We start from the raw sequence: 56,335 nt of genomic DNA, 5'->3' as shown, positions 1-56,335 counted from the left end.
CGGCAAACGCCGGAGCTTGCGGCGCGGCCTTCATCAACCGGACATGGCTGACCAAAAACAGTGCAGCCTGGGTCACCCCCCAAATGCCCAGCGCGGCAGCCAGCCCCAGGGTCGAATGGATGCTCGGCACCAGCGCGACCATGCCGCCGATCATGAACAGGCAGAACACCATCGACGCGATCAACGGGTGCCGGTCCACCGCTCGACCGCCCAGGGAATTGCCCAGCAAGCCCACGGCGCCGAAGCCCATCAGGCACCAGCCTACAAGCGTGCCGTCGAAACCGGCCAGGCGCTCAAGGATATCGGCGAGGTAGGTGTAGGCGGTGAACATGCCGCTGAACACCAGGATCGACAACAGCACATGCCCTTGCATCAATGGGCTATGCAATATCTTGAATTGCGAGCGCAAGCTCACCTGGTGCTGGTGCAGGTCTGTCTTCGGCAGGTAGATAAACAACAGCAGTGCCTTGGCGAATGCGATGACCGCCAGGATTGCAAAAGCGCTTCGCCAGCCGAATGCATCGCTGATCAGCGTACCCACCGGAATACCGAACACAGTGGCGCAGACGATGCCGAAGCCGATCCGGGCGATCGCTCGCCCGGCGAATTGCGGCCCGACGATGTCCACCGCTGTTTCACTGGCCAACGCCCAGAACACCGGCAGGCCCAGTGCGGGAATCAGCCGGGCGACGGCCATGACCCAGATGTTGGGCGCCAATGCTGCCAGGGTGTTGGCCAGGCCGAACATTACCAGCACGCTGATAAACAATTTGCGACGTTCAACCCGGGCGAACCAGGCCGTCAGGAACGGCCCGAACGCAGCGACGGTAAACGCGAACAACGTCACCAGCAGCCCCGCCTGGGGGATGGTGACGTGCAGGTCGCGGGCGATGGAAGGCAGCAGGCCAACGATGATGAATTCCGTGGTCAACACCGTGAAACCAGCGGCGGACAACAGGAAAATGGGCAACAGCATGGGAGACTCCGAGAAAACGACGACACCAGCGATAGCCAAAGGCCCGCTGGAGAGTATGAAAAAGTGAATAGGACAAAGCCTACCAGAATGCCCCCGTCAGCAAAACGTGTTCAAACATGCAGGTGACGGATCGTCACAGGTCCGTCAGATTTTTCGTCGGGCTGTGATAAAGTCCGCGGCCTGCAAACGCTCTACCTTCTTTCGGTCCCGTCCAAGTGGCCTGCCGGCTCGTTGCCCCGTTCGGCTGACCGTTACACATAAAAAATCAGAGATACCGTTATGACAGCTGTCTCCCCTTCTCTATTGCACCGCCTCAAAAGCACTGGCTTGGTCACGCAGATCATTATTGGCCTGATCGCCGGTATCGTCCTGGCATTGCTGGCGCCGGACCTGGCGAAATCCACTGAGTTCATCGGCAAGGTTTTCGTATCCGCGCTGAAGGCGGTGGCACCAATCCTGGTGTTCGTGCTGGTCATGGCCTCGATCGCCAACCATAAGCACGGCCAGGAAACCCACATCCGGCCGATCCTGTTCCTTTACCTGCTGGGCACCTTCGCGGCCGCCGTGGTTGCGGTCATTGCCAGCACGTTGTTCCCCTCCAGCCTGGTGCTGAGCACTCAGGACGTCGCGGTCACCGCGCCAGGTGGCATCAGCGAAGTGCTGCAAAGCCTGGCACTGAGCGTCGTCGACAACCCCGTCCGTGCATTGATGAACGGTAACTTCATCGGCATCCTGGCCTGGGCCATCGGCATGGGCATCGCTATTCGCCACGCCGGCCAAACCACGCGCACCGTCCTTGAGGACTTGTCCAATGGCGTGACCGTGATCGTGCGCCTGGTGATCCGCTTCGCCCCGCTGGGGATTTTCGGGCTGGTGGCTTCGACTCTCGCCACTTCCGGCTTCAGCGCCCTGCTCGGCTATCTGCACCTGCTGATCGTATTGATCGGCTGCATGTTGTTCGTGGCACTGGTGATCAACCCGCTCATCGTGTTCTGGAAGCTGCGTCGCAACCCGTACCCGCTGGTGTTTACCTGCCTGCGCGAGAGCGGGATTACCGCGTTCTTCACCCGCAGCTCCGCGGCGAACATCCCGGTAAACCTGGAATTGAGCAAGCGCCTCGGCCTGCATGAGGATACTTACTCGGTTTCGATCCCGCTGGGCGCGACCATCAACATGGCCGGCGCGGCTATCACCATCACGGTCCTGACGCTGGCCGCCGTGCACACCCTGGGCATCGTGGTGGACGTTCCCACGGCCGTGCTGCTGAGTGTCGTTGCCGCCGTCTGCGCCTGCGGTGCTTCCGGGGTGGCGGGCGGGTCGCTGTTGCTGATTCCGCTGGCGTGCAGCCTGTTTGGCATTCCTAGCGAAATCGCCATGCAAGTGGTCGCGGTGGGCTTCATCATCGGGGTGCTGCAGGATTCGGCTGAAACCGCGTTGAATTCGTCTACCGATGTCTTGTTCACGGCAGCGGCTTGCCTGGGCGAAGAAGAGCGGGCGCGTCGCACAGCCTAAGCAATGCGCTGGCTGCGGACAGCCACAAAAAAGCCCGGGACGGCTCACACCGTTCCGGGCTTTTTCATGCCCGCGGGATTAGAACGCGCCCATGTAATCGCGCTTGCCCACTTCCACACCGTTGTGACGCAGCAAGGCGTACGCAGTGGTCACGTGGAAGAAAAACTGCGGCAAGCCGTACGTCAGCAGGTAATTCTGGCCCGTGAAGCGTTTTTCCTTCGGTGTGCCCGGACGGGTCACGATCTCGATGCCTTCCTTGCCATCGATCTGCTCGGCACTGATACCGTCAATGAAAGCCAGCACCTTGGCGATCAGGGCTTGCAGCTCAGCGAAGGTGGTCTCGTTGTCGTCGTACTTCGGCACTTCAATCTCGGCCAGGCGCGCGGACACGCCCTTGGCGAAGTCCACGGCGATCTGCACCTGGCGTACCAACGGGAACATGTCCGGGAACAGGCGCGCTTGCAGGAGCGCATTCGGATCGATGTTTTTCGAGGTGGCGTGGGCTTCGGCCTTGTTCAAGACATCGCTCAGGGCGTTGAGCATCTGCTTGAAAACCGGGACGGAGGCGGCGTACAGGGAAATAGTCATGGCGATCTCATGGAATGGTAGAAGAAGATGAATCAAACGTGGGCGATTATAGCCACGGCTTGTTGCGCACCTTGTCTTTTATTGCGCAAGGATTACGCTAGGCGCCTTCCACAGCATAGGGAACGCGCGATGAGCATCGAAGAACAAGGCCCGGCCGAAGAACCGCGGCTCAACAGCACGGAAATCCGCATTCTCGGCGCCCTGGTCGAAAAGCAGGCCACCAATCCCGAGTCCTACCCTCTCACCCTGAATGCACTGGTGCTGGCCTGCAACCAGAAAACCAGTCGCGAACCTGTGATGAACCTCAATCCGGGACAAGTCGGCCAAAGCCTGCGGGCCTTGGAGGGCCGGGGTTTTACCCGATTGGTGATGGGCAGCCGCGCCGACCGCTGGGAGCACCGGGTCGACAAGGCGCTGGAATTGGTGCCAGCCCAAGTGATCCTGATGGGGTTGCTGTTCTTGCGCGGGCCGCAAACCGTCAACGAACTGCTGACCCGCAGCGGTCGCATGCATGATTTCGAGGACACCGAACAGGTGGTGCACCAGCTGGAGCGCCTGATCGCTCGTGGCTTGGCGCTGTTGGTGCCACGCCAGGCCGGCCAACGCGAAGATCGTTATGTGCATGCCATGGGCGACCCGGCGGACATCGAGGCGATCCTCGCCGCGCGTCAACAGCCGGCCGAACGCAGCACCGCGGGCGGCGTATCGCTGGAACGTATCGAAGAACTCGAAGCGCGAATCGCGGCGCTGGAAGAACGGCTGGCACGGCTGGAATAACGGCGCTTACCCGGCCCGGGCAAATGCCACGGCTTTGTCGAACTGGTCGTGGTTGGGCCGGACCCCGGTGTACAGGACGAACTGCTCCAGGGCTTGGATCGCGATGACCTCCAGCCCTGTGATCACGCGCTTGCCTTGCGCCTGGGCGCGCACGATCAATGGTGTTTCCGAAGGAATCGCCACGACATCGAACACGGTCTCGGCCGCAGCGATGGCGGCGGGCTCGAATGCCAGTTGGTCTGCTTCCGCACCGCCGGTCATGCCGATCGGTGTGACGTTGATCAGCATCTGTGGGCGCCGATCACCCAGTTCGGCTTGCCATTCGTAACCCAAGGAATCGGCGAGGGCCCGGCCAGTGGTTTCGTTGCGAGCCACGATCAAGCCATTTTTGTAGCCACCGTCGCGCAAGGCGCTGGCAACTGCCTTGGCCATGCCACCGCTGCCACGCAGGGCAAACGTGGATTCCTTGGGCACGGCATGGTGCTGCAACAGTTGCGCGATGGCGATGTAGTCCGTGTTGTACGCCTTCAGATGACCGTTGGTATTGACGATGGTGTTGATCGACTGGATGGCCGCGGCGGAAGGGTCCAGCTCATCGACCAAGGCAATGCAGGCCTCCTTGAATGGCATCGACACACCGCAACCGCGGATGCCCAGGGCGCGGATACCGCCCACGGCCCCGGGCAGATCCTGGCTGGTGAATGCCTTGTAATAGAAATTCAGACCCAACTGCTCATACAGGTGATTGTGAAAACGCAGGCCGAAATTGCCCGGGCGTCCCGATAGCGACATGCATAGCTGGGTGTCTTTGTTGGGGGTCATCTGCATGTTCGTCTCCTTCAAACCAATTTCGGATGGGCGGGCGCGCTGTCCCGACCGGTTCATTCGATGATCTGACACCGGGTGCAGCGAGCCGACTCGGCGTCCGGTAAAAAAAACCGCCACAGACCTTACACAATATTTACCCAACGGCGTCGAAAATCCTGGGAAAATCGCTGTCAGAGCAAGTATCCCCGCGCCCCTACTCGGGTCTGCTACAGGCCACAGGCGCCGGGGCCGGAACGAGGAAACGCCATGAAACGCAAACTCCCCATCATCGCCCTGCTCGTGGGGGCACTCGCGGTCACCGGCCAGGCATCCGCCCATGGCCGCGGTGGTTGGGAGGGGCCCGCAGTGTTCGGTGCCATCGTCGGCTCTGCCATTGTCGGCTCCGCGCTCATCAACCGTGACCGGCCGGTGTACGTCCAGCAACCGGTCTACGTGCAGCCACAGCCGGTCTATGTGCAGCAGCCTCCACCGGTCTACTACCAACCGCAGCCGGTGTATATCGAGCAACCGATCTACTATCGCCCGGCCCCGGTGTATTACGGCCCTCCGAGGGGCTATTACTACGGTCCGCCACGTGGGCACTACGGCCGATGGTAAACAGTGCCCCTTGAGCTGAACAAAAAAGCAGCCTGTGATCGATGATCACAGGCTGCTTTTTATTGGGTCAAAATGCCCGTTGCAGGGTCTAGACGTGCTCGCTGCTTTTCAATCGCACCGGGCCATGTTCTGCGGTCGGATGGTCAGGCGCGGCGACCACGGGAATCTCATTGCCGTCGCAGTCGTGCAATTTGCCGTCGCTGAAATAATCCCCCTCGCGCAGCGCCGCCAGATCCTGATAACGCAGCACCCGTTCGGTGCCGGCGGCGAATACCGATTGCTGATCGGAGTTGCCGGCGGTGAAGTGGTTGAAGGCCAGGTTCAGCACGATGGCCATGATGGCCGACGAACTGATGCCGGAATGGAAGATCGTCGCGAACCAGCTCGGGAAATGGTCGTAGAAGTTCGGCGCGGCGATCGGGATCATGCCGAAGCCGATGGAGGTAGCGACGATGATCAGGTTGACGTTGTTGCGATAATCGACCTTCGACAGCGTGCGGATACCGCTGGCGGCGACGGTACCGAACAGCACGATACCGGCGCCGCCGAGCACTGAAGTCGGCACGGCGGCGATCACCCGCCCCATGAACGGCAACAGCCCGAGCACCACCAGGAACACGCCGCCCGTTGCCACCACGAAACGACTCTTGATCCCGGTCACGGCCACCAGTCCAACGTTCTGGGCAAAGGCGCTCTGGGTGAACGACCCGAAAATCGGCGCGATCATGCTCGACAGCATGTCGGCCCGCAAGCCGTTGCCCAGGCGCCGGGAGTCGACCTTGGTGTCGATGATCTCCCCCACCGCGAGGATGTCGGCCGAAGTTTCCACCAGCGTCACCATGATCACGATGCACATCGACAGGATTGCGGCGATATGAAAGGTCGGCATGCCAAAGTGAAACGGTGTCGGGAAGCCGAACATCGGGCCCTCACCCACCGATGAAAAATCCGCCATGCCAAGAAACACCGCGATGACCGTACCGATGACCATCGCCAACAGGATCGATAGCCGGGAAATCGTCGCGCTGCCCATCTTGCTCAGCACCAGCACCAGTACCAGGGTCACGGCGGCCAAGCCAATGTTGGCCATGCTGCCGAAATCCGGTGCATGGCTGTTCCCGCCCATTGCCCAGCGTGCCGCCACGGGCATCAATGTCAGGCCGATGGTGGTGATCACGATGCCGGTAACCAAGGGTGGGAAAAAACGCGTGATGCGGGAAAACACCGGGGTAATCAGCAGGCCGATCAAGGAAGCGGCGATTACCGCGCCGAGGATGGCCTGGAAACCCCCTTCTCCACCGGTGCCGACAATCGCAACCATGGTCGCGACACCAGAAAACGAAACGCCCTGGACCAGTGGCAGTTGGCAACCAAAAAATGGCAGGCCGAGGGTTTGCAACAACGTCGCCAGCCCTCCTGCGAACAGCGAAGCAGCGATCAGCAGACCGATGTCGGCAGCGGACAACCCGGCCGCCTGGCCGATGATCAAGGGCACCGCGACGATGCCACCGTACATGGTCAACACATGTTGCAGGCCGTAAGCCATATTCGCGCCGACGCCGAGGTTTTCGTCCTCGGGCCGTGGGAGTGAAACATGGGGCGTTTTCATGGTTCGGGGATTCCCTGTTTTTTGTTATGCGCACACTGTATTCAAAACTCAGGACAAATGTCCATAGAGTTGTATACAACTTGTTGCGCAAGCGTGACGAACAGGGATTGCAATTCCTAAACCAAAACGGTCAGAACATCATGCCAAAAGTTCTTTAATCGCGGGCCGCAGTAATTCCCGGGGCGGTACGGTGAGGCCGAACTCCGTTTCCAGCAGCGCGATCAGCTCATCGGCGTCGCTGATGGTGCGTCGTTCGCTTTCGTGTCCAATCCGGTGCACGGCATAGCTGTTGCCATTGAGCGTCTTGCGAATTCCCTCACCTGTGCGGGCGACCATCAGCCTGCCCATGAATGGCGATTCAGGGTGGGAGCAGACATACCAATTGCCAACGATGTAGTCGATTTCCTCCTGGCGTTGCAGGTCGAAGAGGTACATCGGGCGCCATTCATCGCCGACCTCGGCGCGCAACATGTAGCCGTCCTGGCTGATGTCGATGCGATACGGTTCGTGAGGCGTGGGCTGGACATCGCGGTTGTCCAGCAAGAGCGGCGCGGTGGGCACCATGCCGCCAAAGCCGACGTCGGTGACATAGCGCACCCCATCCAGCGTCACCACGCTCAAGCGATGGGTACGCGCGGGCCAGGCGCCCTCCGGTGCGTTCATCACGACGCGTCCGGTGATGCCTCGGGCATCGAAGCCCAGCGCCTGCAACAATGCCAGGAACAACTGATTGAGTTCATAGCAATAACCGCCACGACCTTGTTCAAAGACCTTTCGCTCGACCGTCTCCAGATCGATGGGCACAGGCTGGCGCAGCAGCGTCGAGAGGGTCTCGAAGGGAAACTCGGCGGTATGGCGCCATTGAAGCTGGCGCAGCGTATCCAGCGTGGGAGGCGGCGCCGTGTCGAAACCCAGGCGTCGCAGGTAGCGACCGGTATCGCTCAGTCGAGATTGGCTCATGGGGGATATCCTTTCCTGTCAGGAGGCAGGGCTTTCGGTTAGCTCGCTGCAATTGGGCAGGTATAAGGCATTTCCCTGCTACGGACAAATCTGACGAGGGTTGGCCCGCTCGAACCCTCAACGCCGCTTTCGCGAAGACAACCGGATCCAGGTCGGCGCGTGGTCGCTGGGATGCTCCTGGTTCCTGACCCAGGCATCCACGCCCGCATCGCTCAGGTAGGCGCTGGCCACCGGGTTGAGCAGCAGGTGGTCGATGCGCAGCCCAGAGTTTTTTTGCCAGTGCTGGCGGAAGTAATCCCAGAACGTGTAGATCCGCTCTTGCGGATAGAGATGACGCAAGGAGTCGGTCCACCCCTGGTCCAGCAACCGCTGATAACACTCACGGCTTTCAGGCTGCAGCAGCGCGTCCTTGAGCCAGGAGCGCGGGTTATAGATATCCATGTCGGTGGGCACCACATTGTAGTCCCCGGCCAATACCACCGGATGGTCGCTCGCCTGGAGTGCCTGCGCATACTCGATCAGGCGTTCGAACCAGGCCAGCTTGTAGTCGAACTTCGGACCTGGCTGGGGATTGCCATTGGGCAGGTAGAGGCAGCCCACCAGGACGCCATGCACCGCTGCTTCCAGATAACGGCTGTGACTGTCATCCTCTCCTCCTGGCAGGCCGCGTCGGCTCTCCAAAGGTTGCGCATCGCGGGCCAGGATCGCCACACCGTTCCACGACGCCTGGCCATGCCAGATCGATCCGTATCCCACCGACTCCAGCTCCGCGGCCGGGAAATCCTTGTCCGCCGCCTTGAGCTCCTGCAGACAGGCAATGTCGGGTTTTTCCCGCTCCAGCCATTCCAGCAGGTTAGGTAGCCGTGCCCGAATGCCGTTGATGTTGAAAGTCGCAATCCGCAGGTTCTTCATGGGCGAAAATTTCCTGAATGCCAAGACTTAGTTGTGACCGGCGACAGGCCCCACGGGTTGCAACCATCGCTCAGGAACCGGTTCGCGAGAATGACTGGCCGCTTTCGAGCAGGTCGGCGAATGCCTGCTTGTCGATGGGCCGGCTGAGGAAATAGCCCTGGACTTCGTGGCACTCATCCGTGCCCAGTGAACCCAACTGCGCCAGGGTTTCCACGCCCTCCGCCGTGACGGTCAAGCCCATTGCCTTGCCCAGGTTGATGATCGCCTGGACCACCGCCCGGTCGTTACTGCTGTTGCTCATCGAGGCAATGAAGCGCTTGTCGATCTTGATGCCATCGAACGGGTACGTGCGCAGATAACCGAGGGACGAGTAACCGGTACCAAAGTCGTCCATGTTCAAGCGCACCCCCAACTCCTTTAGCGCATTCATCACCTGGAGTGCGCCATCGACGTCGTTCAGCATGACGTTTTCGGTAATCTCCAGTTCGAGGCGACTCGCCGGGAAGTGGGTTTCGATCAATACCTGGCGCACATCCTCGACGACATCACTGCGCTCGAATTGCGCCGGTGACAGATTGACCGAAACCATCAGCGTTCCCGGCCAGGTCAGCGCGGTTTCACATGCCTCGCGCAGCACCCAGCGCGAGAGCGGGACGATCAGGTCGGTTTGCTCGGCCAGCGGGATAAAGGCATCGGGGCCCAACAGTCCCTGGGTTGGATGTTGCCAGCGTACCAGCGACTCGACCGCGACGATCTCCCGACCGTCGACGGTGTAGCGTGGCTGGAAATGCAGGATGAATTCGTTGTTTTTCACCGCTTGGCGCAGGTCGCTTTCCAGCTGGCGACGATGCTGGATCTGATCGTTCATGTGCGAGGCGAAATAGCACCAGGTCTTCTTGCCCTCGGACTTGGCCTGGTACAGCGCGATGTCGGCGCAGCGGATCAACTCGCCCGGCAGGTAGCCTTGGCGTCGGCTCACGGCGATGCCGATGCTCGCGCCAATGTGCAAGGAATGAGACTCGTAGTGGATCGGTTGCTGCAGGCTGTCGATCAGCCGCGTACAGAATCGGTCGATTTCCGAGGTGTGCTCCACGCCGCTGAGCACCACCACGAACTCATCCCCTCCCAGGCGCGCCACCAGGTCCTGTTCGCGGGTACTGTCGCGCAGGCGCTGGGCCACTTCCAGCAACACCGCATCGCCCGCCGGATGGCCCAGCGAATCGTTGATCGGCTTGAAATTGTCCAGGTCCACCATCAGCAGGGCCAATGGCGCGGAATGCTCCTTGGCAATCAACGCGTCGTCCAGATGGCGCGCCAACTTGTTGCGATTCGGCAGTCCGGTCAACGCATCATGCAGCGACAAATGCTGGACCTGAGCGTGGGCAGCTACCTCATCGGTGATGTCGCTGGCCGTGCCACGATAGCCCGTCACGGTCGCCTTGTCGTGGATCGGCCGTGCCGACACCCGACAGAATCGCAATTGCCCGGAATGATCTCGGTAAGAGCAACGCAGGTTGCTGGCGTTCTGTTCTTCGACCAGGTTGCCCAGCCAGGAGGCAATCGGCAACGTATCGCAATACAGCAACTGTTCGATCTCCTGACCCAGCCACTGCTGGTCGGAGAACCCGGTAACGGTGTTGAAGCGACCCGAAAGGTAGGTGATGCGTTGCTGGCTGTCGATTTCCCATATCCAGTCGGACGCCGCCTCCGCCACGGCGCGAAAGCGCTCTTCACTGGCCTCAAGCGCCTGTTTCGACCTTTCCAGGCTGTCGTAGCTGGCATCCACCTGTCGAGCCGTGCGCATGGCATAGCGAAAGAAATAAACGGTGAGCAACGCCAGGATCAGCAGCGCGCCTCCCAACGGTGGCGCGAGCGACCACAGCAGTTGCTGGCCCGGCCGCTCCAGTCGCGAGACCAGGCTGTAGCCGGTATTGTCCAGCGGCACCGCCGGCTGGTCGGGCGCCAATGTGGCGTCTTCCACGAGGTTCAAGTCGGTCAGGCCGTAGCCCTTGCCCAGCTTGCGCAGCTTCACCGGTGTCAGTTGGTCGACGAACAGCAGGATCGATGTCCCCTCTGCGTCGACCTGGGGACGTTCGTCGTTGGGCACGATCACCGAAGCCGTGACGACAGCCGGCCAGCCCTCGAACAAGGTGTAGCGGATCATCGGCCTCGTCAGGTCGGGTTGCGCCTGGAGCTCGTCCACGAGTTTCTTCAGCGGCGCGTCCATATAGGCCGCCGCCTCTGCCTGCACATGCTGCCCCCGCACGACGGCATATTTGGTGCGTTCCCGGTCGATGACAAACACACCCTCGTATTCATCATTGGTGAACAGGGTCTTGCCCATGTTCTGGTCGGCATAGGCCCACTGCACATTGACCTCGGCGTTGAGGTGCTCGTAGGCAGTGGTCCAGAACGCGTAGCTGGTGATGTAGTTTTTCGAGGCGGTGATGCGATTATCGAGGGCACGCTCGATGTAGAAGCGAGTCTCGTCCACGTCTTGCGCATCCAGCTTTTGCGCAATATTGAACAGCGCGGCGACGGCTACCAGCACACCCAGGACGAACAGCCCGCCGAGGGCCGCCACCAGGCGACGGGTGATTGGCGTATGACGGGAGACATCAGGGGGGGTATCGGCAGTGGTATCCATTGACCTGCTCCTATCCTTTCGGCCCGCGGGCTTCGTCGTGCAAGCATCACCGCGTCGAGTGCATTCGACCGTTGCGTTTTCCTAACCTTAGCAGCCACCGTCGCGCCAAATGACGGGCCCACAAAATTTGACGAAAGGGCCTACGCCTCGCCTGCATGATGAGCAATGGACAGTCAGCTGTCGCCGATGATTCCAACGGATCTCAACGATCGGAACGTTCCAGCGCATCGAACGCGCCTTCCCGGGACAAGGCCGCGACACAGTTGCGACCGCTGTGCTTGGCCTGATAAAGCGCCGCATCGGTGCGCTGGATAAACACTTCGGTACTGTCCAGGCTGCTGGGCACGAAGGCATAGCAGCCCAGGCTGACCGTCAGGTAGCCGGAGGGCGAAGCCGAGTGGGTTATATGCTTGTCGATGACGCTGCGGCGGATCTGCTCGGCCAATGCCATGGCGCCGTGCAGGTTGGTGTCGGGCAGCAAGACGGCGAATTCCTCCCCGCCGTAACGCACGGCCAGGTCAGCCTTGCGATGGCAGCAGGCCTTGAGCACCTTGGCCACCTCCGCCAGGCAGTGATCCCCCGCAACATGCCCGTAGGTATCGTTGTAGCGTTTGAAGAAATCGATGTCGAGCATGATCAGGCTCAGGGAGCTGCGCTGGCGGGCGCCTCGACCGAATTCGATGTCCAGGGCGCGTTCGAACAACCGCCTATTCGCCAGGCCGGTCAGGCTGTCGTGGGTAGCGATCAGCTCCAATGCTTCCTGGGCCTTGCGCAAATCCGCCTCGATCCGCTCGCTGTTGCGCACCTGGCGCACGAAGACCCAGCCGAACAGACAAACACCCAACACCACCAGGGCCACGATAAGGCTGGACTGGAAAGCCCTGTCGTACCAGCCCGCCAGGATCGCCTGCTCGGACATCGCGGCGGTCACCACCAACGGATAAGCCTGCAAATGCCGGTGCCCATGTAGCCTGACGATACCGTCGGAAGATGGGCGAAGATCCGTATCGCCGGCACCCATGCTGGCGTGCTGGTGCTCGTATACGTACTCATCGGCAAGCGGACGACCGATCTGTGCTTCATCGAAAGGCCGGCGCGCCAGCAACGTACCGTCGGATAACGCCAAGGCCATTTCGCCCTGGTCGTCGATATTGAAGCTCTTAAAGAACTGATCGAAATAGGACATCTTGATGCCCGCCAGCAGCACGCCCTGGAAGTTGCCCTTCGGGTCATTCAATCGACGGGAAACCGGAATGATCCATTCGCCGTTCTGTCGACTGGGAACCGCTGGGCCAACGTGGGCTATCAACGAGGCGTTCTGCTGGTGGAACTTGAAATAATCGCGGTCTGCGACCCCTGGCCCCCTGTGCAGGCGTTCGAAAGACGTCACGACCCAGTGGCCGTTCTTGTCGAACAGGAACAGGCCGTGCAGTTGCTCGAGGGACTGCACGCGTCGGGCAAAGATCTGGTGCAAGCGTGGACGCGTCGACGGACCGAACCCATCGTCCTGAATCCAGTCCGCAAGGCTGGCAAGTACCAGGTCGGCTTGCAGGAACGTGTCCTGGGCCTGCTGGGCCATGGCGCGGGTGAGGTTGGCCGAGGCGATGCGCGCCGACTCCACGTCATGGCGACGCGATTGCTCCAGTTGCAGGAAGAGCAAACCACAGAGACACAGGCATACGGCTGCAATGAACGCCACCGCGGCCTTGAGCAACGGCAAGCGTTTCAAGGCACCGCCGGGCGCATGGTTCGGATCATGGATGGGGATAGGCAAGCGAAATCCTGGGGAGGGCAAAGCATGAGCGAATCGCTCAAAAGCCCCCAATAATCGGGAGCTTAGCGCACCGCTTGGGGGGCGGCAATTTGCCTTTAGGACTAAGTCGATGGATGGCTGAGTGGATCCAAAAACACTCGCATCTTCTGGCCAATATGACGTTGAAAACAGACCTGGCGCGACGTTTGCCGGAGACCCCTGCACCCATCACACGCTGCCACAGGGCCGGCAATAAAGTTGAACGGCCAAAGCCACGGATGAACTAACAAAGTTCATGGCCCGGCCCGTGCCTTTGCACCGAATCGGCCAGGGCACAACCTGAACAGCAATGGCACAGGTGAACCGACCCATGGATTCAAGCTCCCTCGAAATTTTTACCGACACCCAACTCCTCGGCATTTCCATCGCCAACTGGTTGCTGGCACTCAGCGTGATGACGGTGAGTTTCATCGTCGCCAGGGCCGGCATCGGTTTCCTGCTCAAGAACGTACGGGCCCGGGCACAGAAGCCCGACGCCTACATCAGTCATATCGCGGTGGAGGTGCTGTCCAGCACCAGCAACACCCTGCTGTTGCTGGCCTCGATCCTCATCGGCATCGGCGCTCTGGACCTGCCGGAACGTTGGTTGGGCCGGGTCAGCAGCCTGTGGTTCGTGGTGGCCGCCCTACAAGTGGGACTGTGGGCAAACCGAGCGATCGCCCTGGCGCTGATGCATTATTTTGCGCGCCACAGCCACAGCGATATCCATCAGAAAAGCGCCTTGGCCACCTTGAGCCTATGGGGCGCGAAAGTGTTCCTGTGGGCGGTGGTATTGCTGGCGATGCTCTCCAACCTTGGCGTGAACATCACGGCGTTCATTGCCAGCCTCGGCGTCGGCGGCATCGCCGTAGCGCTCGCCGTGCAGAACATTCTCGGCGACCTGTTCGCCTCGCTGTCCATTGCCGTGGACAAACCCTTCGAAGTGGGCGACTTCATCGTGGTCGGTTCGCTGGCCGGTACCGTGGAACATGTCGGCCTGAAGACCACACGCATCCGCAGCCTGGGGGGCGAACAGATCGTCATGGCCAATGCCGGGATGATCAGCACCACCATCCAGAACTACAAGCGCCTGCAGGAGCGCCGAATCGTCTTCGAATTCGCCCTGCCCCAGGAATGCTCGACCGAACAACTTCGGCAAGTGCCTACCATCGTCGAGAACATCATCAAGGCCCAGGAAAAAACCCGCTTCGACCGCGCGCATTTTCGCAGTTTCGGCGAAAGCACGCTGGAATTCGAAACGGTCTACATCGTGCTGGACCCCAGCTACAACGTCTACATGGATATCCAGCAGGCAATCAACTTGGGGATGATGGACGAATTCGCCAGGATTGGCGTGCGCTTCGCCATGCCGTCCCGCGCCGTGCATGTGGCTTCGTTGCCCGAGATGCCGGAGCGAATGACCAGAGGACATGACGCAGCCTCTGGGCAAACGGCTCCGTCATTTCGGGCCCAACATTGATCTGCCGGACCCGCATTGGAGGATCACGTTACACGTCCTGGGGTGAAGCAAGACGTCACGTCCGATAGCATTCTCCGCCGGTAAGCCAATGGCGTACATTAGCTATGATTTTTAGAACGCCATGCGAGCAATTGTCTCCCGCTCGGAAGACGTTTCAACTCCGCCACTGCAACGGACATGACCCAGCGCAAAAGCCTCCCCAGCCCCTTCAGCTAAGCTCAACCCATCACCAAGACAGGGAATCGACATGAGCAAGGCAGACGAACTCGCGGCAAAGCTGAGGCAGGCCCAACGCACGCCGGCCGACACCGACAATTGCGCCGATCTGGCGATCGAACATTGGCCTGGCCAGGTGTACGAGCTGTACCGCCAGGTTGAAAGCTGGCTGGCACCGGTTTGTGAGGCGGGCCTGGTCATCCGGCGCAACCCCACCCATGTCTTTGAATGCCATTCCAGCGGTTCAACGTACAACTACGCCATCGACCAACTGTTGATCGAGGGCAATTATCGCCGCATCTCCCTCGACCCGATCGCCCGTTTCTCCCCCGGTGCCGAGGGATGCATCGAAGTCCATATGAAGGGATCGGAACGCTGCATCCTGCGCACGGTGGGCGAACATGGCGAGTCGCGTTGGCATCTGCGCCCAACCGGTCAACAGAGGCCTGAACCCGTGACGCTGGATGAAGACACTTTCCTGTCGCTCATCGAGGAAGGCTTGGGCCTCTAAGCGAAAACGGGAGATTCAACGCGTCGCCCAGCCTTAGAGTGCAGCCGTTTCAAATGCCGCATCGGGCCCGCGTTTGGTCGGCGTCCCTGCGGGCTTGCCAACGAGGATCGCCAGGGCATTGTCGATCTCATCGGCGGCCCGCTCTGCGTGTTGGGCATCCGCCCAGGCCCAGTATTGTTCAGACACCAGCCCACCCACTGCTTGGGCGCATAACGCGTCGCAACTGATGCCCATTTTTCCCGCTGCAGCAATCACGGCCAGGAGCGCTTGCTCCAAGGGTTGAATTCTTTCGGTAGACACAACTGACCAACTCGGTGGATAACCAGCCTGAAGCTTACCAAGATATCAATAGGCCACCAACCGCAGGCGCCCAACGGTTCCTCACTCAACCCGTGGTGCCATATGACATGGGGGCCGACGTTTGTGCCGATTGCCGGGCCGTCGCGCGCGCCGTCAGGACCGTCAGGACAGCGGCCACAACCAGCACCGCCGCGCTGGTTTCAAAGGTCGCACGATAGCCGCTCACGTCAAACAGAACGCCGCCCACCGTAGCACCTGAAGCGATGGCCAATTGAACGATCGCGACCATCAAACCACCCCCTGCCTCGGCATTTTCCGGCAACGTCCTGGCCAGCCAGGTCCACCAACCCACCGGCGCTGCCGTGGCCACCACGCCCCAGAGACCAAGCAGGAGGGCCGTGACGGGAGCGGAACTGCCGAACCCCACCAACCCGAGGGCGATCGCCGCCATCAACAGCGGGATGACGATAAGAGTGGGATACAGGCCTTTTTTCAGGAACGCGCCGATCAGGAAGGTGCCAAGCAATCCTGCCAGACCAATCGTCAGCAACATCAGCGAAAGCAGCGAGACGTCCACTTGGGTCACGCTCTCCAGGAACGGCCGCAGGTAAGTGAATAACATGAACTGGCCCATGAAGAAGGTGCTGACTGCCAACATGCCCAAGGCAACCGGTGCCCGGGTCATCAGCTTGAACGGATTGCCCGCGCCCCGCTTTGCCTGGCTGGGCATCGAAGGCAGGCTGAACAGCAGCCATGCCAGGGCGAGCACAGCGACAGGCACGATGCAGAAAAACGCACCACGCCAGCCGATTATCGCGCCGAGGAAACTGCCCAACGGGGCGGCCACCACCGTGGCCAAGGCATTGCCGCCGTTGACGATGGCCAGCGCGCGAGGGACTTTGTCCTCCGGCACCAACCGCATGGCCGTCGCCGCCGACAGCGACCAGAAGCCGCCAATCGCAACGCCGATCAATGCGCGCCCGACCATGAAAACCAGGTAACAGGGCGCGAGCGCCGCCACTGTTCCGGAGATGATCATCAACAACGTCAGCGCCGAAAGCAGCCACTTGCGCTCGATTCGGGCCGCAATCGATGCGATGAACAGACTGGTGACCAACGCAAAGGCACCGGAGACGGCGATGCCCTGGCCGGCCTGTCCTTCAGTGATCTGGAGATCGGCAGCCACCGGTGTCAGCAGGCTGACGGGCATGAATTCCGACGCAACGAGCGCGAAGGCTGCCAACGACATGGCAAGCACAGCGCCCCACGCAGGCTTGCCCTGTGGTTCTGGTGATGAGGTAGAGGTCATAACAATCCTGAAACTTCTGGAGGGCTCGGAAACCCTTGTGGGAGCACGCTTGCTCGCGATGGCGACGATGACGCCATGAACTGAATCCCACGGGTATTTTCACGAACCGGCTTCGACGGCCGGTAGAACATTTCGCTGGAGTTCTTGCCCGATCCTGTGAGCCCGCCTGTTGCCCATAGGCAACGCTTCGCTTGGCAAGGTAAGGTTCTGCCGATAGCTCTCAACCCAACAGATATCGACATGACCACCCAAGACAGATCGGCCCAACAGAGGCTCGCCAACCTCATCGGTCACCGAACACCGGGCCCGGGCGACTTTGGAACGTCAATGGCAGGCCTTTGTCTGTTCCGCCGCGACGCCCCTGCCCCGCCCATGATCTGCATGATCGAGCCAAGCATCGTCCTCGTCGCCCAAGGGGTGAAACAGGTGTGGATTGGCGGCCAGGCGTACGGGTACGACACCACGCGCTTTCTCATGACCTCACTGGACATGCCCGCGAACTCCGAGGTGCTGGCGGCCAGCCCGGAACAGCCCTGCCTGGGCCTGGTCATGCGCCTCGATTTGCGCATGGTGGCGGATCTGGTCGCCCAAGGTTGCGTGGCGCCACGGGTCGAGCGTCCCGCCGGAATTGGTGCGGGAATCGGCACCGCGTCCCAGGATTTTCTCGAGCCGTTCGGGCGCCTGCTGGCCCTGCTCGATGAACCCGAAGCGATCCCGGTGCTGGCGCCCCTGATCCAGCGTGAGATCCATTATCGGTTGTTGATGGGCGACCAGGCCGGGCGGCTCAGGCAGATTGCCTCCGTCGACAGCCAGGGTTACCGGATCGCCAAAGCCATCGACTGGTTGAAACTGAACTACACCGGGCCGGTTCGCGTGGACGATCTCGCGGCGCGCGTGCAGATGAGCGCCCCAACCTTCCATCATCACTTCCGCCAGCTCACGGCGATGAGCCCACTGCAATATCAGAAATGGCTGCGGTTGAACGAAGCAAAGCGCCTGATGCTCAACGAGCACCTGGACGTGGCGAGCGCCGCCTACCAGGTGGGCTATGAAAGCCCCTCGCAGTTCAGCCGTGAATACAGCCGACTGTTCGGCGCGTCCCCCAAGCGGGACATTGCAGCGGCGCGCAGGCCGGCAGATATCATGAAAACTGACTGATCTGCGGCGCGCGGGCCCACTGTGGCGAGAAGGACGGGACCCGCTGCAGGGCGCGTCATTGAGCTCGCCCGCCTGAAACCGCTTCGTAGTATTGCGCCATGTAATCTACAAACACTCGAACCTTGGCCGGCAGGTGTCGGGCGTGAGGATAAAGCGCGTAGTAGTGCCGTTCCCCAAGGGTGTGCTCAGGCAGGATCCGCACCAACCTCCCCGCCAGCAGGTCATCCTGCACCGTCGCCAAGGTGAACGCAGCAATACCGCCGCCTGCCAGGGCATAAGCGTGCAAGGCAGTGATGGTGTCTGTATGAAACGTGCCGTGACAGTCCAGGGTGATCGATTCCCCCTCCGCACTGGCGGGCGTCCATTGGTCAGCCGAACCATAGGTCAATAAACGATGGTCGTTGAGCTCGCCAACGCTGCGAGGCAAACCGCGCTTGAACACGTAGGCCGGCGCCGCGACCAGTACCAGCGGCGAAACACTGAGCAACCGGGCGACCAGGCTGCTGTCGGCCAAGGGCCCACAGATGCGTAGCGCTACATCGAACCCCTCGGCCACCAGATCGACCAACGGATCGGAGCAAGACAAATCAATCTGGATGTCCGGATACCGGGCCTGGAAGGCGGGCAACCAATGCCCCAACTCCAACGTGCCGACCACTAACGGCGCACTGATCCGAAGCAGCCCGGAGGGACGTTCGTGTTCCAAGGCGACGGCTTGGGACGCGGCATCGACTCGGTCAAGAATATCCACGCACGCTGCGTAGTACCTTTCCCCCGCTGCCGTAAGGCTCATTCGGCGGGTATTGCGATTAATCAGGCGCACGCCCAGCGCGGACTCCAACTGTTGCAAGTGCCGGGACACTGACGAATGCGTGGTGTCGAGCCGCTCGGCCGCGGCTGAAAAACCTTGGGCTTCAGCGATGCAGCGAAACACGCGCATGGCGAGCATCTGATTCATAGGGGCTTAGCGCACCGGTAGCTTGATGATTTCGGCGGTGTTCATCACGTCGCCGAACGTATCCTCGATTTCAGCAAGAGCTGCCTTGTGCAAGGCGTCCTTGTCGATCGACTCTCCGTTGACCCGGGTGATCGCACGGGTGGCTGATGCATCGGCCGCCACCAGTACGTTATAGCTCAATGGCGCTGCATCTCGGGCAGCGCCCGCCACGCACGCGTGCGTCATGAGACCGGAAACGATCACATTCTGGATGCCCGCGGCCTTCAGGCGCTTGTCCAGATCGGTACTGCCGAACACGCTGACGGTGGTTTTCTGCAACACCGGATCCTTGGCCCTGGGCTGTATGTCGGGATGAAACTTCACCGTTTCACCGTCGATGGCAAACACTGGCGAACCGGCGGGCGCAATGTGCTGGACATGGTAGACCGGCATCTTGTTTTCATCAGCGAACTCGATCAGCTTCCGAGCGTTGGCCAACGCTGCCGGGCCGTCGGGGATCGGCATCTTACCGGTGAAGTATTCGTTCTGGAAATCGATCACCAGTAACGCGGTTTTACCGGCTGGCAACTGGCTGACCGGCACCGCCCCGGACATTGCGCGGATGGTGGGATGAGTCTCGGCCGAGGCGCCGGCACTGGCGAGAACGCCGGAAAATACACAGGCGGTAAGGAAACGACGGGTAAAACGCTGCATGGGCAGTTCCTTCTTTCGTGGAGAGAATGAAGGGAATGCTAGGGGTATGGCCCGCACCCGAACACAGCGTGGGCGGCACAGGACTTGTTTGGAATTTGCACAGGTGAGCCGTGATCAGGGGGCGTTACCGCTCGCTAAAGGGCGCGAACAATCAAACCCTACGCAAACGGTATTACCCGATCTGATGTGAAGGACTTGGAGAAACGGTTAGCCGCCATCACTGAAGAGTTGCATGAGATGATGGATGCACCTAAGCCCGGCAAAGCCAAGGCATCGGTATGACCTCAAATTTGGGATCCGTCTAGAAGCGCTGTTTCACCCCGACGCCTCTACCCCGCTGCCCACGATTATCCGCTTCCCCACCCGCTCCCCAACTTCCAACGCCTGCCCATCCCTCTGCTTCCCCTGACGCGCCTGCCCTACCAACTGCGGTATCAAATCCCCTTCCGGCAAATGCTTCCAGAACCGCCCCGGCATGTGCTGGCGCAACGCGGTGGGGTTGAGCCTCGCCGGGTTGAAGATGTGTCGATAATAGGTGCGCCACAATTCCGCGCCGGGGTCTTCGGCGTGGCGGGCCCATTGCTGCCATTGCTCGGGACAACGGCGTCGGTAGTCCAGCGAATGCCCATCGAAACGAATGCCGTCGCGGGGCGTTGCGATCAGCCAGCGCTGCCGGCCCAGCCGCTCGGCAAAATGCCCGCTCGCGCTTTCAAGGATGTCGTGGGCCGGCTGGTGGAAAGCCACCAGATCCAGTTGCAGTTGTTCGGCGATCGCTGGCGGCAAGGGTATGAAACGCACGAACGCGTGAAGGTGATGGGCTTCGCGGCTGACCTGCTTGATGCGCCGTTGCAACTCGCTGCCCAATCGATCACCGGCGAGCATCGCGGTGCGATCACCATGGGCGACGCGCCAGAGCACTTCGTACAACAGGTTCCAGCGTTGTTCGCCCTGGTAGCGACCGGCCTGTTCCAATTGATCCGACAACCCCGCCGGGACGCGCGTCTGGAACGGTCCCGGGCCTTGCGGTAATGGCGCCGGCACTGCCAGCAGGTCGGCCATGGGGCCCTGGACCCAGGTCACGTCGCTGGGATCGACTCCGTGGCCCAGCAGTGTTCGGGCCTGGTTACGCCAAGTGCTGAAACAGTCGTCACACTCGAGCGCAATCATGCCCACAACCCCATTTGCACCGGCCGTTGCGGATCGCGCAAACGCGCTCGGAGCAAGCCGCTGCGCACCTGGCCGTCAGCGGGTCGGTAATCGCTGGTCACAATGAACGGGCGGGCCTTTTCCAACACGCAACGCAACTGCACCAGGTCGTCGTAGCGAATCCGCCGCTCCCTGCGCAATGTCACCAGGCGCTGGACACTGCGCAGGCCGATGCCGGGAATGCGCGCAAGCAAGGCCGGCTCGGCGCGGTTGAGATCCAGCGGAAACACATCGCGATTGGCCAATGCCCAGGCCAGCTTGGGGTCGATGTCCAGGTCCAGGTTGGCGGATGTGCTCAACAGCTCGCCCGCCTTGTAACCGTAGCCACGCATGAGGAAGTCGGCCTGATACAGCCGGTGCTCGCGCAGCAACGGTGGCGCGGCGAGCGGCACACTGGCGGGACTCTCGGGGATCGGGCTGAAGGCGGAATAATAGACTCGACGCAAGCCGTAGCCCTGATAGAGCGACTCGGCATTGCTGAGGATGGCATGGTCGTCAGTGGCATCGGCCCCGACGATCACCTGGGTGCTCTGCCCTGCTGGCGCAAAGCGAGGCGCCCGTGGCTCGCCGGCCACCGCCTGTTGGCCATCGTGGATGGTGCCCATGGCCTGGCGAATCGTCGTCAATTGTTTTTCCGGCGCCAAGCGCTTGAGGCTGACCTCGGAAGACAACTCGATATTCACGCTCAGGCGATCGGCCAGCCGCCCGGCCTCTTCGATCAATAGCGGATCCGCGTCGGGAATGGTCTTGAGGTGGATGTAGCCTCGAAAGTGATGCTCCTCGCGCAGCAACCGCGCCACCCGAATCAGTTGTTCCATGGTGTAGTCGGCGGAGCGAATAATGCCGGAGCTCAGGAACAGGCCGCTGATGCAGTTACGACGGTAGAAATCCAAGGTCAATCGCACCACTTCTTCCGGTGTGAAACGCGCCCTCGGCACATTGCTCGATCGGCGGTTGACGCAGTACTGGCAGTCATACAGGCAGAAATTGGTCAACAACACCTTCAGCAGCGATACACAACGCCCATCCGGCGTGTAGCTGTGGCAGATACCCATGCCATCCGTGGCTCCAAGCCCGTCCCGACCACGCGAACTACGCTTTGGGGCACCACTGCTGGCGCAGGACGCGTCATATTTGGCGGCGTCGGCAAGAATGCCGAGCTTGGCGATCAGCTCCATGGAAGAATCTCGAACACTGGATGCATAGACAGTATTTGGAGATTGGCCGCGATGCAAGCGCCGTTGATCAATCCAGCCAACGAACGGATGGTCACTGATGGGTTTATCGGCAACGCGATGGGCTATAATCCGCTCATTCACACGATTCGAGGTCCCATACCATGGGCACTGTCAGCCTTGAAACAAAGAAGGCCTACGCGGCCAGGACGCGCAGGTCGAACTACACAGCCAGCCTGCGCCTGGAAGGTTTCAAAGTGTCTATCGAGGACGGCGAACGCAAGCTGCCTTCCCGTGAAGACGTCTTGAAAACCTTCACCAAGACCCGAGCCTGATGCCCGACAAATATGGCGTCGGCGAGGACGCCTACTGTTATCCCGGCTCCACGGTCCTGCGCAATAAACTCAACATCCGTGATGAGTCCACCCTGGGCGAAGCCGAACAACAGCTCTCGGCCATCGCGGCGAGTAATGTCGAATTCAGCCTTCCCCCTTACAGCCTGGCTTACCTCCAGGATATCCATCACGCATTGTTCGCGGACTTGTTCGACTGGGCGGGAGAATTACGGACCGTAGGCATGGCCAAGCAAGACACTCGCTTTTGCCAACCCGAATACATGGAAAAGGAAGCCAACAAAATATTTGCTCGGATGGCGGCGGCAAACTGGTTCGAGGAAATGAGCCGGGATGAACTCATTGTCGCCGTGGCAGACGCGTATTCCGATATCAACGTCATACACCCGTTCCGCGAAGGCAACGGCCGCGCCCAGCGCATCCTGTTCGAGCACCTCATCATGAACGCCGGGTTCGAAATCAGTTGGTGGGGTATCGAAAAAGACGAATGGATCAGCGCAAACATCGCGGCTTATAACTGCATGCTCGCCCCCATGGAAACGGTTTTCAAGAAGTGCATTGGACAGCCGATACAATCTCGACCATAAGTTATCTGCGCCCGAAGTACATTCCTTGCCAGCCAAACCTGCCGAAAGACCCAACATGCACCGGACTGCCTCCTTTCCCCCGAACGAGCAAGGCCGAGACTTTGTCGTGGGCGATGTCCATGGACATTTCGAGCTTCTGGCCACAGCCCTGGACAAACTCGATTTCAATACCGAAATAGACCGGGTTTTTTCCGTGGGCGACCTCATCGACCGTGGTCCCGACTCCGAGAACGTATTGCATTGGCTCGCAAAGCCCTGGTTTCATGCCGTGCGCGGCAACCATGAACAAATGGTGATCGACGGCATCTGCGGCTGCGGAGACAAACCCAGGCACATCCGCACCGGCGGAGCCTGGCTCTATGAGTTGAACCTGGCCATCCAAGATCAACTTCTAAACGCTCTTCAAGCACTTCCACTCATTATCGAGATTGATTTATCGGCAAATAAAACGATTGGGATCGTACATGCCCAAGCGCCGATGATCGGGCCTAACAATGATTGGCAAGGTGCGAAAGACGCAATTACCGGCAAACTCGGGAAGCAGGTCCAACAACAAGCCTTGGCGCAAGCCTTGTATGCCCGGAACAAGATCGAACAGCAGGATCGGACTCCAATCACAGGCATCCACGAGCTTTATGTCGGACATTCAACAGTCCCTACCGTCACGCGCCTCGGTAATGTTGTCTATGTGGACACTGGCTGCTCCTTCTCCGACGGAGCGCTGAGCCTGGTGGAAATCAGCAGTCGGGCCGTTTTCAACATAGGCGTGACGCAGTAAGGCAACGAACTGCGTCGCTCATCGGTCCAGGGCCGACGGCATTCGCTGCCGTCCTATACCTGATAAACTGTGCGCCCTTCGCATTCGCCTCCAGATTCCCATGCCTCTTCAAGAAACTTCGCAGCAGTCCGTGTCCCGCCGCTTCAGCGTTGCGCCGATGATGGATTGGACTGACGCTCACTGTCGCTACTTCCTACGCATCCTTTCCAAACACGCCCTGCTCTACACCGAAATGGTCACCACCGGCGCGTTGCTCAACGGTGATCACGAACGCTTCCTGCGCCACCACGAAACCGAACATCCGCTGGCCCTGCAACTAGGCGGAAGCGTTCCCAGTGACTTGGCCGCTTGCGCCCGGATGGCCCAGGAACATGGCTACGACGAGGTCAATCTCAATGTCGGCTGCCCTAGCGATCGGGTGCAGAACAACATGATCGGCGCTTGCCTGATGGGGCATCCAGGATTGGTTGCCGATTGCGTGAAGGCGATGCGGGATGCGGTGTCGATTCCGGTCACGGTGAAACATCGGATCGGGATCAATGGCCGCGACAGTTACGAGCAGTTGTGCGAGTTCGTCGGAACCGTGCGTGACGCCGGTTGCAACAGTTTTACCGTGCACGCGCGGATTGCGATTCTCGAGGGGTTGTCGCCGAAGGAGAACCGCGACATTCCGCCGCTGCGTTATGACGTGGTTGCGCAGTTGAAAGCGGATTTCCCTGAGCTGGAAATCGTGCTCAACGGTGGGATCAAGACGCTGGAGGCGTGCCACGAACACTTGCAGACCTTCGACGGTGTCATGCTGGGCCGCGAGGCCTATCACAATCCATACCTGCTGGCCGAAGTGGATCAGCAGTTGTTTGGCAGCACCGCACCAATCATCACTCGGGCCGAGGCCTTGGCAAAGCTGCGGCCGTATATTGCCGATCACTTGGCGAATGGCGGTGCCATGCACCACATCACCCGTCACGTCTTGGGCCTGGGCACCGGATTCCCGGGCGCGCGGCGGTTCCGGCAGTTGTTGTCAGTGGATATCCACAAGGCCAAGGATCCACTGGCGCTGCTGGATCAGGCGGGGCAGTTGCTGGAAGGTCGTTAACCATCACTTGCTTTGAACCTGCGCGCTGTTTTGGCATCGTATCTACCGGTAGTTGCCCCGGCCTTTCAAACAGCCGTTTTCAGGTTGTTGCCGCTGGGGCCATCGATACCTCTTCACGCCCTTGAGTGGCTGCCGGCCCTCGGGTAATGTCAACGGACCCATAGGACAGAGCACGCTCATGACTTCCAAGCTGGAACAACTCAAGCAGTTCACCACCGTCGTGGCCGATACTGGCGACTTCGAAGCCATCGCCCGCATCAAGCCCGTCGACGCCACCACCAACCCTTCCCTGCTGCTCAAGGCTTCGGCGATGCATGGTTATGCCGAGTTGCTGAACGCCTGCGTGGCGGACTGCAAGGGCGACGTGGGCCTGGCCAGCGACCGTTTTGGCGTCGCGGTGGGCCAAGAGATCCTGAAAGTGATTCCGGGGCGCATTTCCACCGAAGTGGATGCACGCCTGTCATTCGATACCGAAGCCATGCTCAAGCGCGCCCATCGCCTGGTCGAGCTGTACGAAAAAGCCGGCATTGGCCGGGAGCGTGTGCTGATCAAGATCGCTTCCACGTGGGAAGGCATCCGCGCCGCCGAGAAACTGGAGCGCGAAGGCATCCAGTGCAACCTGACGCTGCTGTTCTCCTTCGCCCAGGCCGCGGCCTGTGCCGATGCAGGGGTGTTCCTGATTTCGCCGTTCGTGGGCCGGATCTACGACTGGTACAAAAAGGCCAACGGCAACGATTACACCGGCGCCGATGATCCGGGCGTGCAGTCCGTGACGCGCATCTACAACTACTACAAGGCCAATGACTACAAGACCGTGGTCATGGGTGCAAGCTTCCGCAACCTCAATCAGATCGAGCAGTTGGCCGGTTGCGACCGTTTGACCGTCAGCCCTGAGCTGCTGGAAAAACTCGCCGCCGACGAAGGCAAGCTGGAGCGCAAACTGGCGCCTGGCCAAGCCGGGGAAGCGCGCTTGAGCCTCAATGAAGCTCAATTCCGCTGGTTGTCCAACGAGGACGCCATGGCGACCGAGAAACTGGCGGAGGGTATTCGTCAGTTCGCCCGGGACCAGGAGAAGCTGGAGGCGTTGCTGCAAGCCAAGCTGTAAGCTGATTCGCAAGGCATGCAAAAGGGCGAACCTTGATGGGTTCGCCCTTTTTTATGCGGCTTAGCCTGAGAACCTCGCGCCTGCTCGCGAAAGCGTCAGTCCGATCTACACACGCCTAGAGCTCAAGGCCGCTCCAGCGCGCTCACCAAATCATGGAACGCTTCGCGATTGGAGTCGTTCAGCCCCATGAGTATCTTGTGGGCTTCAAGCACCTTGATCCGCACTTCTTCCTCGGACTGGTCCTGATCAGGCAGGTCATCCAGGCATTCGGGGCACGGCACAGGATCGCCGACGATGTTGAACACCTGGTCGAAACCCATCGATTGCAGAAGACGGGTAATGTCGTTGTGGGTGGTGACGACAGTCGGCAGCAAGCCGACTTTTTGCCGCGACAGGATCGACAGCTTGGCCAGCAGGCCGAGCGTTGTGCTGTCGATGCTGCGGGTTTCGGTCAGGTCGATCACGATAGCGTTGAAGTTCAGCGCGGTGAAGATCTTCTCGATTGTCGCATCCAGCGCCGAACACAAGGTCAGGCGCACTTCACCGACAAACTTCAGGACAAAGGTGCCGTCCTGCTCGGCGAACTGGATTCTACCAGTACTCATCAAAGGTTCCTGCTCAACACTAACAGGGCGATATCATCCGGCATCTCCCCTAGCGTGGCTAATCCAAACACTTGGCGCAGGCCTTCCAGGCTGCCGCCCGCTGCACTTACCCGCTCGGGCAAGGCTGCTTCTTTCTCTTTGAGTGTAGGTTCTGACAAAAGGTCCAGAATGCCATCAGACATCAGCGTCAGGCTGAATGTCGGCGGCAGCTCCAATACGTGGTCTTCATAGGTCGCCTCGTTGAACAGGCCTACCGGCAAACCACGCCCTTCCAGATAACGCACACTGTCTGGTGTATACAACACGGGCAACGGCAGGTGACCGCCGATGCTATACGTCAACAAACCAGTCTCCTCGTCGATGACTCCACCGACCATCGTGACGTGTTTGCCCAGCTTACAACTGATCAGGCCCCGGTTGATATGCCCAAGGACTTCCGAAGGCTTGAACTCCGGCAACGTGCCGTTGCGCTTGGACTCGAACAGCAGGCGCGTGGTCATGAATTTCAACAGCACCGTCACGAACGCCGACGAAGCCCCGTGCCCGGAAACATCCGCCAGGTAGAACGCCACTCGACGTTCATCGACACGGAAATAATCGACAAAATCCCCCGACAGGTACAACGACGGGATGATCTGGTGGGCAAAGCGGAAACCATCGACCGTCCAGGGGCTGACCGGCAGCATGTTCATCTGGACCTGGCGCCCGGCGTTCTGATCTTCCTGCAGCAGGTTCAGGCTGGCTTCCAGTTCGCGATTGGCGGTCTCCAGCTTCTCGCGGTAGCGCTGGTTTTCCACCAGCAGTCGCGAGCGGTCCAGAGCCCGGCGCACCGAGTGTTCAAGCACGGCAAGGTCTTCGAGGGGCTTGATCAGGTAATCCGCCGCGCCCAGGCGCAACGCCTCGACCGCGTCGTTCATCACGCCCGCGCCGGAAACGACGATGACCGGGGTCTGCGACGACAGCTCGGTGACCTGGCGAATGAGCTCGAGTCCGCCCATCTGCGGCATGCGCAGGTCGCAGATGACCAGGTCGGGCTTCTCCTGCTCGAATACCTGAAGACCCTGTTGGCCGTTACTGGCCTGCAAGACGCTGAAACCACTGTCTTCCAAGTAGGCGGCGAGACTGGCTCGCACCACTTCGTCATCATCGATTATCAGCAGCGTGGCACTGGTTTTTGGCATGTGGGCAAACGGCGCCAGAATTAGGTTGGCGTAGCGGGCACGGCATTGGGCTTGGCGCGCACTACTGGATTCGCTTTCTAGCCTCTCTGTCGTACCGGCTTCAGGCCTTTGCCCTACACACGATTACACCAGAGGTGCCCTTCTAAGGCGCAGACGGTACTCCCATCCGCGGGGCGTTTCAAGCTCATGCGAATCGCCGCTCGCGCTCTTTATTTGTCAAAGCACAGAGAGTTATAAGAACCGAGCGAAGCGTAACTCAATGGAAGGATCAATCCGCCTTTAAACGCAAGCCAAAGCAAAGAAGGCGGCCTTTCGGGCCGCCTTCTTAAACTGACGAATCGAAATCAAAAATCGTCTTCGACCTGACCATCCTTGACCTTGAACTCACGGTTTTGCAGGAAGGCATTGCGGATAAACACATATTTGTCGCCGCTGACCAGCTTCTCGGCCGAGAGCAGGCTGGCACGGGTGTCGACGATGTTAAGGCCCCAGATCGAATTGCGGACCGAGACATTGTCGATATAAGGATAAGGCGTGGCATAACTGTCGACCAGCTTGGCCGGTGCATCACGCAGGGTGCTCGGCCCCAGCAACGGCAGCATCAAGTACGGCCCGCTGCCCAGTCCCCAGTACCCGAGTGTCTGGCCGAAGTCCTCGTCGTTACGCTGCAGCCCCATCTTGGTGCCCACGTCGAAGAACCCGAGGAGACCGAACGTGGTGTTGAAAATCAATCGGGCCGTGTCGACTCCGGCAGCGGCCGGCTTGGCTTGCAGCACGTCGTTGGCCAGGTTGCCGACATCGCCGATGTTGCGGAACATATTGTGGATGCCGTCCTCGAGGAACTGCGGCGTCACGTACTGGTAGCCCTGGGCCAGCGGCTTGAGCGCATAGGTATCGATGGTGTCGTTGAAGGTGAAGATCGGACGGTTGATGCTTTCCCATGGATCATCTTCCGTGGCGGCCTGGGCAGCAAACGGTACCAGCAGGACGCTGGCAGATAGACACAGCTGAGCGAGAAGATGGCTCCAGCGCATACGGAAAAACTCCTTGGATTATTCAGGCAAGGGCGCCGAGCCCAGGCGGTAAGGCCGCTAGTATAAGTCGTAAAACATCGTTAGGCAGCATTGAAAGAGAAGCTCGCCGTAGGAACATTCCACAGATCGCCGGCTTCATTTCACTGTCACCGGACTGTCATCGGGGCTCGCTACGCTGCTGGGTATTTCAAGGACGTTCCCATGCCGCGCGCCGAAGCCCTGCCCCTCCCCGCTCCCAGCCTTACCGCAGTTCTGTTTGGCCTGAGCGGATGCCTGGTGGATTTCGGCGCGCGTGTACGCCAGCCAGGGGCAAAGCCTGCGGATCACGCCCATCCGACACCCGGCGCACTGGAAAGCCTGCAACGTTTGCAGCACCTGGACATCCCCTGCGCCTGGCTCGATGAGTTGCCTCCCGCCGTCAGCCATGGCTTGGCGGTTTCGTTGCCGGCGTCCATCAAGGCGCCGCAACTTCCTGCAACAAATCAACCGTGGCCCGCCCCGCATGCCTGTTGGCAAGCGCTCATGGCGCTGAACGTCCAACAACTGGAAGGTTGCGTGTTGGTGAGTGGCGAACCCAAGCTGTTGCAGTCGGGGCTCAACGCCGGATTGTGGACCATCGGCCTGGCGTCCTGCGGCTCGTTGTGCGGCCTGTCCCCTGCCGATTGGCAGGCCCTGAGCCAACAGGAACGGGAGGTCAAACGGGCCAAGGCCACCGTTCAGTTGTTCAGCCTAGGCGTGCATTCGGTGATCGATCACTTGGGCGAACTGGACACCTGCCTGGCCGACATCAGCCTGCGCAGGCAAAAAGGCGAGAAGCCCTGACCGGGATCATGCAGGGCGCGCAAGTGTGGATTACTCTTAAGGCAGGCCATGGACTTTTGACGCAGCGTCGCGGTCCATGGCAGTGCCTATCAATAAAGGGAGTACGCCAATGCCTGCCCGCCGCGAAGAATTGCAAGCCCAACTCGATACCTTGCGCGAGCAATTGGAACAGAACCCGCCGCTGTCTGAACCAGAGCGCGAAAATCTGAAGCAATTGATGGAGCAGATCGACGCAAAAATCCAACTGGAGAACCGGCTTCAGGACAACAACCTGGTCGACGGCGTGAACCTGGCCGTAGAGCGTTTTGAAGTGGACCATCCAACCATCGCCGGAACGCTGCGCAATATCGTCAATACCTTGGGCAGCATGGGGATCTAAGCCCTTTAAACGCCAAAAGCCCTGCTATCGCCAGCAGGGCTTTTTAGTCTATGCCTCCAGCAAAGGTTTTATTGGCGGACGAGTCGATGGTTCGGCAACTGCACCTCTTCAGTGCTGCGATACGGATTGATATCCAGCCCACCCCGCCGCACATACCGCGCATAAACCGTCAGCTTCTGCGGCTTGAGCAAGCGCTGCAGGTCCAGGAAGATCCGCTCGACGCACTGCTCATGGAAATCCGAATGCTGGCGGAAGCTGACGATGTAAGCCAGCAGGCTGGCGTGATCCAGCGCCGCGCCACGGTACTCCACCGCCACGCTGCCCCAATCCGGCTGGCTCGTCACCGGGCAGTTGGATTTGAGCAAATGGCTGTGCAGGCTTTCCTCGACGATGCGCGAATCATCGCAACGCAGCAGTTCCGGGCGCGGATGCTCGTAGGAATCGACGCTGACATCCAACTCGTCGATGCATGCACCGGGCAACGCCACGATGCCTTCGTTTTCCACGTCCTTGAGACTGCGGATCCGTACGCCCACAGGCTTGCCGGCCGCCGCCGAAAGATCCTCGCGCAAGGTCGCTTCCAGGCTCGCGGTATCGGCGAACGGGGTCTGGTTCAACGAGTTCAGGTACAGCTTGAAGGATTTGGACTCGATGATGTTCGGCGAATCCGCCGGTATGGCGAACTCACCGATGGCCACCACTGGCTTACCCGAGGGCAAGAGCCAGGACAATTCGAAACAGTTCCAGAAATCCACGCCTGTGTACGGCAGGGTCTCGGCTGTCAGGCCCAGTTCCGCCCATTTCGCAGTGCGCGGAATCGGGAACAGCAGTGACGGCGTGTACGTGGCGATGTATTCGCTGGATTTGCCCAGCGGCGAATGTTCGGCTGCGGGATGCATGACGGAAACCTGACTGAAGAATCAGCGGATTCTATCAGCCTTTGCCGCAGCCTTTGAGTGCTTACTGACTGACTGTCAGGTCGCCCTTCATGCCGGCCTGGTAATGTCCCGGAACATTGCAGGCGAACTCCAGGCGAGTGGCCTTGCTGAAGGTCCAGGTCAGTTCGGCGGTCTTGCCCGGTTCCACCAGCACGCTGTTGGGGTCATCGTGGCGCATGCTGGCGTTGCCGTGGCCCATGGCGGCATGGTCCATTCCCGGCTTCATCGCGGTCGGCGTCAACTGGCCGCTTTGCTGCATCTTGAGCATTTGCTGTTGGTGTTCAACATGCATTGCAGCGTTGCCCAGGTTGAACTCGTGAAGCAGGTGGCCTTTATTGACCAGCACGAACCGAACCGTCTCGCCGGCCTTGAGATCCAGCGCACCGGGATCGAACGTCATGTCGCCCATCACCACATCAATGCTGCGACCGGCCTTGGCCGCTGGCGCAGGCTGGCCGAAATCGAAATGGCCCGGCGATGCCCACGACGGGGTACTGAGGGCCAGTGCGCAAACGGTCAGGATCAAGCGTTTTCCCATCAACATGTCCATACTCCAGTCAGATTCAGCGTGCGGGAAACTCTATCGTCACAGGCCTGCCAATCGGCTTACCGCTTGATTACAACTTTGTCAGGTTGTGCCGCGAACCCGCCCGCCACGGTATAACGCCCTCGTTCCAATCCTGCATTGAGCCGCCCATGAAACTGCTGATCGTCGAAGACCAACTGAAAACCGGCCAATATCTGCGCCAAGGCTTGAGCGAGGCCGGGTTCAACGCCGACCTGGTGGCGGACGGCATCACTGGCCAGCAACTGGCCCTGGGCGGCGAATACGCGCTGCTGATTCTCGATGTGATGTTGCCGGGTCGCGATGGCTGGCAGATTCTGCAAGCCGTACGCGGGGCCGGCCTGGACACGCCCGTACTGTTCCTGACGGCGCGCGATGCCGTACAGGATCGCGTCCATGGCCTGGAACTGGGCGCCGATGATTACCTGGTCAAGCCCTTCGCCTTTTCCGAGTTGCTGGCCCGGGTGCGCAGCCTGTTGCGCCGAGGCAGCTCGGCGACCCAGGAAACCAGCCTGCAACTGGCGGACCTGCGCCTGGACCTAATCCGCCGTCGCGTGGAACGCAGCGGCCGGCGCATCGATTTGACAGCAAAGGAGTTCGCCTTGCTGGAAATGCTACTGCGGCGCCAGGGCGAGGTGCTGCCAAAGTCGCTGATTGCCTCGCAAGTCTGGGACATGAATTTCGACAGCGACACCAATGTTATCGAAGTCGCGATCCGGCGCCTGCGGATCAAGATCGATGATGACTTTCCCAACAAGCTGATCCACACCGTGCGCGGCATGGGCTATGTGCTCGAAGAGCGCAGCCTGTGAGCCGTCGGTGGTCGTTGAGCAACCGCTTGGCGCTGCTGTTCGCCGCCTGCACCGCCATTGTGTCGTTGTTCGCCGGGGTGCTGTTCAGCCGAGGCAGCGAGGCACACTTCGTCGAACTGGACCAGCAACTGCTCGAAACACAATTGCTCGGCGTACGTCGCGCCCTGCAAGACGCTCACGGCCATGATCCGCAAGTTCGCCTCGAGGAAGAGCTGAGTCGACGGGCGGACCTTGCCTTGCGCATCAAGGACGCCGATGGCGAGCGCTGGCATGGTTCGATTCGGATCCCGCCCCAAGTGCCTGAACGCACCGGATTGTCTACGCTCGACGATGCCGATAACAACTACCGGACACTGAGCGCACCGCTGTACCCCGGCCGTCCGGATTCGGCCCAACTGACGCTGTTGCTGGACATCACCCATCACCAGCATTTCCTGCAGCGCATGCAACGCCTGATCTGGCTGACCGTCGGCCTCTCGGCACTGGCCACCGCCCTGCTCGGCGCTTGGGCAGCCCGGCGGGGCTTGCGTCCCTTGCGGCGCATGGGCGCCATCGCCGGTAGCGTCTCGGCCCGCTCCCTCAATTCCCGTCTGCCGGAAGAGCATATGCCCGCCGAACTGGCGGAATTGGCCCACAGCATCAATGACATGCTCGGACGCCTCGACGATGCGTTTCAGCGGCTCTCCGCGTTCTCCGCCGACATCGCCCACGAATTGCGCACACCGCTGTCGAACCTGCTGACCCACACCCAAGTCACCCTCACCCGCGAGCGCTCGCTGGAGGACTATCGCGAAGCCCTGCACAGCAATCTGGAAGAGCTGCAATGGATGGCGCAACTGGTCAACGACATGCTCTACCTGGCCAAGGCCGACCATGGATTGTTGGCGCTGCACCGCGAACCGCTGCAACTGGCCGAGGAAGTGGACCTGTTGCTGGACTTCTTCGGGCCCCTGGCCGAGGACGCCAACGTACGCCTGGGTCGCGACGGGGAGAGCCTGATCGAGGGTGACCGCAACATGCTGCGCCGGGCCCTTTCCAACCTGCTGGACAATGCCCTGCGCTTCACCCCGGCTGACGGCGAAGTGCGCGTACGAATTGTCGATGAGGCTCAAGGAGTGAGTGTGGTTGTGGAAAACAGTGGCGAGGGGATTCCGGCTGACCTGCTGCCGCGCCTGTTCGACCGCTTTTACCGCACCGACCCGGCCCGCCAGGAAGGCAGCAGCGAACATGCTGGATTGGGGCTCGCCATTACTCGCTCGATCGTCCGTGCCCACGGTGGGGAAATCCGCTGCGAATCGGCCGATGGCTGGACGCGGTTTCTGATCGAATTGCCAAAGGGGGATTGAGCCCGGCGCCCTCCCCCCGTGGCAAGGGATTTATCCCTCGCCACAAGAGTCTTGAAGTCGTCCCCAGGTATCAGGAATACCGCAACGCCTGCGCCGGTTCGATCTTCGCCGCGCGCCAGGCCGGGTATACGGTGGCAAGGAAGCTGAGGATGAACCCGGCAGAACAGATCAGCACCACGTCGCCACGCTGAAGCTCGGACGGCAGGTTGCTGACGAAATACACGTCGGAACTGAAGATATGCTGGCCGCTGACCCTTTCCAGCCAGCCCACCAACTCACTGACGTTCAGCGCCGCGATCACTCCCAGCACACCACCGATCAACGTGCCGACAACGCCGATCACGGTGCCTTGGACCATGAAGATCGCCATGATCTGCCGCGGCGTGGCGCCGATGGTGCGCAGGATCGCGATGTCCGCGCCTTTATCGTTCACTACCATGATCAGCGTCGCGATGATGTTGAACGCCGCCACCGCGACAATCATCAGCAGCAGCAAGCCAATCATGGTCTTTTCCATTTTCATGGCGCTGAACAGGCTGCCCTGGGTGTGAGTCCAGTCGTCCGACTTGAAGCTTGCGCCAAGACCGGTGGCGATGTCGCTGGAGACTTTCGGCGCCGCGTACAGATCCTTCACCGCCAGGCGCACGCTTTGCACCTGGTTCGGCTGCCAGTGCTGCATCTGCGCGGCGTCGGCCAAGTGAATCAGCGCCATGGAACCGTCCAGCTCCGCACCGACCTTGAACACACCAACCACGTTCAAACGCTGCATCCGTGGCGTGATGCCACCGGGGGCGGTGCTGACTTCCGGCACGATCAAGGTGAGCTTGTCGCCGACATTCAGGCGGAACCGCCGGGCCGTGATTTCACCGATCACCACGCCAAATTCACCCGGCTTCAGGGCATCGAGGCGCCCCTGGACAATGTGCTGGGCAACGATGGACACCTTGCCTTCCTGGGCCGGGTCGACACCGCTGATCTGGATCGGCTGCATCGAACCTTTATGGCTGAGCATGCCTTCCATTTCCGTGAACGGAACGGCGGCGGTGACTTCGGGGTTCTTCAGCGCGGCGGCGGCCACTGGTTGCCAATCGTCGATCGGGTTTACGCCAACGATCGTGGCATGCGGAACCATGCCAAGGATGCGCGAGCTCATTTCGCGCTGAAAGCCGTTCATCACCGACAGCACGACGATCATCGCCAATACGCCAAGGGCGAGGCCGATCATCGAGGTCATGGAAATGAACGACACGAAGCGATTGCGACGCTTGGCGCGGGTATAGCGCGTGCCGATGAAAATCGATAACGGTCTGAACATTCGCTGGGCACCGTATGAAAATAAAAGACCCGGCGCTTGCGGCAAGCACCGGGTTTCGGTCGATCAGATAGGCGTCAGGCAACCTTCCTGCAAATGCAGGACACGGTCCATCTGGCGGGCCAGGTTCATATCGTGGGTCACCACCAGGAACGCCGTGCGCATCGAGGTGCTGAGCTCCAGCATCAAGTCCTGGATACCTTGGGCGGTATGGGAATCGAGGTTGCCGGTCGGCTCGTCGAGCATCACCAGGCCGGGCTTGTTGACCAGGGCGCGGGCAATCGCCACGCGCTGGCGCTCGCCACCGGACAGCTCGGCTGGCTTGTGTTCCAGGCGATGGCCCAGCCCTACCCGCTCCAACAGTGCAGTGGCGCGCTGACGAGCCTCGGGAATCGCCGTGCGGCCGATCAACAGCGGCATGCAGACGTTCTCCAGCGCCGTGAATTCGGGCAGCAGATGATGGAACTGGTAGACGAAACCCAGGGAACGGTTACGCAGCAGGCCACGGGCCTTCTCGTTCAGCGCCGACAGTTCTTCGCCGGCCAGCCAGACACTGCCGGCGGTCGGCGTATCCAGGCCGCCCAGCAGGTTGAGCAAGGTACTTTTGCCCGACCCGGAGGTGCCGACAATCGCCACGCGCTCGCCAGGGTGCAGCTCCAGTTGCAGGCCCGACAACACCACCACCGACTCCGGACCTTCCTCGTAGGATTTGCCCAGGTTGCGGCAGCTCAAGATCGCTTTTTCACTCATGCCCGACTCACTCATAACGTAACGCCTCCGCAGGCTGGGTGCGCGCGGCACGCCAGGCAGGATACAGGGTGGCGAGGAAACTCAGGACCAACGCGGCGCCGCAGACCATCAACACATCGTCGGCCTGCAACTGCGATGGCAGGTAGTCGATGAAGTACACGTCGGCGTTGAGAAACTTGTGCCCGATCAGGGTTTCGAGACCGGCAATCGCGGCACTCACGTTCAGCGCGGCGAACATCCCGACCAAGGCCCCGACGAACGTACCGATGACGCCGATGACCGTGCCCTGGACCATGAAGATGCGCATGATTTGCCCCGGCGTGGCGCCAAGCGTGCGCAGGATGGCGATATCGCCCTTCTTGTCGTTTACTACCATCACCAGCGTGGAAATGATGTTGAACGCCGCAACGGCAACGATCAGCAACAACAGCAGGCCGATCATGGCTTTTTCCATGCGGATCGCCTGGTACAGGTTACCGTGGGTGCGGGTCCAGTCGCGGGCGTAATAACGGTCTTCACCGAGCTGCTGGGCAATGTTCCAGGCAACACGCGGCGCCTGGAACAGGTCATCGAACTTCAACCGCAGGCCCTGGACCTGGTCCGGCTTCCAACGATGCAGGCGGGCGAGATCCTGAAGATTGGTCACGCCCAGGTAGCCATCGAGCTCGCCGGCGCCGACATGAAAGATGCCGACCACGGTAAAGCGTTTCATGCGTGGAAACATGCCGCCCGGCGTGACGGTGACTTCCGGCGCGACGAACGTCAGCTTGTCGCCGATGGCCACGCCGAGCTTCGCCGCAGCCTTGTCACCGATCACGATGCCGAAGCTGCCCGGCGCCAGATCGTCGAGTTTGCCCTGCTTCATGAAGTTGTCGATGATCGACACCTGCCGCTCCAGGCCAGGGTCGATGCCATTGAGCAAGACCTTGGAAACCTTGCCGTCGTTGGTCAGCAGCCCCTGCATCTGGGTGAAGGGCGCCACGGCCAGCACCTGCGGGTTCTGCTTGACCTTGGCGGCCAGGCTCGGCCAATCGCTGATGGCTTCGCCGGTTTCGAGTGTCGCGTGGGGCACCATGCCCAGCACGCGGGTGCGCATTTCATGGTCGAAGCCGTTCATCACCGACAGCACGACGATCATCACGACCACGCCAAGGGCCAGTCCGATGATGGACGTCAGGGATATGAACGATACGAAATGATTGCGACGCTTTGCACGGGTATAACGCGTGCCGATGAATACGAAGAGAGGTCTGAACATGTCGGGGCTTGTTCGGAGGGAAAAGGAACGTCCTTGTGGCGGGGGTCACAAACCAGCTTTACACTCAGACCACCGCCGCTACCATGGGTTCGCCATGTCGACATTAGATGAAGAAGATCGCCGCGAATACTACCGTATCGAGGACACGATCGCACTGGATATTCGGCCCCTGTCCATTCCTGAAGCTGCCAGCCAGGAAGTGTTGCAGGATGAGTCCCCATTGTTCAATCTGCTCAGCGAACTGCACCTGAGCGAATTCGAGTCTCAGCACCTGTTGCGCCAGATCAGCGAGCGCGAGCGCAGCATCGCGGCGTACCTCAAGGCCATGAACAAACGCATCGACCTGCTCAGCCAGGTCATCGCCGTGACGGTGCTCGGCGAAATCGGCGAACCGCAGCCGGTGATCATTTCCGAAGGCGGCATCGACTTCCAGTACCCCACCCCCGTCGCCGTCGGCGCGCATCTGTCGATCAAGCTGGTGCTGATGCCCCAGGCCCTCGGTCTGTTGCTGCGGGCGCGGGTCACCCATTGCGATCCGAAGGGTGACGGCTACGACATCGGCACCGAGTTTGAACACCCGACCGACGCCCAGCGTCAATTGTTGGCCCGCTACATCTTGCAGAAACAGGCGCAAGAACGGCGCCTGGCCCGTGAACTGAACGAATCTGGCACCAATAAGGAAGAACCGTGACCCTCATTTATGGCCACCGCGGCGCCAAGGGCGAAGCACCGGAAAATACCCTCACCGGTTTCCAGGAATGTCTCAAGCACGGCGTGCGCCGTTGCGAGCTGGACTTGCACCTGTCCATGGACGGCGAGTTGATGGTCATCCACGACCCGACCCTCAAGCGCACCACCGATCGCCGGGGCAAAGTGGTCGAGCATACCGCCGCCGAACTGGTGACCTACGATGCGCGCAAGGGTGGCCCGGGCTGGATCAAGCCATGCCCGATTCCGCGACTGGAAGAGTTGTTCGAGAAATGCGACTTCGAGCATTGGCAGCTCGAGGTGAAAAGCGCGTCACGTACCCGCGCCGCCGCGACGGTACTGGGCATCCGCGAGATGGCCCAACGCTTCGGCCTGCTGGACAAGATCACCATCACCTCCAGTTCCCGGGAAGTGCTCAAGGCGGCCCTGGACCTGACCCCGGACATTTCCCGTGGACTGGTGGCTGAATACGCCTGGCTCGACCCGTTGAAGGTCGCCCAGAGCTACGGCTGCGAGATTCTGGCGTTGAACTGGACCCTGTGCACGCCGGAACGCCTGATCAAGGCACAGCGCCAGGGGTTGCATGTGTCGGTGTGGACGGTCAACGAGCCCGCGCTCATGCGCAGGCTCGCCGATTTTGGCGCTGACAGCCTGATTACAGACTTTCCCGGTTTGGCCACTGCCACCCTCGAGAATTGCTGAAATCGGTCTCCCCGGCCGGCTCAGGCCACCGGCCGGAGCCGCTCAAAAAAGCCGGTTGAGCCCGTCGTACGCCGCGACCCGATAGGCTTCGGCCATGGTCGGGTAGTTGAACGTGGTGTTCACGAAGTACTTCAGCGTGTTCAGTTCGCCCGGCTGGTTCATGATTGCCTGGCCGATGTGCACGATCTCCGAAGCCTGGTAGCCGAAGCAGTGTACGCCCAGCACCTCCAGCGTCTCGCGGTGGAAAAGGATTTTCAGCATGCCTTGCGGCTCGCCAGCGATCTGCGCCCGCGCCATGCTCTTGAAGAAGGCCTTGCCCACTTCATAAGGCACCTTGGCCTGGGTCAACTCTTGCTCGTTCTTGCCGATCGAGCTGATCTCCGGGATGGTGTAGATGCCGGTCGGCACGTCATTGACGAAGCGCCAGCTACCATTGTCGACAATGCTGCCGGCAGCCGAACGGCCCTGGTCGTGGGCGGCACTGGCCAGGCTTGGCCAGCCGATCACATCACCGGCACCATAGATGTTCGGTACGCAGGTGCGGTAGTTCTCGTCGACTTCGATCTGGCCACGGCTGTTGACCTTCACGCCGATGTTTTCCAGGCCCAGGGTGTCGGTATTGCCGGTACGACCGTTGCACCAGAGCAAGGCGTCGGCCTTGATCTTCTTGCCGGACTTGAGATGCAGGATCACGCCATTGTCGACGCCTTCGACGCGGTCGTAGTCTTCGTTGTGGCGCACGGTGATGTTGTTGTTGCTGAAGTGATAGCTCAAGGCCTGGGAAATTTCCGAGTCCAGGAAGCTCAGCAATTGGCCGCGGTTATCCACCAGCTCCACCAGTACACCCAGGCCGCTGAAGATCGAAGCGTATTCGCAACCGATCACGCCGGCACCGTAGACGATGAGCTTACGCGGAGTGTGGCCCAGGCTCAGGATGGTGTCGCTATCGTAGATACGTGCGTGGTTGAAATCGATGTCAGCCGGGCGATAGGGGCGCGAACCGGTGGCAATGATGATGTGCTTGGCCACAAGCTTCTCGACCACGCCGTTGCCACAGACCACTTCGACCGTCTGCTCGTCGGCAAAGCTGCCAGTGCCGAAGAAAACGTCGACGCGGTTGCGAGCGTAGTAGCCGGTACGCGAGGCCACCTGCTTGGAGATCACCTTCTCGGCGCTCTTGAGCACGTCCGGGAAGGAGAACCAGCGCGGCTCGCCGATGGCACGGAACATTGGGTTGGTGTTGAACTGCATGATCTGCCGGACCGAGTGACGCAAGGCCTTGGACGGGATGGTACCCAAGTGGGTGCAGTTGCCGCCGACCTGCCGACGGCTGTCGACCATCGCCACCTTGCGCCCTGCCTTGGCCGCGTTCATTGCCGCGCCTTCCCCCGCCGGGCCGGAACCCAGTACCACCACGTCGTAGTTGTAGACAGCCATGCGTACTCCTCGGAACAGGCCGCGATGCCATGCTTGGCATCCACGGCTAAATCATGCCGGCCGGCGGCATGAAGGAACAATTTTAGGCCGGTTCACGCGCCCGGCCACAGTCTATAGAAGCGTCAACGCCGCGCACATTACCCCTTGGTCGCGTCGTAGGCTAGGGGGCGTTCTCAATTAGTTTCCCCGCCGCGTTGTGCCTTAAGGCGGGCCAGGCAAGGCGCAGGCCACAGGGAAGCTTTCGGGGCGCTGTCCTTACATATTGAAAATCAGCCGGAATCATCGTGGCGAGGGGGCTTGCTCCCGCCGGGCTGCGCAGCAGCCCCTTTTGTGAGCGCTTCGCACTCAAGCGGGAGCAAGCTCCCTCGCCACGAGTTCTTTGTTGGACAATCTATTGGGTTTTTCCGCCCGCCATCCGTTCAAACGCATCGTTGGTGCGAACGACAAAACGGTCATTGTCCCGCAATACAAAAAATACCCCGATACCGTGTTCCTGGGCATAGTCCCAACCCCGTTCAGGACCGAGAATCAGCAACAGCGTCGATAGTCCATCGGCCAACATGGCTGAAGGATGAATGACCGTGACTGACGCAAGGTTGTGTAGGACGGGCGCCCCCGTGTGCGCATCGAAGGTATGGGAATAACGCTTGCCGCCCTGCTCGAAATATTTCCGATAGTCGCCTGACGTTGAAATCCCGTAGCCGTTGACCTCGATAACACGCTCGGCCACCTGCCGATCGTCTCGTGGCTCTTCCAGGGCGATGCGCCACGGCGAACCATCCGGCTTGTGCCCGACGGCCTTGAGTTCGCCGGTGGCCTCGGCCAGGTAACTGTCGATGCCCAGGGCCTGGAGCCTGGCGGCGATGCGATCGACCGCGTAACCGGCCGCGATGCTGTTGAAATCGACTTCCACCGCGGCGTCCTTGCACAGCCGGTCGCCCTGAATGCGCAGATGTTCATGCCCAACGCGCTGACGAGCCTCGGCCAGGGCCTCGGCGCTCGGCACCTTTTCTTCTCGGGACTGAGGACCGAACCCCCAAAGGTTCAGGAGAGGCTCAACGGTCAGATCGAAGGCACCGTTGCTTTGCGAAGATAATTGCTCGCCCGCGCGGATCAGTTCGAGAACCGGGCCCGGCATTACCTGGCAACTGTCGGCAGGCAGCGTATTGAAACGCTCGATGTCCGAGTCGCTGCGATAGGTGGACAACTGCCGATCCACTTCCGAGAGGATCTTTTCCACTTCGCCCTGCACCACTTTCGGACCGGGCGTGGCGACATGGCTGACGTACTGGATGGAATAGCGGCTGCCCATGGTCGGGCCGTCGAAGCGCTCCAGGGTGTCGCCGTTGCCGCAAGCGGATAACACGCCGGCCAGCATCACAAGCCCTATGCGTCGTCCAGTTAACAAATCTTCATCCCCCCTCAAAACCACGCCGGCCATTATGGGCTACAGCGCTCCCTCAGGTTCTGCGCTTCCAACAAAATACGAAAGTGAGTACCCCCATGTCTTCCAACACGAGCAACGGCAAGGCGATTTTCCGCGTCGTCAGCGGCAACTTCCTCGAAATGTTCGACTTCATGGTCTACGGCTTCTACGCCACTGCCATCGCCAAGACGTTCTTCCCGACCGACAGCGCCTTCGCCTCGCTGATGCTATCGCTGGCCACGTTCGGCGCCGGGTTCCTGATGCGCCCACTGGGCGCGATTTTCCTCGGTGCCTACATCGACCGCCACGGTCGCCGCAAAGGCCTGATCATCACCCTGGCCATGATGGCCGCCGGCACGGTGTTGATTGCCTGCGTGCCGGGTTACGCCACACTGGGCGTAGCGGCACCATTGCTGGTACTGCTGGGACGATTGCTGCAAGGTTTTTCCGCTGGCGTGGAACTGGGCGGAGTCTCGGTGTACCTGGCGGAAATCTCCACGCCGGGGCGCAAGGGCTTTTTTGTCAGTTGGCAGTCGGCCAGCCAACAGGCCGCAGTGGTATTCGCCGGCCTGCTGGGCGTCGGTCTCAATCACTGGCTGAGCCCGCAGGACATGGGCGAATGGGGCTGGCGCGTACCGTTCCTGGTCGGCTGCATGATCGTGCCGGTCATCTTTGTAATTCGCCGCTCATTGGAGGAAACGCCTGAGTTCAAGGCCAGAAAACATCGCCCGACCCTGTCGGAAATTGTCCGCTCCATCGGTCAGAACTTCGGCATCGTCCTGGCCGGCATGGCGCTGGTGGTGATGACCACTGTGTCGTTCTACCTGATCACGGCCTATACGCCGACGTTCGGCAAGGCCGAATTGAACCTTTCGGACCTGGACGCGCTGTTGGTAACGGTGTGCATTGGCTTGTCGAATTTCTTCTGGCTACCGGTGATGGGCGCCTTTTCCGACAAGATCGGACGCAAACCGCTGCTGCTCGGTGCCACTGTCCTGGCGATCCTGACCGCCTATCCGGCACTGTCCTGGTTGGTGGCGAACCCCAGTTTCAGCCATTTGCTGATCGTCGAGTTGTGGCTGTCGTTCCTGTACGGATCCTACAACGGGGCCATGGTGGTCGCCTTGACGGAAATCATGCCGGTCGAGGTGCGCACCACCGGCTTTTCCCTGGCCTATAGCCTTGCCACCGCCACCTTCGGCGGGTTTACCCCGGCGGCCTGCACCTATTTGATCCATGTGCTGGATAACAAGGCTGCACCGGGGATATGGCTAAGCGGTGCGGCGGTGCTGGGGTTGATTGCGACGCTGGTGCTGTTCAGGGGTAATCGGCATGAACTGCGCACGGCGCAGGCTTGCGTTGTGAGCGGCACCTGATAGATCGCGATGAGACCGGCCCAAGCAACACAAACCCCCAGATAAAAAAACGCCCCGACAAGTCGGGGCGCTTTCATTTGCAGCTAAGGCTTAGCGCGGGAACGCAGGCGGATTCACATCAGCCATGTCTTCCATCACGCGAACCACTTGGCAGCTGTAGCCGAACTCGTTGTCGTACCAGACGTAAAGGACAACGCGGTTATCCTGGACGATGGTCGCTTCAGCGTCGACGACACCAGCGTGGCGCGAGCCCACGAAGTCGGTGGACACCACTTCCTGCGAGTTGACGAAGTCGATTTGCTTATGCAGATCGGAGTGCAGCGCCATGTAGCGCAGGTATTCGTTCATCTCTTCGCGAGTCGCGGCTTTCTCGAGGTTCAGGTTGAGAATGGCCATCGACACGTTTGGCGTCGGTACGCGGATCGCGTTGCCGGTCAGCTTGCCGGCCAGCTCAGGCAGGGCCTTGGCGGCAGCAGTGGCGGCACCGGTCTCGGTGATGACCATGTTCAGCGCGGCGCTACGGCCACGGCGATCGCCCTTGTGGAAGTTGTCGATCAGGTTTTGGTCGTTGGTATACGAGTGAACGGTTTCGACGTGACCGTTGATGATGCCGAACTTGTCGTTCACGGCCTTGAGCACCGGCACGATGGCGTTGGTGGTGCAGGAGGCGGCGGACACGATCTTGTCGTCAGCGGTGATTTCGTTGTGGTTGATACCGTGGACGATGTTCTTCAGCTTGCCCTTGCCAGGCGCGGTCAGGACAACGCGGTCGATACCCGGGCAGGCCAGGTGCTGGCCCAGGCCATCGGCGTCACGCCATACGCCGGTGTTGTCCACCAGCAGTGCGTCCTTGATGCCGTACTGGGTGTAATCCACCTCGGTCGGGTTCTTCGCGTAGATCACCTGGATCAGGTTGCCGTTGGCGGTAATGGTGTTGTTTTCTTCGTCGATGGTAATGGTGCCATTGAACGAACCATGGACCGAATCGCGACGCAGCAGGCTGGCGCGCTTGGTCAGGTCATTCTCGGCGCCTTTGCGCACGACGATGGCGCGCAGGCGCAGGCCGTCGCCACCACCGGTTTTCTCGATCAGGATGCGCGCCAGCAGGCGGCCGATGCGACCGAAGCCGTACAGGACCACGTCGGTGCCCTTGCGGGGCGAAGCGTTTTGCTGGCCAACCACGTCAGCCATTTCTTCACGAACGAACTGCTCGGCACTACGACCATTGGCTTCGTTACGGAATTTGAACGCCAACTTGCCCAGGTCTACCGAAGCCGCGCCGAGCTTGAGCTCGCTCATGGCCTTGAGCAGGGGGAATGTTTCGTGGACGGAGAGTTCGCTGTCGTCGGAAGAACGGTGGCGAGCAAAGCGGTGGGCCTTGAGGATCGCGATGACAGACTGGTTGATCAGGCTGCGGCCATAGATCGAGCTCACCACGTTGTTATTGCGGTAGAGCTGACCGATGAGAGGGATCATCGCTTCTGCGAGTGCTTCACGATCAATCCATTCACCAAGACACTGGTCGGGCTTCTGAGTCACGGTAACCTTCCACATGTAGGGGCTGAAAAAAGGGGCTACATTATGCCGCCGAGTCCTCTGCGGAGCAATGCGCGCCCGTCGCGCCGTGGTTTTGCGTTCTGACAGCGTAGTCCGCGACTGACAGCCGGGCACTTCCCCCGCTACAATTGTCGACTTTGTCGCAACGCTGGAGCTCAACCTTCCGTGCCCGTTCTGCGTCTTCCGCTTCTCCCTGCCGCGGCAGGTAAACAGCACTGGGGCAACCTGCCCGGTGCCGCCCTGAGCCTGGCTATCGCCGAGGCCGCCAGCGCTGCAAAGCGCTTCACCCTGTTGTTGACTGCCGACAGCCAGAGCGCCGAGCGGCTGGAACAGGAGCTGGGCTTCTTCGCCCCGGATTTGCCAGTGCTGCATTTCCCGGACTGGGAAACTCTGCCCTACGACCTTTTTTCGCCACACCAGGACATCATTTCCCAGCGAATCGCCAGCCTTTATCGGCTGCCGGAGCTCAGTCATGGCGTTTTGGTAGTGCCGATCACCACAGCCCTACATCGCCTGGCACCGACCCAGTTTCTGCTGGGCAGCAGCCTGGTGCTGGACATCGGCCAGAAGCTCGACGTCGAACAAATGCGCACTCGGCTCGAGGCCAGTGGCTACCGCTACGTCGATACCGTGTACGAGCACGGCGAATTCACGGTGCGCGGGGCTTTGATCGATCTGTTCCCGATGGGCAGCAAACTGCCGTATCGCATCGACCTATTCGATGACGAGATCGAGACCCTGCGCACCTTCGACCCGGAAAACCAGCGTTCCATCGACAAGGTCCAGTCGATCCGCCTGCTGCCGGCGAAGGAATTCCCGCTGCAAAAAGATGCGGTCACCCGCTTCAAAGCGCGGTTTCGCGAACGTTTCGACGTGGATTTCCGTCGTTGCCCGATCTTCCAGGATCTGAGCAGCGGAATCACCCCCGCGGGCATCGAGTATTATTTGCCGTTGTTCTTCGAAGAAACCTCCACGTTGTTCGATTACCTGCCTCAGGACACCCAGGTCTTTTCCCTGCCGGGCATCGAGCAGGCGGCGGAAAACTTCTGGAACGACGTGCGCAATCGCTACGAAGAGCGTCGTGTCGACCCTTCCCGTCCTTTGTTGCCGCCCGCCGAGCTGTTCTTGCCCGTGGAAGATTGCTTCGCCCGCCTCAAGAGTTGGCCGCGCGTGGTGGCGAGCCAGCAGGACGTGGAAACCGGCGTCGGCCGTGAACGCTTCCCCGCCAAGCCCTTGCCCGACCTGGCAATCGAAGCCAAGGCCACGCAACCGCTGGCAGCCCTGGCCGGTTTCCTCGATGGATTCCCTGGCCGCGTGCTGTTCACCGCCGAGTCCGCGGGCCGCCGCGAAGTGTTGCTGGAACTGCTCGAACGCCTGAAGCTGCGCCCGAAGACCGTCGACAGCTGGCCTGATTTTGTTTCGGGCAAGGATCGGCTGGCGATTACAATCGCGCCGCTCAACGACGGCCTGGTTCTTGACGATCCCGCCCTGGCCCTGGTGGCCGAAAGTCCGTTGTTCGGCCAGCGCGTCATGCAGCGTCGCCGCCGCGAGAAGCGCGCCGACGCCGCCAACGATGCGGTCATCAAGAACCTCACCGAACTGCGTGAAGGCGCGCCGGTGGTGCATATCGATCACGGCGTGGGCCGCTACCTGGGCCTGGCGACCCTGGAAATCGAAAACCAGGCCGCCGAATTCCTGACCCTCGAATACGCCGAAGGCGCGAAACTCTACGTGCCTGTGGCAAACCTGCACCTGATCGCCCGCTACACCGGCAGCGACGACGCCCTGGCCCCGCTGCATCGCCTCGGCTCGGAAACCTGGCAGAAAGCCAAGCGCAAGGCCGCCGAACAAGTGCGCGACGTGGCGGCGGAATTGCTGGACATCTATGCACGCCGGGCGGCGCGCGAGGGTTATGCATTCGCCGACCCGAAAGCCGACTACGAAACCTTCAGCGCCGGTTTCCCGTTCGAAGAAACCGTCGACCAACAGACCACCATCGAAGCCGTGCGCGCCGACATGCTCGCGCCCAAGCCCATGGACCGATTGGTCTGCGGCGACGTGGGCTTCGGCAAGACTGAAGTGGCAATGCGCGCCGCGTTCATTGCCGTGCACGGTGGCAAGCAAGTGGCGATCCTGGTGCCGACCACCCTGCTCGCCCAACAGCACTACAACAGTTTCCGCGACCGCTTTGCCGACTGGCCAGTGACCGTGGAAGTGATGAGCCGCTTCAAGTCCGCCAAGGAAGTGAACGCCGCCGTCGCGGACCTGGCCGAAGGCAAGATCGACATCGTCATCGGCACGCACAAACTGCTGCAGGACGATGTGAAGATCAAGAACCTGGGTTTGGTGATCATCGATGAAGAGCACCGCTTTGGCGTGCGCCAGAAAGAACAGCTCAAGGCCCTGCGTAGCGAAGTCGACATCCTGACCCTGACCGCCACGCCGATTCCGCGCACCTTGAACATGGCGGTGTCGGGCATGCGCGACCTGTCGATCATCGCCACGCCGCCGGCCCGTCGCCTGTCGGTGCGCACCTTCGTGATGGAGCAGAACAAGAGCACGGTCAAGGAGGCGCTGCTGCGTGAGTTGCTGCGCGGCGGCCAGGTCTATTACCTGCACAACGACGTGAAGACCATCGAGAAATGCGCCTCCGACCTCGCCGAGCTGGTGCCAGAAGCGCGTATCGGCATCGGCCACGGACAAATGCGCGAGCGCGAGCTCGAACAGGTGATGAGCGACTTCTACCACAAGCGCTTCAATGTGCTGATCGCCTCGACCATCATCGAGACCGGCATCGACGTACCGAGCGCCAACACCATCATCATCGAGCGCGCCGACAAGTTCGGCCTGGCCCAGTTGCATCAGTTGCGCGGCCGGGTCGGACGCAGTCACCACCAGGCCTATGCCTACCTGTTGACGCCTCCGCGCCAGCAGATCACCCCGGACGCGGAGAAGCGCCTGGAAGCCATCGCCAACACTCAAGATCTGGGGGCAGGCTTCGTGCTGGCCACCAACGACCTGGAAATCCGTGGTGCCGGCGAATTGCTCGGCGATGGCCAGAGCGGGCAGATCCAGGCCGTGGGCTTCACGCTATATATGGAGATGCTCGAACGCGCGGTCAAATCGATCCGCAAGGGCGAGCAGCCGAACCTCGACCAACCCCTGGGCGGCGGACCGGAAATCAACCTGCGGGTGCCGGCGTTGATCCCCGAGAATTATCTGCCGGATGTCCACGCACGCCTGATTCTCTACAAACGCATTGCCTCGGCCACCGACGAGGAAGGCCTGAAGGACCTGCAAGTGGAGATGATCGACCGCTTCGGCCTGCTGCCGGAACCGACCAAGAACCTGGTGCGTACCACGCTGCTCAAGCTCAAGGCCGAACAACTGGGCATCAAGAAAGTCGACGGCGGGCCCAACGGCGGCCGGATCGAATTCGAGGCCCAGACCCCGGTCGATCCGCTGGTGCTGATCAAGCTGATCCAGGGCCAACCCAAACGCTACAAATTCGAAGGCGCCACGATGTTCAAGTTCATGGTGCCCATGGAGCGCCCGGAAGAGCGCTTCAATACCGTAGAGGCGCTGTTCGAACGCCTCAATCCGACCACTGCTTGAAGGACGCCCAATGCGCCTGTTTCACTCCTTGATGTTGTTGATGACGCTGATCGCTCCACTGGCGGTTGCCGACGACTTGTATCAGGTCGAAATGATCCTGGTCCGCCAGAATGCCGAGCCGGCCATTATCAGCCGCGCCGCACCGGAAGACTGGGACGCCGGCGCGCAACGCCTGGGCGCGGACAGCCAGCGCACGCCAGCGTTGGGCAACATCGTCGAAAAACTCAACGCCAGCGGCCAGTACACCGTGTTGATGCACAAAGCCTGGCAACAGAACCTGGGCGAACAGGGCCGCAAGATCGCCGTCAGCGAGGGCGCCGAGCAGTTCGGCCAGTTTCCCATCGAAGGCACCCTGGAACTCAAACTCGGCCGTTTCACCGACGTGGACGCCGACTTCTGGATCAACCAGATCGACGCCAATGGCCTGGTCACGGCCAGCGAGCGCCTGAAACAGCAGAGCCATACCAAGAATGGCCAGCTGAATTTCCTCGATAATGGCCATCTCGGCTTGCTGATCAAGATCACGTCGTTGACCGCGCCTGCGCCACGGCAGGCCCCTGACGTCATTCCAGACTGATCGGCGCGCCCATGCCCTCGCCCCTGAGCAAACCGCTGGCACCTTCCTGGGTCAATCGATTCAAGGAACAAAGCCTGGAGCGTGGGCGCCGATACGCGCTGGAAAACCGCGTCAGGATCGTCGAGGCCGGCGACAGCACGATCATCGCCAGTTGCGAAGGATCGGGCGGCAGCGTCTACCGTCAGACCATTCGCCTCAAAGAGTCAGCCAAAGGCACGTTGATCCTGCTTGATGCCGCCTGCTCCTGCCCGGTACGCATCAACTGCAAGCATTGCGCGGCGGTGCTGCTGCAAGTCCAGGAAACCCTGGCCTACCCTGCTGCCGAAAAAGACGCCCAGATGTTGGAAAAACTCCAGGCAGTGCTGGACAACCGCAGCCCCAAGGCCCCGCCGCAAGTCTTGGTGGAAAACGTGCAGCCGGTGCCACGATTATGGCTGGCGAGTGTCGAGTTCAGCGCCTTCGAACCGCGCAACGGCAAGATGCAGCGCTATATCCAGCACCGCGCCGCCCTGTCCTTCAGTTATCTGGACGAGTACGTCAGCGGCCAGCGCAACACCGACGTACTGATCCGCCAGGAAACCCAGACGCTGCGGATCAAACGCCAAACTGACGTAGAACAGTCCTACCGCGAACAGCTACGAATCCTCGGTTTCAAAATCGCGACCCGACAAAGCAAGGCCTTGCCGGAGAGCGCCGGCGAACTGTACGAAATGGTCAACGACAGCGCTTGGCTGACCTTTACCCTCAACGACCTGCCGAAGCTGCGCAACCAAGGCTGGGAATTGCAGATCGACGAAGATTTTGGCTTCGACCTGACGGCGGTGGACGAATGGTACGCCTCGGTCGAGGAAACCCCGGAGCGGGACTGGTTCGATCTGGAGCTGGGCATTATCGTCAACGGCGAGCGATTGAGCCTGCTACCGATCCTGTTGAACCTGATGCGCTCGCACATCGAGTTGTTCAATCCGGAGCGCCTGGCCAGGCGCCGCGATGACGAACTTATCCTGGTCAACTTGCCGCACCGTCCCAACTCGGAGTTCGGCCCGCAGCAAGTGGCCCTGCCCTACGGGCGGTTGAAGCCGGTGTTGGCGACCCTGGGCGAGTTCTACCTGCAAGAGCCCGGCACCACCAAGCTACGCCTCAACAGCGCCGACGCCCTGCGCCTGAACCCGTTGCAAGACATGCCGCTGCGCTGGGAAGGTGGCGAACACATACGCAGCCTCGCCCAACGCTTGCGCGACATCAAGGATTACACCGCCACCGCGCCGGACGGCTTGAACGCAACGCTGCGACCCTACCAGCTCGAAGGCTTGAGCTGGATGCAGTCGCTACGGCAGTTGGAAGTCGGCGGCATTCTTGCGGATGACATGGGGCTTGGCAAAACCCTACAGACCCTGGCGCACATTCTCAGCGAAAAAAACGCCGGGCGCCTCGATCGGCCGTGCATGGTGGTGATGCCGACGAGCCTGATTCCCAACTGGCTCGACGAAGCCTCACATTTCACTCCGCAGCTCAAGGTACTGGCCCTGTACGGTGCAGGACGCAAGAAACACTTCGAGCGCCTGGTCGATTACGACTTGATCCTGACCACCTATGCGTTACTGCCCAAGGATGTCGAACGCCTCAAGACGCAGCCGCTGCACGTATTGATCCTCGACGAAGCCCAGTACATCAAGAATCCCACCAGCAAAGCCGCCCAAGCCGCCCGGGAACTGGATGCCCGGCAACGGCTGTGCCTGTCCGGTACGCCACTGGAAAACCACCTGGGTGAACTCTGGTCGCTGTTTCATTTCCTGCTGCCGGGCTGGCTCGGCGACGTCAAGAGTTTCAATCGCGACTACCGCGTACCCATCGAAAAACGCGGCAGCGACGTACGACTGCAACACCTCAACGGTCGGATAAAACCCTTCCTGCTGCGCCGAACCAAGGAGCAAGTGGCGACCGAACTGCCGCCCAAGACCGAGATTATCCATTGGGTCGAACTCAGCGACGCCCAGCGGGACGTCTACGAGACCATGCGCCTGGCCATGGACAAGAAGGTACGCGACGAGATCACCCGCAAAGGCGTGGCACGCAGCCAGATCATCATCCTCGAGGCACTGCTGAAGCTGCGCCAGGTGTGCTGCGACCTGCGCCTGATCAGCGACGCCACCCTGCCCACCCGTGGCAGCACCTCGGGCAAGCTCGACAGCCTCATGGAAATGCTCGAAGAGTTGTTCGAAGAAGGTCGACGGGTGCTGCTGTTTTCACAGTTCACTTCCATGCTGGCGCTGATTGAAGATGAGCTGAAAAAGCGCGGGGTGGCGTACGCCATCCTGACCGGCCAGACCAGGGACCGACGCACGCCAGTGAAGGAATTCCAAAGCGGAAAGCGTCAGATCTTTCTGATCAGCCTGAAGGCCGGTGGCGTAGGCTTGAACCTGACAGAAGCCGACACCGTGATTCACTACGACCCCTGGTGGAACCCCGCCACCGAAAACCAGGCCACCGACCGCGCCTATCGCATTGGCCAGGAAAAACCGGTGTTCGTATACAAACTGATTGCCCGCGGCACGGTGGAAGAAAAGATCCAGCTGCTGCAAAAAGAGAAATCCGACCTGGCGGCCGGCGTGCTGGATGGGCGTGTTGCGGGGGATTGGAAACTGCAGAACGAAGACATCGAGGCGCTATTCGCGCCGCTACCGGACAAGCTGGAGAAGCGCTAAACCTTTTCGTGTGGAAGCGAGCCTGCTCGTGAGAAGGCCATCAGCTTCAACATTTTCGCACGCATCGCCGCCGCCTTCGCGAACAGGTTCGCTCCCACAGCGTATCCCGATAAAACGGCCTCCCTAGCCCGCCATCAACACCCGTGCCAAGGTTGACTTCACCTTACCCATTCCGTCATGCAAAGCCTGCTCGATCTCAGCCATGGTGATCACAGCGGTGGACTTGCCCGCCGCCGGGTTCACCACCAGCGCCAGACAGGCGTAATCCAACTCCAGCTCCCGAGCCAATGCCGCCTCAGGCATGCCGGTCATGCCGACGATATCGCAGCCATCGCGCTCCAGGCGGGCGATTTCTGCCACGGTTTCCAGGCGCGGTCCTTGGGTGCAGGCGTAGACACCGTGACTGCTATAGCCACAGCCTTCGGCCGCCAAAGCCGCAATCAATTGCTGGCGCAGCGACTCCGTATAGGGATAGCTGAAATCGATATGGGTCACTGCGTCCAGGTCATCGGCGAAGTAAGTGTGTTGGCGACCACTGGTGTAATCGATCAATTGATGGGGCACGCAAAAATGCCCGGTCCCCATCGCGGCGTGGATCCCACCCACGGCGTTGACCGCCAGGATGGCCTCGGCTCCCGCCTGCTTGAGCGCCCAGAGATTGGCGCGATAGTTGACCTGGTGAGGCGGAAAACGGTGGGGATGGCCATGGCGCGCCAGGAACAGCACCTCGCGCCCGGCGTATTCGCCGATCTGCACGTCGGCCGATGGCGCGCCGTAGGGCGTCTCTACCGCCAGGGATTGGCGCAGCGTCAAGCCTTCCAGCTGGGTCAGGCCGGTGCCGCCGATAATTGCATAAACGGTCATCAAAACATCCTCAATCAATCAGTTGGGCGGCTTTCAACGCGCCGATGGCGGTCAACCAGCGTGGATCCTGACGGTACTCGGTGCCGGCAAAGGCCTGGCCGCGCATGCGGGCGATCCGCGCCGAAGGCCCGACCTTCAAGCGCTGGGCTGCGCTCAAGGCCAATTCGGCGGCCGCGCGGTCGTTGCACACCAGTCCCATGTCGCAACCTGCCGCCAACGCCGCCTCGATCCGGCTGGCGGCATCACCGACCACATGGGCGCCGGCCATGGAGAGATCGTCGCTGAAGATAACGCCATCGAACTGCAGCTCACCGCGCAGGATGTCTTGCAGCCAACGGCGGGAAAACCCCGCAGGACCGGCATCCACCTTGGGATAAATGACGTGGGCCGGCATGACGGCCGCCAGTTGCTTGCTCAACCTGGCAAACGGCACCAAGTCATGGGCACGGATCTGTTCGAGACTGCGCTCATCGGTAGGAATGGCAACATGGGAGTCTGCCTCGGCCCAGCCGTGCCCGGGGAAATGCTTGCCGGTGGCCGCCATTCCGGCAGCGTTCATGCCACGAATGAAGGCACCGGCCAGCAGCGCGGCGCGCTCGGGATCGCCCTCGAAGGAACGGCTTCCCACCACCGCACTGCGTTGGTAGTCGAGGTCCAGCACGGGGGCGAAGCTTAAATCGAGGCCGACCGCCAGTACTTCGGTGGCCATGATCCAGCCGCACTGCTCGGCCAAGTATTCAGCGTTCGGGTTATCAGCGATGGCCCGCATCGCCGGCAGCCGCACGAAGCCTTGGCGCAGGCGCTGAACCCGGCCGCCTTCCTGGTCGACCGCCAACAGAAGATCGGGACGAATGGCCCGGATCGAGGCACTCAGCTCGCGCACTTGGCGAGGATGCTCGATATTGCGGGCAAAAATGATCAGCCCACCTACTTCGGGCTGACGCAACAGATGGCGATCTTCAGCCGTCAGCCAGGTTCCGGCGACGTCCACCATCAACGAGCCTTGAAGGGCAGCAGTCATAACAGTTCCTTTTCAGTAGCGGTGGATGCGTGTGGCGACACATGCACGATGGCGCCGCCAGGCTGACGGCCCGACAGGTCGCGCATAGGCGATGGGATTGGATAGGAATTCAAAAGGCGGATCGGCATGGGCGGCTAGCTTAGCGGATGTAGCCAGCCGCGCCCACCCGTGTGCTCAGGCCTTGGCGAGTACCGGCGTCGATTTGCTACGCGGACGCAACTGCGCTGCAGCCATTGCTTCGTCGGTGACACCGCTTTCGGCGCGCATGCCTGCTGCCAGGAACGGCACCATCAGGCGCATCACCTGCTCGATAGAGGTATTCACACCGAAGTCGGTCTCGGCAATAGCCCGCAACGCCTTGATGCCGGACATGCTGAATGCCGCGGCACCGAGCATGAAATGCACGCGCCAGAACAATTCGATCGGTGGTATGCGTGGCGCCGCTTCGTTGACCAGCAGCATGTAGCGACGAAACACCTTGCCGTACATGTCTTCAAGATAGCGCCGCAAGTGCCCTTGGCTCTGGCTGAAGGCCAGGCCCAGCAGGCGCATGAAGATGGAAAGGTCGTTACCGCTGCGTGGCTGGACCACGAGGGCTTGCTCGACCAGGATCTCAAGGAGTTCCTCCAGCGAGGGCTTGACGTCAGGCTTGGCCTGGCGACGCTCCAGCTCGCGATCGAGACTGATACAGAACGGCCCGAGAAACCGCGAGAAAACCGCCTGGATCAGGGCTTTTTTCGAGCCAAAATGGTAATTCACCGCAGCCAGGTTCACCCCGGCCTTGCTGGTAATCAGACGCAAAGAGGTTTCAGCGAAACCTTTTTCCGCGAACAATTGCTCGGCAGCATCGAGAATGCGTTCTACGGTTTCCGACTGGGCCATGGCTACTCCGCCTGACAAACACTTGTTTGAAACATACGTTTCAGCCTGGGGATTGTCAAGCCTGCCGGGGCATTTTGCGAACGCTCAGTCAGCTATTTAACCACACCTTCGACAAGCTGTAGCGCCACCCCTTGAAGCGGCCCAATCAACCGTTCGGCAGCCCAGCCAAAAAAGGAGGATTGCCAAGCGGCTCGCACTGTATATAATCCCAGTCACTGTATAAAAAGACAGAGCGATCGATATGCTAAAGCTGACGCCACGCCAAGCAGAGATTCTGGCCTTCATCAAACGCTGCCTAGAAGACAACGGTTATCCGCCGACTCGTGCGGAAATCGCCCAGGAATTGGGTTTCAAGTCCCCCAATGCGGCCGAAGAGCACCTCAAGGCGCTGGCCCGCAAGGGTGCGATAGAAATGACGCCCGGGGCGTCACGAGGCATTCGCATCCCAGGCTTCGAAGCCAAGGCCGACGAAACCACCCTGCCGATCATTGGCCGCGTGGCGGCTGGCGCCCCTATCCTCGCCCAGCAACACGTCGAGGAGTCTTGCAACATCAATCCTTCTTTCTTCCACCCAAGGGCCGACTATCTTCTTCGCGTCCATGGCATGAGCATGAAGGACATCGGCATTTTCGACGGGGACCTGCTGGCAGTCCACACCACACGTGAAGCTCGTAACGGCCAAGTTGTGGTAGCGCGGATCGGCGACGAAGTCACCGTCAAGCGCTTCAAACGCGAGGGCAGCAAAGTCTGGCTGATCGCCGAGAACCCGGAATTTGCCCCTATCGAAGTGGACTTGAAAGACCAGGACCTGGTCATCGAAGGCTTGAGCGTTGGCGTCATACGCCGCTAAAGGAGGCTTTATGCAATTTCCTCACACACCACAGCACACACAACTACCGCTGTTCGAGGCGTTCATGGCCCAACCGCTGGTTCCAGTCCTGAAAGAGGTCATCGAGTCGCCTTGGGGCGTTGAACCTGAAGCCTTCAGCGAGCTGTCATTGCGTGGTGCAGCGGGAAATTGCCTGAACCTGCTGGCGCCGATCCTGAGAGAACTGAGCCAGGACCAGGATGCTCGCTGGCTCACGCTGATCGCGCCACCCGCCAGCGTTACGCAGGCCTGGCTGCGAGATGCCGGTCTCAATCGCGAGCGAATCCTGCTTCTGCAACCACGCGGCAGCCAAAGCGCCCAGCAATTGACCTGCGAAGCGTTGCGCCTGGGACGCAGTCATACGGTGGTCAGCTGGCTCAATCCCTTGACCGCTACCGCACGCCAACAGTTGATCAGCGCTGCGCGGACTGGGGATGCGCAAAGCCTAAATATTCGATTGGGCTAGGATAATCGCAGGGCTTCTCCAGGACAGAGAAGCCAGACCCGTCACATTATTTCAAAAACCGACAGGCGGGGATCAATGAAGAACCCGCGGCCCCTCTTCCTTGTTGAATTCGCCTTCAACCAGGCGACCTGCCATCTGGACGCCCACGCTGAGCATCGCCTTGGCGACCTCGACATGCTGGCCCTGAAGGAACACCTTGGCATCCTCGGAGAAGTTCAGGGTAACCAGAGAACCCTCATCTTCAGCCCTGCGCAGCTCAATGCGACCATCAGGAAGTTCGACAATTTCTAGAAAGGACGTAGGCATAAAAGTCTGTTCTCCACGAAAGGCGGGGATTATATAGTCATCGGCCAGGCTTCGCTCAGGATCTTGACCAAGCGTTATGGGCGGTCATCACGAGGCGATGAAAATCAGCACTCGTTCAATCCTTCACGGAAGCGAATAGCCAAGCTTTTTAGGTTCTGGCGCCAGCTCTCCAATTCTTCCCGACTCAGCTCCGGCTCTGGTTCCTGCTCGTCAAGATTGACTGCCACGATCAATGGCTGGGTGACGTCACCTTTCGGTTTGCGCGGGGCCCGTGGCGGCTGGAATAGAGCAGCATGCGCCTCCAGTAACTTGGCCAGCCAGGTTTCCCGGTTTTGGGCCAGCTCGACCATTTCCGCCAGCTCGGGAATCGCAAGGCTATCCAACACCTCGGGCGTCAATATCAGCTCAGCCCGTGAGGCATTCGCCTGGGGCAAGCGATAGAACCCGGCGATTTCATGGCAGAGGCCCAACAAGGCACCGTACAGATGAAACAGCACTGATTCACGCCCAGCCTGGACCAGCGCCGGAGCATTCATCGCGCGCCCATCTTCTGCCTTTGCAAGCGCTTCAAGCGACAGGCCGGCGAAGTAAATCTTCTGGTTGGTGCGGGTGTAGAGTTCGTGGGCCATGGCGGCATTCTCCCCAACGAAATAAAAGCGTCACGCAGTGCGACAGTGTCGTGGATCAACCGAAGCCACTG

General features: G+C 60.6%; 53 protein-coding genes (1 of these 53 cut by a window edge). 23 read left to right on the top strand and 30 right to left on the bottom strand.

Annotation, left to right across the window (positions count from 1 at the left end; genetic code table 11):
* Window positions 1-976, bottom strand: partial view of an MFS transporter gene (locus JZ00_RS10365; protein WP_039589126.1) — the 5' portion only. It extends 185 nt beyond the left edge of the window; only the first 976 of its 1,161 coding nucleotides appear in the window; it begins with the start codon at window positions 974-976; the stop codon falls past the left edge of the window.
* A 279-nt stretch (window positions 977-1,255) separates the two neighbouring features.
* On the opposite strand from JZ00_RS10365, the gene sstT reads away from it, so the two are divergent.
* On the top strand, window positions 1,256-2,488 hold the full coding sequence (sstT, locus tag JZ00_RS10360) for a serine/threonine transporter SstT (RefSeq protein ID WP_039589125.1): 1,233 nt from the start codon (window positions 1,256-1,258) through the stop codon (window positions 2,486-2,488).
* A 78-nt stretch (window positions 2,489-2,566) separates the two neighbouring features.
* On the opposite strand, the gene JZ00_RS10355 is transcribed toward sstT, so the two are convergent.
* Window positions 2,567-3,076, bottom strand: coding sequence for a DUF1993 domain-containing protein (locus JZ00_RS10355; RefSeq protein WP_039589124.1), 510 nt, complete (start codon window positions 3,074-3,076; stop codon window positions 2,567-2,569).
* 129 nt (window positions 3,077-3,205) lie between these two features.
* On the opposite strand from JZ00_RS10355, the gene JZ00_RS10350 reads away from it, so the two are divergent.
* Entirely contained in the window at window positions 3,206-3,853 is a 648-nt protein-coding gene (locus JZ00_RS10350; protein ID WP_039589123.1) for a YceH family protein, read from the top strand.
* A 6-nt stretch (window positions 3,854-3,859) separates the two neighbouring features.
* Here JZ00_RS10350 and JZ00_RS10345 read toward each other — a convergent pair whose 3' ends face one another.
* Window positions 3,860-4,681, bottom strand: a complete 822-nt coding sequence (locus JZ00_RS10345; protein ID WP_039589122.1) for a shikimate 5-dehydrogenase — start codon at window positions 4,679-4,681, stop codon at window positions 3,860-3,862.
* Window positions 4,682-4,927: 246 nt separating this feature from the next.
* Between JZ00_RS10345 and JZ00_RS10340 the strand changes: the two genes are divergently transcribed.
* Window positions 4,928-5,278: a hypothetical protein gene (locus JZ00_RS10340; protein WP_039589121.1), complete on the top strand. Its 351-nt coding sequence runs from the start codon at window positions 4,928-4,930 to the stop codon at window positions 5,276-5,278.
* 88 nt (window positions 5,279-5,366) lie between these two features.
* Here the strand turns inward: JZ00_RS10340 and JZ00_RS10335 are convergent, their stop codons facing one another.
* The 5 genes from JZ00_RS10335 to JZ00_RS10315 form a co-directional block, all read right to left on the bottom strand.
* Window positions 5,367-6,887 (bottom strand): nucleobase:cation symporter-2 family protein, encoded by a 1,521-nt coding sequence (locus tag JZ00_RS10335; protein WP_039589120.1) that lies wholly within the window; start codon window positions 6,885-6,887, stop codon window positions 5,367-5,369.
* 138 nt (window positions 6,888-7,025) lie between these two features.
* Complete coding sequence (locus JZ00_RS10330; RefSeq protein ID WP_039589119.1) at window positions 7,026-7,847, bottom strand: arylamine N-acetyltransferase family protein; 822 nt, start codon at window positions 7,845-7,847, stop codon at window positions 7,026-7,028.
* Between the two features lie 117 nt (window positions 7,848-7,964).
* Complete coding sequence (gene xth / locus JZ00_RS10325) at window positions 7,965-8,759, bottom strand: exodeoxyribonuclease III (protein ID WP_039589118.1); 795 nt, start codon at window positions 8,757-8,759, stop codon at window positions 7,965-7,967.
* A 70-nt stretch (window positions 8,760-8,829) separates the two neighbouring features.
* Window positions 8,830-11,406 (bottom strand): bifunctional diguanylate cyclase/phosphodiesterase, encoded by a 2,577-nt coding sequence (locus tag JZ00_RS10320; RefSeq protein ID WP_039589117.1) that lies wholly within the window; start codon window positions 11,404-11,406, stop codon window positions 8,830-8,832.
* A gap of 202 nt (window positions 11,407-11,608) precedes the next feature.
* Entirely contained in the window at window positions 11,609-13,180 is a 1,572-nt protein-coding gene (locus tag JZ00_RS10315) for a sensor domain-containing diguanylate cyclase (RefSeq protein ID WP_039589116.1), read from the bottom strand.
* A gap of 349 nt (window positions 13,181-13,529) precedes the next feature.
* On the opposite strand from JZ00_RS10315, the gene JZ00_RS10310 reads away from it, so the two are divergent.
* Both JZ00_RS10310 and JZ00_RS10305 read left to right on the top strand, forming a co-directional pair.
* Entirely contained in the window at window positions 13,530-14,678 is a 1,149-nt protein-coding gene (locus tag JZ00_RS10310) for a mechanosensitive ion channel family protein (RefSeq protein WP_045156497.1), read from the top strand.
* A 247-nt stretch (window positions 14,679-14,925) separates the two neighbouring features.
* The gene (locus tag JZ00_RS10305; protein WP_039589115.1) at window positions 14,926-15,405 is read left to right on the top strand and encodes a hypothetical protein; all 480 of its coding nucleotides are present in this window, start codon (window positions 14,926-14,928) and stop codon (window positions 15,403-15,405) included.
* Between the two features lie 33 nt (window positions 15,406-15,438).
* Here JZ00_RS10305 and JZ00_RS10300 read toward each other — a convergent pair whose 3' ends face one another.
* Both JZ00_RS10300 and JZ00_RS10295 read right to left on the bottom strand, forming a co-directional pair.
* Window positions 15,439-15,681, bottom strand: coding sequence for a hypothetical protein (locus JZ00_RS10300; protein ID WP_052680802.1), 243 nt, complete (start codon window positions 15,679-15,681; stop codon window positions 15,439-15,441).
* 109 nt (window positions 15,682-15,790) lie between these two features.
* On the bottom strand, window positions 15,791-17,014 hold the full coding sequence (locus tag JZ00_RS10295) for an MFS transporter (RefSeq protein WP_039589114.1): 1,224 nt from the start codon (window positions 17,012-17,014) through the stop codon (window positions 15,791-15,793).
* A gap of 240 nt (window positions 17,015-17,254) precedes the next feature.
* On the opposite strand from JZ00_RS10295, the gene JZ00_RS10290 reads away from it, so the two are divergent.
* Complete coding sequence (locus JZ00_RS10290) at window positions 17,255-18,172, top strand: AraC family transcriptional regulator (RefSeq protein ID WP_039589113.1); 918 nt, start codon at window positions 17,255-17,257, stop codon at window positions 18,170-18,172.
* A gap of 55 nt (window positions 18,173-18,227) precedes the next feature.
* Here the strand turns inward: JZ00_RS10290 and JZ00_RS10285 are convergent, their stop codons facing one another.
* The 4 genes from JZ00_RS10285 to JZ00_RS10270 form a co-directional block, all read right to left on the bottom strand.
* On the bottom strand, window positions 18,228-19,130 hold the full coding sequence (locus tag JZ00_RS10285) for a LysR family transcriptional regulator (protein ID WP_039589112.1): 903 nt from the start codon (window positions 19,128-19,130) through the stop codon (window positions 18,228-18,230).
* Between the two features lie 6 nt (window positions 19,131-19,136).
* Window positions 19,137-19,823, bottom strand: a complete 687-nt coding sequence (locus JZ00_RS10280; protein ID WP_039589111.1) for a cysteine hydrolase family protein — start codon at window positions 19,821-19,823, stop codon at window positions 19,137-19,139.
* Between the two features lie 315 nt (window positions 19,824-20,138).
* Window positions 20,139-20,996 carry a TIGR03915 family putative DNA repair protein gene (locus JZ00_RS10275; protein ID WP_082112069.1) on the bottom strand — a complete coding sequence of 286 codons (858 nt, stop codon included), beginning with the start codon at window positions 20,994-20,996 and terminating at the stop codon, window positions 20,139-20,141.
* Window positions 20,987-22,207 carry a putative DNA modification/repair radical SAM protein gene (locus tag JZ00_RS10270; RefSeq protein ID WP_039589109.1) on the bottom strand — a complete coding sequence of 407 codons (1,221 nt, stop codon included), beginning with the start codon at window positions 22,205-22,207 and terminating at the stop codon, window positions 20,987-20,989. Before JZ00_RS10270 ends, JZ00_RS10275 begins: the two co-directional genes overlap by 10 nt.
* Before the next feature lie 161 nt (window positions 22,208-22,368).
* Here JZ00_RS10270 and JZ00_RS30820 point away from each other — a divergent pair, with 161 nt between their 5' ends.
* The 5 genes from JZ00_RS30820 (at window position 22,369) to tal (ending at window position 26,123) form a co-directional block, all read left to right on the top strand.
* Window positions 22,369-22,539: a YhfG family protein gene (locus tag JZ00_RS30820; RefSeq protein ID WP_152668422.1), complete on the top strand. Its 171-nt coding sequence runs from the start codon at window positions 22,369-22,371 to the stop codon at window positions 22,537-22,539.
* Window positions 22,539-23,144, top strand: a complete 606-nt coding sequence (locus tag JZ00_RS10265; RefSeq protein WP_039589108.1) for a putative adenosine monophosphate-protein transferase Fic — start codon at window positions 22,539-22,541, stop codon at window positions 23,142-23,144. Before JZ00_RS30820 ends, JZ00_RS10265 begins: the two co-directional genes overlap by 1 nt.
* Window positions 23,145-23,199: 55 nt before the next feature.
* Window positions 23,200-23,922 carry a metallophosphoesterase gene (locus tag JZ00_RS10260; protein ID WP_039589107.1) on the top strand — a complete coding sequence of 241 codons (723 nt, stop codon included), beginning with the start codon at window positions 23,200-23,202 and terminating at the stop codon, window positions 23,920-23,922.
* Between the two features lie 100 nt (window positions 23,923-24,022).
* Window positions 24,023-25,018, top strand: a complete 996-nt coding sequence (gene dusA, locus JZ00_RS10255; protein ID WP_039589106.1) for a tRNA dihydrouridine(20/20a) synthase DusA — start codon at window positions 24,023-24,025, stop codon at window positions 25,016-25,018.
* 178 nt (window positions 25,019-25,196) lie between these two features.
* Window positions 25,197-26,123, top strand: a complete 927-nt coding sequence (gene tal / locus JZ00_RS10250) for a transaldolase (protein WP_039589105.1) — start codon at window positions 25,197-25,199, stop codon at window positions 26,121-26,123.
* Window positions 26,124-26,245: 122 nt separating this feature from the next.
* Here the strand turns inward: tal and rssC are convergent, their stop codons facing one another.
* From rssC to JZ00_RS10235, 3 genes are all read right to left on the bottom strand, one after another.
* The gene (gene rssC, locus JZ00_RS10245; RefSeq protein ID WP_039589104.1) at window positions 26,246-26,728 is read right to left on the bottom strand and encodes an anti-sigma factor antagonist RssC; all 483 of its coding nucleotides are present in this window, start codon (window positions 26,726-26,728) and stop codon (window positions 26,246-26,248) included.
* Entirely contained in the window at window positions 26,728-27,909 is a 1,182-nt protein-coding gene (gene rssB, locus JZ00_RS10240; RefSeq protein ID WP_039589103.1) for a two-component system response regulator RssB, read from the bottom strand. Before rssB ends, rssC begins: the two co-directional genes overlap by 1 nt.
* Window positions 27,910-28,253: 344 nt before the next feature.
* Window positions 28,254-28,943: an MlaA family lipoprotein gene (locus tag JZ00_RS10235; RefSeq protein WP_039589102.1), complete on the bottom strand. Its 690-nt coding sequence runs from the start codon at window positions 28,941-28,943 to the stop codon at window positions 28,254-28,256.
* A gap of 201 nt (window positions 28,944-29,144) precedes the next feature.
* Here JZ00_RS10235 and JZ00_RS10230 point away from each other — a divergent pair, with 201 nt between their 5' ends.
* Entirely contained in the window at window positions 29,145-29,765 is a 621-nt protein-coding gene (locus JZ00_RS10230; RefSeq protein ID WP_039589101.1) for a hypothetical protein, read from the top strand.
* 109 nt (window positions 29,766-29,874) lie between these two features.
* The gene (locus JZ00_RS10225; protein ID WP_039589100.1) at window positions 29,875-30,144 is read left to right on the top strand and encodes a DUF4404 family protein; all 270 of its coding nucleotides are present in this window, start codon (window positions 29,875-29,877) and stop codon (window positions 30,142-30,144) included.
* 68 nt (window positions 30,145-30,212) lie between these two features.
* Here the strand turns inward: JZ00_RS10225 and queF are convergent, their stop codons facing one another.
* A complete protein-coding gene (gene queF, locus JZ00_RS10220; RefSeq protein ID WP_039589099.1) occupies window positions 30,213-31,043 on the bottom strand; it encodes an NADPH-dependent 7-cyano-7-deazaguanine reductase QueF in 831 nt (276 codons plus the stop codon).
* Window positions 31,044-31,104: 61 nt separating this feature from the next.
* Entirely contained in the window at window positions 31,105-31,626 is a 522-nt protein-coding gene (gene copI, locus JZ00_RS10215; protein WP_039589098.1) for a copper-resistant cuproprotein CopI, read from the bottom strand.
* 152 nt (window positions 31,627-31,778) lie between these two features.
* Here copI and JZ00_RS10210 point away from each other — a divergent pair, with 152 nt between their 5' ends.
* Window positions 31,779-32,459 (top strand): heavy metal response regulator transcription factor, encoded by a 681-nt coding sequence (locus tag JZ00_RS10210; RefSeq protein WP_039589097.1) that lies wholly within the window; start codon window positions 31,779-31,781, stop codon window positions 32,457-32,459.
* Complete coding sequence (locus tag JZ00_RS10205; protein WP_039589096.1) at window positions 32,456-33,805, top strand: heavy metal sensor histidine kinase; 1,350 nt, start codon at window positions 32,456-32,458, stop codon at window positions 33,803-33,805. The genes JZ00_RS10210 and JZ00_RS10205 overlap by 4 nt, the downstream gene beginning before the upstream one ends.
* A 70-nt stretch (window positions 33,806-33,875) precedes the next feature.
* Here JZ00_RS10205 and JZ00_RS10200 read toward each other — a convergent pair whose 3' ends face one another.
* From JZ00_RS10200 to JZ00_RS10190, 3 genes are all read right to left on the bottom strand, one after another.
* A complete protein-coding gene (locus JZ00_RS10200; RefSeq protein ID WP_039589095.1) occupies window positions 33,876-35,120 on the bottom strand; it encodes a lipoprotein-releasing ABC transporter permease subunit in 1,245 nt (414 codons plus the stop codon).
* A gap of 63 nt (window positions 35,121-35,183) precedes the next feature.
* Entirely contained in the window at window positions 35,184-35,867 is a 684-nt protein-coding gene (gene lolD / locus JZ00_RS10195; RefSeq protein ID WP_162843734.1) for a lipoprotein-releasing ABC transporter ATP-binding protein LolD, read from the bottom strand.
* A 7-nt stretch (window positions 35,868-35,874) separates the two neighbouring features.
* Window positions 35,875-37,125 carry a lipoprotein-releasing ABC transporter permease subunit gene (locus tag JZ00_RS10190; RefSeq protein ID WP_039589094.1) on the bottom strand — a complete coding sequence of 417 codons (1,251 nt, stop codon included), beginning with the start codon at window positions 37,123-37,125 and terminating at the stop codon, window positions 35,875-35,877.
* Window positions 37,126-37,219: 94 nt separating this feature from the next.
* Between JZ00_RS10190 and JZ00_RS10185 the strand changes: the two genes are divergently transcribed.
* Window positions 37,220-37,816, top strand: coding sequence for a PilZ domain-containing protein (locus JZ00_RS10185; RefSeq protein ID WP_039589093.1), 597 nt, complete (start codon window positions 37,220-37,222; stop codon window positions 37,814-37,816).
* Window positions 37,813-38,535: a glycerophosphodiester phosphodiesterase gene (locus JZ00_RS10180; RefSeq protein ID WP_003199672.1), complete on the top strand. Its 723-nt coding sequence runs from the start codon at window positions 37,813-37,815 to the stop codon at window positions 38,533-38,535. The genes JZ00_RS10185 and JZ00_RS10180 overlap by 4 nt, the downstream gene beginning before the upstream one ends.
* Window positions 38,536-38,577: 42 nt before the next feature.
* Here the strand turns inward: JZ00_RS10180 and sthA are convergent, their stop codons facing one another.
* Window positions 38,578-39,972, bottom strand: coding sequence for a Si-specific NAD(P)(+) transhydrogenase (sthA, locus tag JZ00_RS10175; protein WP_003183399.1), 1,395 nt, complete (start codon window positions 39,970-39,972; stop codon window positions 38,578-38,580).
* Window positions 39,973-40,363: 391 nt separating this feature from the next.
* A complete protein-coding gene (locus tag JZ00_RS10170) occupies window positions 40,364-41,350 on the bottom strand; it encodes an FAD:protein FMN transferase (RefSeq protein WP_039589092.1) in 987 nt (328 codons plus the stop codon).
* 125 nt (window positions 41,351-41,475) lie between these two features.
* Here JZ00_RS10170 and tcuC point away from each other — a divergent pair, with 125 nt between their 5' ends.
* Entirely contained in the window at window positions 41,476-42,774 is a 1,299-nt protein-coding gene (gene tcuC, locus JZ00_RS10165) for an MFS transporter (protein WP_039589091.1), read from the top strand.
* Between the two features lie 90 nt (window positions 42,775-42,864).
* On the opposite strand, the gene JZ00_RS10160 is transcribed toward tcuC, so the two are convergent.
* Entirely contained in the window at window positions 42,865-44,328 is a 1,464-nt protein-coding gene (locus JZ00_RS10160) for a glyceraldehyde-3-phosphate dehydrogenase (protein WP_039589090.1), read from the bottom strand.
* A 168-nt stretch (window positions 44,329-44,496) separates the two neighbouring features.
* On the opposite strand from JZ00_RS10160, the gene mfd reads away from it, so the two are divergent.
* From mfd to JZ00_RS10145, 3 genes are read left to right on the top strand one after another with little or no spacing between them, the layout of a single operon-like run.
* A complete protein-coding gene (mfd, locus tag JZ00_RS10155) occupies window positions 44,497-47,946 on the top strand; it encodes a transcription-repair coupling factor (protein WP_039589089.1) in 3,450 nt (1,149 codons plus the stop codon).
* A 10-nt stretch (window positions 47,947-47,956) separates the two neighbouring features.
* A complete protein-coding gene (locus JZ00_RS10150) occupies window positions 47,957-48,523 on the top strand; it encodes a CsiV family protein (protein ID WP_039589088.1) in 567 nt (188 codons plus the stop codon).
* Between the two features lie 11 nt (window positions 48,524-48,534).
* Complete coding sequence (locus JZ00_RS10145; RefSeq protein ID WP_039589087.1) at window positions 48,535-51,228, top strand: DEAD/DEAH box helicase; 2,694 nt, start codon at window positions 48,535-48,537, stop codon at window positions 51,226-51,228.
* Window positions 51,229-51,351: 123 nt separating this feature from the next.
* Here JZ00_RS10145 and JZ00_RS10140 read toward each other — a convergent pair whose 3' ends face one another.
* The 3 genes from JZ00_RS10140 to JZ00_RS10130 all read right to left on the bottom strand — a co-directional run bounded on the left by JZ00_RS10140 (window position 51,352) and on the right by JZ00_RS10130 (window position 53,995).
* Window positions 51,352-52,092 carry an S-methyl-5'-thioinosine phosphorylase gene (locus tag JZ00_RS10140; protein WP_039589086.1) on the bottom strand — a complete coding sequence of 247 codons (741 nt, stop codon included), beginning with the start codon at window positions 52,090-52,092 and terminating at the stop codon, window positions 51,352-51,354.
* 10 nt (window positions 52,093-52,102) lie between these two features.
* A complete protein-coding gene (nagZ, locus tag JZ00_RS10135) occupies window positions 52,103-53,113 on the bottom strand; it encodes a beta-N-acetylhexosaminidase (protein ID WP_039589085.1) in 1,011 nt (336 codons plus the stop codon).
* Window positions 53,114-53,287: 174 nt separating this feature from the next.
* Complete coding sequence (locus JZ00_RS10130; protein ID WP_039589084.1) at window positions 53,288-53,995, bottom strand: TetR/AcrR family transcriptional regulator; 708 nt, start codon at window positions 53,993-53,995, stop codon at window positions 53,288-53,290.
* A 241-nt stretch (window positions 53,996-54,236) separates the two neighbouring features.
* On the opposite strand from JZ00_RS10130, the gene lexA reads away from it, so the two are divergent.
* Window positions 54,237-54,845 carry a transcriptional repressor LexA gene (lexA, locus tag JZ00_RS10125; protein WP_039589083.1) on the top strand — a complete coding sequence of 203 codons (609 nt, stop codon included), beginning with the start codon at window positions 54,237-54,239 and terminating at the stop codon, window positions 54,843-54,845.
* Between the two features lie 10 nt (window positions 54,846-54,855).
* Complete coding sequence (gene sulA, locus JZ00_RS10120) at window positions 54,856-55,329, top strand: SOS-induced cell division inhibitor SulA (RefSeq protein ID WP_039589082.1); 474 nt, start codon at window positions 54,856-54,858, stop codon at window positions 55,327-55,329.
* 72 nt (window positions 55,330-55,401) lie between these two features.
* Here the strand turns inward: sulA and JZ00_RS30120 are convergent, their stop codons facing one another.
* Together JZ00_RS30120 and JZ00_RS10110 are read right to left on the bottom strand one after the other, a co-directional pair.
* Window positions 55,402-55,635, bottom strand: coding sequence for a hypothetical protein (locus JZ00_RS30120; RefSeq protein ID WP_003183419.1), 234 nt, complete (start codon window positions 55,633-55,635; stop codon window positions 55,402-55,404).
* A gap of 104 nt (window positions 55,636-55,739) precedes the next feature.
* On the bottom strand, window positions 55,740-56,264 hold the full coding sequence (locus tag JZ00_RS10110) for a DUF6586 family protein (RefSeq protein ID WP_039589080.1): 525 nt from the start codon (window positions 56,262-56,264) through the stop codon (window positions 55,740-55,742).
* Between the last annotated feature and the right edge of the window lie 71 nt (window positions 56,265-56,335).

Origin of the sequence: Pseudomonas frederiksbergensis (assembly GCF_000802155.2) — a bacterium.
GTDB lineage: Bacteria > Pseudomonadota > Gammaproteobacteria > Pseudomonadales > Pseudomonadaceae > Aquipseudomonas > Aquipseudomonas frederiksbergensis_A.
The sequence above is the reverse complement of the archived record's forward strand: the minus strand, read 5'-3'. Positions and strand labels throughout refer to the sequence as shown.

What these genes read in the sequence shown, in the direction of transcription:
- JZ00_RS10305 (WP_039589115.1), top strand. Translation starts at nt 14,926, where the DNA reads ATGAGCAAGGCAGACGAACTCGCGGCAAAGCTGAGGCAGGCCCAACGC.
- JZ00_RS10130 (WP_039589084.1), bottom strand. Translation starts at nt 53,995, where the DNA reads ATGGCCCAGTCGGAAACCGTAGAACGCATTCTCGATGCTGCCGAGCAA.
- queF (WP_039589099.1), bottom strand. Translation starts at nt 31,043, where the DNA reads ATGCATCCCGCAGCCGAACATTCGCCGCTGGGCAAATCCAGCGAATAC.
- copI (WP_039589098.1), bottom strand. Translation starts at nt 31,626, where the DNA reads ATGTTGATGGGAAAACGCTTGATCCTGACCGTTTGCGCACTGGCCCTC.
- JZ00_RS10170 (WP_039589092.1), bottom strand. Translation starts at nt 41,350, where the DNA reads ATGCTGGCCGGCGTGTTATCCGCTTGCGGCAACGGCGACACCCTGGAG.
- JZ00_RS10150 (WP_039589088.1), top strand. Translation starts at nt 47,957, where the DNA reads ATGCGCCTGTTTCACTCCTTGATGTTGTTGATGACGCTGATCGCTCCA.
- lexA (WP_039589083.1), top strand. Translation starts at nt 54,237, where the DNA reads ATGCTAAAGCTGACGCCACGCCAAGCAGAGATTCTGGCCTTCATCAAA.
- JZ00_RS30120 (WP_003183419.1), bottom strand. Translation starts at nt 55,635, where the DNA reads ATGCCTACGTCCTTTCTAGAAATTGTCGAACTTCCTGATGGTCGCATT.
- JZ00_RS10225 (WP_039589100.1), top strand. Translation starts at nt 29,875, where the DNA reads ATGCCTGCCCGCCGCGAAGAATTGCAAGCCCAACTCGATACCTTGCGC.
- JZ00_RS10280 (WP_039589111.1), bottom strand. Translation starts at nt 19,823, where the DNA reads ATGCAGCGTTTTACCCGTCGTTTCCTTACCGCCTGTGTATTTTCCGGC.
- JZ00_RS10200 (WP_039589095.1), bottom strand. Translation starts at nt 35,120, where the DNA reads ATGTTCAGACCGTTATCGATTTTCATCGGCACGCGCTATACCCGCGCC.
- JZ00_RS10265 (WP_039589108.1), top strand. Translation starts at nt 22,539, where the DNA reads ATGCCCGACAAATATGGCGTCGGCGAGGACGCCTACTGTTATCCCGGC.
- JZ00_RS10185 (WP_039589093.1), top strand. Translation starts at nt 37,220, where the DNA reads ATGTCGACATTAGATGAAGAAGATCGCCGCGAATACTACCGTATCGAG.
- JZ00_RS10310 (WP_045156497.1), top strand. Translation starts at nt 13,530, where the DNA reads ATGGATTCAAGCTCCCTCGAAATTTTTACCGACACCCAACTCCTCGGC.
- sthA (WP_003183399.1), bottom strand. Translation starts at nt 39,972, where the DNA reads ATGGCTGTCTACAACTACGACGTGGTGGTACTGGGTTCCGGCCCGGCG.
- JZ00_RS10345 (WP_039589122.1), bottom strand. Translation starts at nt 4,681, where the DNA reads ATGCAGATGACCCCCAACAAAGACACCCAGCTATGCATGTCGCTATCG.
- JZ00_RS10160 (WP_039589090.1), bottom strand. Translation starts at nt 44,328, where the DNA reads ATGTGGAAGGTTACCGTGACTCAGAAGCCCGACCAGTGTCTTGGTGAA.
- JZ00_RS10110 (WP_039589080.1), bottom strand. Translation starts at nt 56,264, where the DNA reads ATGGCCCACGAACTCTACACCCGCACCAACCAGAAGATTTACTTCGCC.
- JZ00_RS10270 (WP_039589109.1), bottom strand. Translation starts at nt 22,207, where the DNA reads ATGGAGCTGATCGCCAAGCTCGGCATTCTTGCCGACGCCGCCAAATAT.
- JZ00_RS10210 (WP_039589097.1), top strand. Translation starts at nt 31,779, where the DNA reads ATGAAACTGCTGATCGTCGAAGACCAACTGAAAACCGGCCAATATCTG.
- JZ00_RS10190 (WP_039589094.1), bottom strand. Translation starts at nt 37,125, where the DNA reads ATGTTCAGACCTCTCTTCGTATTCATCGGCACGCGTTATACCCGTGCA.
- JZ00_RS10350 (WP_039589123.1), top strand. Translation starts at nt 3,206, where the DNA reads ATGAGCATCGAAGAACAAGGCCCGGCCGAAGAACCGCGGCTCAACAGC.
- JZ00_RS10295 (WP_039589114.1), bottom strand. Translation starts at nt 17,014, where the DNA reads ATGACCTCTACCTCATCACCAGAACCACAGGGCAAGCCTGCGTGGGGC.
- JZ00_RS10230 (WP_039589101.1), top strand. Translation starts at nt 29,145, where the DNA reads ATGCCGCGCGCCGAAGCCCTGCCCCTCCCCGCTCCCAGCCTTACCGCA.
- JZ00_RS30820 (WP_152668422.1), top strand. Translation starts at nt 22,369, where the DNA reads ATGGGCACTGTCAGCCTTGAAACAAAGAAGGCCTACGCGGCCAGGACG.
- JZ00_RS10285 (WP_039589112.1), bottom strand. Translation starts at nt 19,130, where the DNA reads ATGAATCAGATGCTCGCCATGCGCGTGTTTCGCTGCATCGCTGAAGCC.
- rssB (WP_039589103.1), bottom strand. Translation starts at nt 27,909, where the DNA reads ATGCCAAAAACCAGTGCCACGCTGCTGATAATCGATGATGACGAAGTG.
- sulA (WP_039589082.1), top strand. Translation starts at nt 54,856, where the DNA reads ATGCAATTTCCTCACACACCACAGCACACACAACTACCGCTGTTCGAG.
- tcuC (WP_039589091.1), top strand. Translation starts at nt 41,476, where the DNA reads ATGTCTTCCAACACGAGCAACGGCAAGGCGATTTTCCGCGTCGTCAGC.
- JZ00_RS10320 (WP_039589117.1), bottom strand. Translation starts at nt 11,406, where the DNA reads ATGGATACCACTGCCGATACCCCCCCTGATGTCTCCCGTCATACGCCA.
- dusA (WP_039589106.1), top strand. Translation starts at nt 24,023, where the DNA reads ATGCCTCTTCAAGAAACTTCGCAGCAGTCCGTGTCCCGCCGCTTCAGC.
- lolD (WP_162843734.1), bottom strand. Translation starts at nt 35,867, where the DNA reads ATGAGTGAAAAAGCGATCTTGAGCTGCCGCAACCTGGGCAAATCCTAC.
- JZ00_RS10340 (WP_039589121.1), top strand. Translation starts at nt 4,928, where the DNA reads ATGAAACGCAAACTCCCCATCATCGCCCTGCTCGTGGGGGCACTCGCG.
- rssC (WP_039589104.1), bottom strand. Translation starts at nt 26,728, where the DNA reads ATGAGTACTGGTAGAATCCAGTTCGCCGAGCAGGACGGCACCTTTGTC.
- tal (WP_039589105.1), top strand. Translation starts at nt 25,197, where the DNA reads ATGACTTCCAAGCTGGAACAACTCAAGCAGTTCACCACCGTCGTGGCC.
- JZ00_RS10145 (WP_039589087.1), top strand. Translation starts at nt 48,535, where the DNA reads ATGCCCTCGCCCCTGAGCAAACCGCTGGCACCTTCCTGGGTCAATCGA.
- JZ00_RS10355 (WP_039589124.1), bottom strand. Translation starts at nt 3,076, where the DNA reads ATGACTATTTCCCTGTACGCCGCCTCCGTCCCGGTTTTCAAGCAGATG.
- nagZ (WP_039589085.1), bottom strand. Translation starts at nt 53,113, where the DNA reads ATGACTGCTGCCCTTCAAGGCTCGTTGATGGTGGACGTCGCCGGAACC.
- JZ00_RS10290 (WP_039589113.1), top strand. Translation starts at nt 17,255, where the DNA reads ATGACCACCCAAGACAGATCGGCCCAACAGAGGCTCGCCAACCTCATC.
- JZ00_RS10335 (WP_039589120.1), bottom strand. Translation starts at nt 6,887, where the DNA reads ATGAAAACGCCCCATGTTTCACTCCCACGGCCCGAGGACGAAAACCTC.
- JZ00_RS10330 (WP_039589119.1), bottom strand. Translation starts at nt 7,847, where the DNA reads ATGAGCCAATCTCGACTGAGCGATACCGGTCGCTACCTGCGACGCCTG.
- JZ00_RS10235 (WP_039589102.1), bottom strand. Translation starts at nt 28,943, where the DNA reads ATGCGCTGGAGCCATCTTCTCGCTCAGCTGTGTCTATCTGCCAGCGTC.
- JZ00_RS10140 (WP_039589086.1), bottom strand. Translation starts at nt 52,092, where the DNA reads ATGACCGTTTATGCAATTATCGGCGGCACCGGCCTGACCCAGCTGGAA.
- JZ00_RS10260 (WP_039589107.1), top strand. Translation starts at nt 23,200, where the DNA reads ATGCACCGGACTGCCTCCTTTCCCCCGAACGAGCAAGGCCGAGACTTT.
- sstT (WP_039589125.1), top strand. Translation starts at nt 1,256, where the DNA reads ATGACAGCTGTCTCCCCTTCTCTATTGCACCGCCTCAAAAGCACTGGC.
- xth (WP_039589118.1), bottom strand. Translation starts at nt 8,759, where the DNA reads ATGAAGAACCTGCGGATTGCGACTTTCAACATCAACGGCATTCGGGCA.